Source organism: Dyella choica (assembly GCF_003977665.1).
Lineage (GTDB): Bacteria > Pseudomonadota > Gammaproteobacteria > Xanthomonadales > Rhodanobacteraceae > Dyella_B > Dyella_B choica.
The window spans coordinates 288,357-345,819 of the sequence record NZ_RYYV01000003.1 but is presented as its reverse complement, the minus strand read 5'-3'; the positions used below and the strand labels follow the sequence as shown (position 1 = coordinate 345,819).

Genomic DNA, 57,463 nt, shown 5'->3' with positions numbered 1-57,463 from the left:
TCGGGCGGCACTGTATGCGCGTCTGGCGGCGCGTAGGCTGGGATGATAATCCCAGCTTTTTCATCCAACATCCCGATGTTGGGATTGCCATCCCAGCCTACGCGCCGCCAGACGCGCATACAGTGCGGACACAAGCCTACGGTGACGGGTACGTGGAATAGATCAGAGCATCCCTACGGCCTTTAACCTTGGCATCGGCCTGTAACAATGGAAGCTGGACGTAACCGCCACTAGATGGCTAATGCCGGGAATGTGGCCCTAGTGCCTCGCCACCCCTGGTAGCGCAAATAGCCCGCTCCACATCAACCGAAGAGCTAGCGCCGTGCTCAGGGAACATCGACGAATTCTCTATGGGAGCCTTCCTATTTGAGAGCTCTATGGATGTTGCGCCAACGAGCGCCATGAGATGGCGTACCTCGTCGGCCGTCATTTCCTCATCAAGCTCCACAGTGACTACGGCATGCCCCATTTGTGCCGGCTCAGGAAGGCGGCTCGGCGAGCGCAGCTCCGACACCTTCCGATGCTCTCGACGGCCCTGATGGCTGATGCTGGAGACCACCGACGTCGGCGCGCTGGAACTTGCGGCCGAATTACCCACGCTTTCATCCACGCTGATCGTTACATGCGCGTGCGGCAGTCCACGCGACAGCAGCTTTCCTTCGGCAGAGGCCGCAGCGAACTGAGTATCAAACTTGGCAATCATGAGATTCGGCATGTTCCCGACTCCCTCGATAGCGGACGGCAATCCATACTAAGCCGACGCTTGGAATCGTTCCGTGATGACCTCCTTGCCAGGGCGGATAAAGGTTAAGAACCGACCAATGGCGTCACGTGAAACATGAGCGTCGCACCAAGAAACCGACGTATTCCCAAGCGCTGCTCCTTACGTAGCGTGTTGGCTGCACAACAAATGGGTTCTATTGGCGTGTAGAAACACCCCGTTCACGACTCTAGGATTGGTATCTCATCTCAGGGCAACGAGGTAACGATTGCCGCGGAGCCAACCAGCTTCCGGTAGCGCCGATATCATCAATCTCGCCATAAAGCGGTACGAAATACCCTCTCCGAAAAACGTCTGAACAACGCACACCATGCGTGAGCTCCCCATCTTGTTCGGAGCGTGAAGCGTAGCCCGCCGCCCGCGAGATGATTGGACTCCCATAGTCGTGCGTCCATTGGATGGACCGGCGACCTATCGGCGATGCCATAGCCCATGGCCAATTACAAGCCGGAACACGACCAACCGCTGATCTCTATGGTCGCAATGACGAACCAAGCCCCTCGCGACTGCGGATTGAGCCAGTTCTCGCGGAACGGTGCAACAAGCAGCGTGCCCATGGCAGAAGGGTCTTTTCTTCGTGCCCATATGGTCAAGGCTATGGTGCCGGGCGCCGGTGGCTGAAGCGCGCGCAAGCACCATCAGGTTATACATGGAAGATCGATGGTTCTCGTGCTGGCCAGCGCCGTCACAACCAGTCAATGGCGTGCGTTTGTGAAGCGCAGTAGGCTCTGATCAGCCAAAGTTCAAAGGGTGCCCCATGCTCGCTTCGCTGCTGCGGCTATTCGGACGACCCCTTGCTCGTTATCTTAGCAAGCCTTTGAAACACTACGCACCTGTAGCCATGATGCCAGCACGGCACTTGGCGACGATCTTGCTCCCCGGTGACGTATTGCTGATCGAAGGATCATCGCGCGTCAGCGTGGCAATCAAGTACCTCACTCAGTCGACTTGGTCACATGCAGCCCTTTATCTCGGTGCCGAAGCACGCGCTAAAACAGGGCACGACATGCCGATGTTGATCGAGGCCGATATGCAGGAGGGTGTGCGCCTGGTTCCTCTGACGCACTACGAATATGTGCATACACGCATCTGCCGCCCGTTGGGATTGACATCTGACGATGTGCAACGACTGATCGCCGATGCTTTGACCCATGTTGGACAGACCTATGACCTGGGAAATCTCCTCGATCTGGCGCGCTACCTGCTTCCGACGCCACCGGTGCCGACCCACTGGCGCCGGCGGATGATCGCGCTCGGCAGTGGCGACCCCACCAAAGCCGTCTGCTCAAGCCTGATTGCAACGCTATTTCAAAACATTCGCTACCCCATTCTTCCTGATATCGAACATGTGCCGGTAGAACATCCAGGACGAGATGCCTATTGCGCAGAGATTCTGCATATCCGTAGCAGTAGTCTGTATGCGCCGCGCGACTTCGATATCTCGCCGTATTTCCAGATCATCAAACCGGATTTACCCGCGGGCTTCGACTACCGAAAACTGTGCTGGGATGAACTCTACGAGCTCAAGCGTAAATGAAATTCGTCCGCCATGGCTTCATTGCCGTGGTGGCGAGATGTCGTATCGCACGATGCTAGGGATGGTCTTCCCTGGCCCGCGGGAAAGTCGACCGTTCCACGGCTATCTCTTGGTCTCTTTGAGTAGGCGCCTTGCTTATCACTATGGTGATGGGGGCATTTCCATCTGTGTGCCTATTGCTAAGCAACGCCAAGATCTACCCATGTGTGGGCTCTGCGATGGCCCCTGGATGGCTGGGACTGATCATGCCCGGCCCACTCCCATAGCCGATGTGCCAGAGCGGGCAAATGGATGGCTGCTTGCACGTGGCCCGCGCCTTGTTCGGTGCGAAGGGCGAGAAGGCACGATCCAGCACCTTGGCGACCAGGCCGCCGGGCTCATGATGGTCGCCAGGGGCTGGCTGAATCGGCGGCTCGGTGGAAAGCGCGCCCTCGTGCGTGTCTCAGGCCGAAGTCGATAGGAGGCAGTTCTTCGACGATGACCTGATCGGATGGGCGCTTTTCGCGATCCCAAATTCGCCGGTAACGCTGTCATTGGGTCAGCAATTGGTCCCAACCATGGCACTCAGGCGTTCACCGCCGCACCAGTGCGGACACAATACCCATGTTCTTCATGCACTTATGTCAAGGGGACGACACGCCACCCCTTCCCTGCTGAAGTCGAAGAAGGTAGCCGATCCCACGAGTAGGGAATCATCGATCCAGCAATTCATTTTCCAGCCAGCTACCGCGCACTCATCCCTGTAACCTTGCCGCGCACTTCAGGGGTAACTCATCCAAATGCATTCCTCCCACAACGAGCCGCATACCCGCGCATCGCTTCCGCTGGCGCCATCGCTCGACACCACCCTCGCCGACGCGGACATGCCGCGCCAATTCCGCCCGCTGGACTGGCGCGTACTCTGGATCGGCTTCGTCGCCATACTGCTGGGCGCGGTCGCTTCGCTGGTCGCCAAGGCGCTGACCGCGCTGATCGGTCTGATCACCAATCTCGCCTTCTACGGGCGCTGGAGCTATGACTTCTCCAGCCCGGCGGGCAATCACCTGGGGTGGTGGGTGGTGGTGGTGCCGGTGATCGGCGGCCTGATCGTAGGGGTGATGGCGCGCTGGGGCTCGCGGGCGATCCGCGGGCACGGCATTCCCGAAGCCATGGAGCAGGTGCTGCTCAACGAAAGCCGCATCCCCCCGCGCATGACCTGGCTGAAACCGGTTTCCTCGGCGATCGCGATCGGCACCGGCGGTCCGTTCGGTGCGGAAGGCCCGATCATCGCCACCGGTGGCGCACTCGGTTCGCTGATCGCGCAGCTGATGCACGTGACGGCCGACGAACGCAAAACCTTGCTCGCCGCCGGCGCGGCGGCCGGCATGTCGGCCGTGTTTTCGGCGCCGATTTCCGCCGTGCTGCTGGCGATCGAACTGTTGCTGTTCGAGCGCCGCGCGCGCTCGCTGATCCCAGTGGCACTCGCTGCCACCGCCGGCACCGGCTTCCGTTACCTGCTGGAAGGCAATGCGCCAATGTTCCCGATGCCAGCCGTCGCCACGCCAACCTTGCCAGCCCTGGCAGCCTATGTGCTGATGGGAGCGCTGGTGGGTGTGCTCAGCGTCTGGGTGACCAAGCTCACCTACGCCATCGAAGACAAGTTCGAGAAACTGCCGATCCACTGGATGTGGTGGCCGGCGCTGGGCGGCATCGTGGTCGGCGTAGTGGGCTATTTCCAGCCGCTTACGCTCGGCGTGGGCTACACCAACATCTCCCACATGCTGAGCGGCGAACTCACCATGGCCGCGATGCTAACGCTATGCCTGCTGAAGCTGCTGTCATGGTCGGTGGCACTGGGCAGCGGTACCTCGGGCGGCACGCTGGCGCCGCTGTTCACCATCGGTGCCGCGACGGGAGGCGTGCTTGGCTTGGCACTGGCCAGCGCAATACCATCGCTGCAGGTGGACCCGCACCTGGCAGCGCTGGTTTGCATGGCGGCGATTTTTGCCGGTGCCTCGCGCGCCTTCCTCACCTCAGTAGTGTTCGCGTTCGAAACCACGCAGCAAGCGCACGGACTGCTCCCGCTGCTTGGAGCATGCGCGGCCGCGTACCTGGTTTCTGGCTTGATGATGCGCAACACCATCATGACCGAGAAGATCGTGCGCCGTGGCGTGCGCGTGCCCTCCGACTACGCAGCTGATTACCTGGACCAGATCTATGTACGCGATGCCTGCAGCCGCAATGTGGTGAGCCTACACGCCGACCAGACGCTTACCGAAGTGCGCCATTGGCTCGCTTCCGAAGGCTCGGCCACCAAGCACCAGGGCTTCCCCGTGGTCGATGCGCACGATCAGCTGCTTGGCGTGGTGACGCGACGCCAACTCTACGATGCCGGCCTCGCCTACGATGCCAATGTGCGCTCGTTGATCCAGCGCGCTCCCCTGGTGGTGCGCGAAGACCACACTTTGCGCGAAGCCGCCGATCACATGGTGGAACGCGAAGTAGGCCGCCTGGTGGTAGTGAGCAGACAGGCACCGCATCGCATGGTGGGCATCATCACGCGCGGCGATCTGCTGGCGGCGCATGCGCGGAGACTGCACGAAGCGCGCAATGCATCGCGGCATCTGGGCAGAAAGCCTGCGGCGACCTAATATGCCACGCCCTTCCAGCGCGTAGGCTGGGATGGCAATCCCAGCACCGGGATGCAGCATGGAAAGCTGGGATTAGCATCCCAGCCTACGCGCCTCCGGACGTGCATACAGTAAGGTAAACAGCGTTTTTTTGCGGGAGTGCGCTTGCTTGAAATGCCTGGTCGTCGTCGCTCATCCCTTGAGCGCAAGCCTGTGCCAGACAATGGCGCGTTCGGTTGTCGACACCCTCTCCGCAGCTGGCCACACGGTTGTGGTGGAAGACCTTTACGGTTCGAGTTTCTCTCCTGCACTGACACCGGATGAGCGCAGCAGCTACTACGAACCAAGCTTCGACGCGGCATCCATCCATGCGCAGGCCGAAAGACTGGTCGATGCCGACGCGCTGGTGCTGGTTTTCCCAACGTGGTGGTTTGGCTTTCCCGCGGTCCTTAAAGGCTGGTTCGATCGTGTGTGGGCGCCTGGCATTGCGTATGACCATGCCTCGGACTTTGGCCCAATCCAGGCCAGACTGCGCAAACTGCGCAAAGTTTGTGCAATCACCTCGCTCGGCTCTCCCTGGTGGGTGGACCGGCTGGTGCTGAGACAACCGGTCAAGCGCATATTGAAGACCGCATTGCTTGGCACGTGTGCGCCTGCGTGCGATTTCAAGATGCTTTCGCTATACCGGGCGGAGCGGCTGTCGGCGGCGCAAGTCCAGGCGTTTAGCGCACGCATCCAGGCGACTCTTTGCAAATGGATGTAGGGATTGCACAGGCAGAATCTTGATCGCAGTCCAAAAAAAAAGCCGCCGAAAACCCGGCGGCTTTTCGTTGGAACAGGATGCGGCCGAATACCGGCTGCATCACGCCATGCTTTCGCTTACCAGTCGTAAGTAACGCCAAACTGCACCGTACGCGGTGGCTCCACCGTGGTGCCATAGGCATAGTAGGCCGACTTGTAGAGCGCACTGGGTGCCGCCGAAGTACCGTAGTTCGGATTGACGAACAGCAGGTTCTGCTCGTTGGTGACGTTACGCACCTGCAGCTGGAAGGCCAGTTTCTTGGCTGCCCATTCCGGGCGGTACTCCACCGCCAGATCCAGCGTATGCAGCCAGGGCGTATAACCGCTGGCACCAGGAGGCGACGGCATGCCGCCACACCAATGGTAGCCGCCACCGTAGGAGGCGGGGTCGGTTTCCTGCGGACCGTAGTAGCCCAGGCACTGCTTAGGCGTACCCGAAGCCAATGTCAGCGAACCACTGACGGACCATTCCGGCAGGAATTGATAGGTGCCATAAGCCTTCAACGCGTGCTTGCGCGAGTTCGTTTGCGGGCCATTGGAGTATTCCATCAGCTGGCCGAAGTCCCACTGGGTGGTGGCCGACACGGAAGTGCCGCCCTGGCCGGTCTGCGACTGCACTACGCCCTCGCTGGTGCCGTAGCTCTTGGAATACACGTAATCAACCTTGCCCCACCACTTGCCGTCCCAGGGATGCTCCAGGAACAACTCCAGCGAGTAGTAATTGCGATAAGCCCGCGGGAATCCCATTTGCGCTGGCGAAATCCAAGCTGAGGCATAGCCGCCATTGGTGTTGCGTGCCGTGATCAGATTGCTGGAACCCGGATTGATCAAGATGCTGCCGTTGACCAGCAGCGGACCGCAATTGCCGCCCGACTGGTTGGCCAGGCCAGGATTCGCCGCCAGCAGCGCATTGCAGATCGCGTAGGGGCCTTCGGCCGTGTCATCCACGATGCGGCCGAGCTTGGTCCAGGTGGCGGTAACTCCGTAGTTCCAGGCGGGATTGATCTGTTGCTGGAATCCCAGCACATAGGAATCCTGATATTCGGCGCCGAGGTTGCGCGAAGCGATCGTGATGGGATCAAGCGGCTGGCCGTAGGCGTAGTTGCCGGATACCGGCACGTTGTAGCCGGACGTCAAACCGTACGAATAGATCGGCTGCAGCCCTGTCGGCACACCGTTCGACTGGATACCGGTGTAGGTGTAGTAAACACGGGTGTACGTCGACGACGCCGACTCGCGCAGGGCCACGCCCGAGGGCAATGCCAGGAAGTAGCGACCCGCGTTGGCGAACAGCTTCATGCTGGAATCGCCCATGATGTCCCAGGAGAAACCCAGGCGCGGCGCCCACTGCGGCTTGGTCAGGCGAACGTAAGGCTGATTGGCCGGATTGTAGTTGACGAATTCTTCATCACGCACACCGAAGTTCAACAGCATGTTCGGGGTGACTTGCCAGGTATCCTTGAGGAATTGCGCGCGCTGCTGCACCTGCACCGTCGACTGGTTGACGTAGATGTACTTGTCCACCCAGTACGGCGAGCTGATGGGGGCTACGTAGGGACTGACGTTGGGACTGGTGCCAGCGATCGGAACGCCAGGGTTGCTGGCCCCGTATTCCCAGGCATAACCCGGGCCAGTCATCAACGTTCCGTCGTTGATGTCTCGCGTGGTCTGATTGTCGATACCGGCCGAGATCGTGTGATTGCCAAGCTTGTACGACAGGTCGACGCGCAGGTTGATATTTTCCGACTTATGGTTCGGATTATTCAGGTTTGAATTGACATTGTTGCTGGTGCAGGCCTGCGACGGACACAGCGCAGGATCCTCGTTATTGGCGTTGAAAATGGTCGGATCGGTAGGCGCTCCGATCTGGTTGGTGTAGTAGACACCGTCCATCTTGCCAAACAAGGCGTTCAAGGTCAGATCGTCGGTGATGTACGAGGTGAACTTGCCGCTGTAGATGGTGAACGTGTTCTTGGTCGACTGCTGGTAGCCGGCAAAATTACCCGGGCTATGGGTAGCGTAGTTGTAGTGGTAGAAGGTACCGTTGAAATCATCCGATGTCCTGATGCCGGTGAACGACAGGATATTCGAATCGGTGATGTTCCAGTCCAGCTTGGCGTAGTACTTGGGATAGGACGAGTGGTTGTGGTTCTGGTGCGAACTGCTGACCGTCGTCACCGTCTGTGTATTGTAGTGATCCGCTTCGGCAGCCAGAAAGAAGAACAGCTTGTCCTTGATCAGCGGGCCGCCGATATAGGCGTCGTAGATCTGTTCCCACTGGGTATTGCTGTTGCGATAGTCGTAAACCTTGCCGTAGTACTTGGGCGTCAGCGGATTTTCGTAGTACATGTTCTTGGTCGTGCCCTGCACGCCCGAAGGCCGCCAGAACACGGCACCACCGAACTGCCAGTTATTGGCACCGCTCTTGCCGATCTGGCTGATCACGCCACCGGTGGAGCGTCCATACTCCGGCCCATAGCCGTTGGTGAGCGTTTCCTGCTGCGAGATCGCCCCATAGGGCAACGTCACGCCGCCGGAGTTGCCGAGCGGATCGGAAGTATTGAAACCGTTGATGTAGTACGCGTTCTCGGCTGTCGACGAACCACCGAACGAAACCAGCCGCTCCCCCGTCGGCCCCTCACCCAATGAACCGGAGCCCGGCACGGTGCCAGGCGCCAACAGCGCGATCGCCGCACCACTGCGCTGCAGCGGAAGCTGCTTGAGCTGCGCGGCGGTGATCACCGTGGTCTCCTGCGTGGAACTGACATCAATCGGTGGCACGGCGTTGGCGGTTACCGTCACTGACGACAGGTTGACAGCGTTGGCCGCCGCGAAGTTGATGGTCACGGATCCGGCCGCCAGAGCCGTCACACCCTGTCTGCTATCGACCACTTTGCCGTCCTGCAGCAGGCTTAAGTCGTAGGTACCCACTGGCAAGTTGATGCTGTAGCGACCCGACTTGTCGACCGGGACGGTGCGATCGAAACCCGAACCGCCTACCACTCGCACCGTTTCGCCGCTGGCGACTGGCGCCTGACCGAAAATCGTACCCGTGGTCGACTGCGCGCCGGCACTCCCCGCAAAACCAAACCCCACCGCGATCGCCGCCGCCAGCGCGCCACGCCGCATGGGCGCCCGATACACGGACGCAACTTTCTTGATGCCCATACACCCTCCCCTAACCCTTGCAGTTGAAATCATTTTCGCTTTTTTTGAAAAGCGTATTCGACCGTAGTGGACGAAATAATTAAATGTCAACGATTATCAAACATGCAAAGATCGTTTTTATCTATTCGAAAAATACAATATTTATTTCGACATCGACGATGCATAATTCCGCACAATCGACCGGACAATCAGATTTCGATCCCAACAAAAATCTATTACGAAAAATTCCTAGGAAATAGTCCAAGGAGAGCACCCCTGCGGCTTTGCGCGTCAAAAGCAGACAATTAAGCACAACGTTAAAACCGACGGTCGCGCAAATAGCAAAATCCCTTCCAACCTTCATCGTGCAGATATCGTCATCCATAACAAATAATCAAGCATGATTATTGATACTTGAAGGACCGCAATCGTCGAATTGAAATTGACAAATACCCTTACGCCCACAACCATTTCGACGCCTACAAGGATCAAGCATGCGTAGGCGGATAGATATTGACCAACCAACGGAGAGAAACAATGAAGTTTTTCAGCTTTAGGGTTTTGCTTGGTTTGATCGTCTTCTTGGGAGTGGCAGCCAACGCATGGGCGGTAAGGCCGTATGCACTCGCCTACACCTATTTCGATGCGTCAGGGCGTATCGTCGGGGCTCAGACCGCCTACTGCGATGGCTCCGCCTATCATGGCGGCACACTGAACACGGCTTACTATATTTACGCATCAACACCGTGCACCCTGCCTTGTCAACCGGGTGGCTATGACGGAGGGTCATGCGGCGGGCCTTATACGCCACCCAGCCAGTCGATCGTGCCTGGCACGGGTGTCGTCAATTACGCGCTACCAGGCGCGGAAACGATTCAGCAGGCTTGCCAGGTGGCACAGTGCCTTGGCGGCAGCGTCATGCCAAACAACTGGAATTACGGATTCCCTTGGTATCCTGGTTTCCAGTGACAGCGTGCATTCAAGATGAGGAGAGCCCCTTTGAGGGGCTCTCTTGTCATCAACATCTGGACGGTCCACTAAATTACTCGCCACAAGCAGCGCTTACAGCGAAGACTCACGCCACCGCATCATCCGCCGCCACGAAACCACCGGTCTGGCGCTGCCACAAGCGCGCATACAGCCCCTCATGCCTGATCAGCTGCGCATGCGTGCCGGTCTCCACCACCCTGCCCTTGTCCATCACCACCAGACGATCCATCCGCGCGATGGTGGAAAGGCGATGCGCGATGGCAATCACCGTCTTGCCTTCCATCAACAGCTCCAGGCTTTCCTGGATGGCGGCTTCCACTTCCGAATCCAGCGCGGAAGTCGCTTCGTCGAGCACCAGGATCGGCGCGTCCTTCAGCAGCACGCGCGCGATGGCGATGCGCTGGCGCTGGCCGCCGGACAGTTTTACGCCGCGCTCGCCGACATGGGCATCCAGCCCGAGGCGGCCTTCACCGTCGACCAGGCTGGGAATGAACTCATCGGCGCGCGCCTTGCGAATCGCATCGTTGAGCTGGGCCTCGGTGGCGTCGGGGCGGCCATAGAGCAGATTGTCACGCACCGAGCGGTGCAGCAGCGAGGTGTCTTGTGTGACCACTCCGATCTGCGAGCGCAGGCTTTCCTGGGTGACCTGCGAGATGTCGATGCCGTCAACATAGATGTGCCCGCCTTCCAGGTCATAAAGGCGCAACAGCACGTTCACCAGCGTAGATTTGCCGGCACCGGAAGGGCCGACCAGGCCGATCTTTTCACCGGCACGCACCGCCAGCTTCAGGCCGGAGATCACGCCACCCTGCTTGCCGTAATGAAAATGGATGTCCTCGAAGCGCACTTCGCCGGCCACCACCTCCAACGGCATGGCTCCTTCCTTGTCCTGCACGGCACGCGGCTGCGCGATGCTGGTGATGCCATCCTGCACGGTGCCGATGTTTTCGAAAATGCCGTTGACCACCCACATGATCCAGCCGGACATGTTGTTGATGCGAATCACCAGGCCGGTCGAAAGCGCAATCGCGCCAACCGTGACCCGGCCCTGGCTCCACAGCCAGACTGCCAGCGCCGAAGTGCCGACGATGAGAAATCCGTTGAGCGTGGTGATGCTGATGTCCATCGCCGTGGTGAGGCGCGTCATGCTACGCAGCTTTTCGGTCGAATCCGCCATTGCGTCCGCCACGTAGTCTTCTTCGCGGCTGTTGTGCGAGAACAGCTTGAGCGTGAGCAAGTTGCTGTAGCCGTCCACGATGCGGCCCATCAGTTTGGAACGTGCCTCCGAGGCCGCCCACGAACGCTTGCGCGTGCGCGGAATGAAGATGTACAGCGTGCCCACATAACCGAACAGCCACACCATCAACGGCATGGCCAGCCACCAGTCGGCCCTGGCAAACAGCACGACGGCGCTGCCGTAGTAGATCGCCACGTACCAGATCGCGTCGACGATCTGCACGGCCGACTCGCGCAGCGACGCGCCCGTCTGCATGATGCGGTTGGCGATGCGGCCGGCGTAATCGTTCTGAAAAAAGCCCAGACTCTGGCGAATGACGTAGCGATGGTTCTGCCAGCGAATGCGGTTGGTGAGACTGGGCACGATCGCCTGGTTCACCAGCATGTCATGCGCGCCGATGAACAACGGGCGCAACGCCAGGGCAACCAATCCCATCCACAGCAGTTCCCGCCCATGGATGGCAAAAAAATCCTTGCCCGGTACGCCCTTGGCCATGTCCACGATGCTGCCGACAAAGCCGAACAGGGACACTTCCACCAGTGCCACGCCAAAGCCCACCACGATCGCCGCAGCGAACACCGGCCACACCTGGCGCAGATAAAACAGGTAGAAGCCCCCCACGGACTGGGGCGGCATCGTGTCGACCGGGTCCTTGAAGGCGTCGATCAGGGATTCAAACCAGCGGAAGATCATGGCGCGGGGTCCATTCAGGCCATAGTTAGATGGAGCTGAAGGGGCACTATACAAGACGACGAAGCAACAATTGACCGTAAGGGGCCTCATTCGGATCATGCCGGCCATGCCTAACTTTCTCCGTAAGCTCGTTACCCCATGCCTGCTGGCTGGCTCACTGCTGTTTGCAGCACACCCGGCCCTTGCGCAGAACGCGTCCGATTCATCCAATGCGCCGGCCAGCGCCAGTTCCACGCAAGCCCCGGCGCAAACGCTGATCGCCCTCAGCAGGCAACTGGATGGCCTCAAGACGACGTTCAACAGCAAGTCGAGCGATAGATCGTTGAAAGATCTGCGCAATCAGGCTGGCGAAGTGCAGCAGCAGGCCGATCAGCTGGCGCAAACGCTCACTCCCGAGCTGGAAAACCTGCAGACGCGGCTGAGCGTGCTCGGCCCTGCCCCGGCGCCGGGCGCTCCGCCGGAGACGGCGGCGGTGAGCCAACAGCGGCGCCAACTTGAGCGCGACAAGTCCAGGCTGGATGGGCAGATCAAGCAGGTGCAATTGCTCAGCCAGGATGCCGTCAAGCTCGCCACGCAGATCGTCGAGGCACACAACGAGCAATTCCAGGCGCAGCTGGGTTCGCGCGCGGCTTCCCCGCTGGGCCTCGCCTTCTGGCGGGACCTGACGAACGCCTTTGCAGACGACATGGCGCGCTATGGACGCGTCAAGGAGCTGCTGCTCGAAGATGCCGGCATCGCATGGCAACCCGACACGCGGCAACCGCTGCTGCTATGCCTGATCGGAGCGCTGTTGCTGATCGTGCCCGGCCGGGCACTCGCCGAACGCGTGGCGCTGACCATCGCCAGCCGCTACCTGCCTGAAGGACACCTGCGACGCAGCGCAATGACCGCCACCTTCACCCTCACCGTCACCCTGTCGATCGGACTTGCAGCGTGGCTGGTGTACCAGGGCTTCAACTGGAACGACACGCTGGGCGAGGAAGTGGAAACCTTCGCCCTGGCCCTCGTGCGTTCGGTGTTCTTCTCCGCCTTCGTCGCCGGGCTGGGCCGGGCGCTGCTTTCGGTGCGGCATCCTTCCTGGCGCCTGCCGGCATTGAGCAAGTTCACCGCGCGCAGCCTGCGCTGGTTTCCATGGCTGCTGGGTGGCGCGTTCCTGCTGCTTGGCTTGCTCGAGCGGCTGAATGCGCTTGCAGGTGCAAGCCTGCCGGCGACGGTTTGTACGCGCGCGTTTCTCGCCCTGCTGATCACCGGCCTCGCCGGTGTCGCCTTGACGCGAGCCAAGCGCGCGCGCACCACGCAGAGGGAGCAGGGCGAGAAACCGCCCCAGCACGCGCTATGGGTGGGCATGCTGTTCGGATTGGCCATGCTCGGCGTACTGGTGGCGTGGTTGGCCGTGCTTACCGGCTACGTGGCGCTGGGATTCTTCATTTCCTGGCAGATGCTGTGGATCGGCATGATCGTGGCATCGCTGTATATGCTTTCGCACCTGCAGCGAGATCTGTTCCATACCCTGCTCAATCCGCATGGACGCAGCGGCCATCGCCTGCAAGCTACCTTCAGCATCCAGCCCGGCACGCTGGAGCAGGCATCGACCCTGCTCTCGGCCATCACCCAGATCCTGTTGCTGCTGGTGTCCGTGGGCGTGCTGCTGGTGCCGTTCGGTGGCGGCCCACAGGACATCTTCGCGCACATCGGCAACGTATTCTCCAGCCTCAAGGTGGGCCAGCTCACCATCAAGCCGGGGGCGATTTTCAGCGCCGTGCTGGTGTTCGCGCTGGGAATGGTGGCGGTTCGTGTCGTGCGCCGTTGGCTGGCCGAACAATTGCTGCCCAAGACGACGCTCGACGTCGGCATGCAGAACTCGCTCGTCACGCTGATCAACTATGTCGCCGTGGTGATCGTCGTGGCGCTGGCTCTGCGAACCGCCGACGTCAGCCTGGAGAGCCTGACATGGATCGCCAGCGCCTTGTCGGTAGGCATCGGCTTCGGCTTGCAGGCGATCGTGCAGAATTTCATTTCCGGCCTGATCCTGCTGGCCGAGCGGCCGGTGAAAGTCGGCGACTGGGTGAGCATGCCCGGCGTGGAAGGCGACATCCGCCGCATCAACGTGCGCGCCACCGAAATCCAGCTGAGCGACCGCTCCACCATGATCGTGCCGAACTCGCAGTTCATCACGCAGAACCTGCGCAATGTCACGCACGGTAACGCACTGGGCCGCGTGAAGCTGAGCCTGCCGATGCCGCTGGATACCGATGCGGCGAAGATGCGCCAGATCATGCTCGAAGCCTTGCAGGCGAACGAGGCAACCCTGGATACGCCGGCACCAGTCGTGACGCTGGATGACATCACTCCTGCGGCAATGACCTTCACTGGCGTGGCTTACGTGCGCAGCCCACGTGAAGCATCAGCCGTGAAGAGTGCGTTGTTGTTCGACATCCTGGCGCGGCTCGCGAAGGCACAGCTGCCGCTGTCGACGCCGCAAAGCATGATCGTGAGGAACCTGGGGCCATTGGGCGAAGACAGTCCGGCGGCGCCAGGGCAATGATGGGCAGGCTGGGATGACAATCCCAGCATCGCCGCGCAACATGCAATACGATGCTGGGACTATCATCCCAGCCTACGAAAGCGCCGGGTTTCTCCCATGGGTTTTCAGCGCATAGTCCCCGCCCCGCCCCTGGCCTCCGTCATCGAGGCGGTCTGGGACTGGGACATGCCGGCCGGCACGCTCCGCTACGAACGCATCCTGCCCGGGCCGGGCGCCGGACTCATCATCAACCTGCTGGAAGACGAAACGCGTGTCTACCAGGACGACGAAAGCCGCCACTGCCTGCGCGCATCCGGCAGCGTGATCGGTGGACCCTATCGGCATAGCTGGATCATCGATACCGCCGAGCAGGTGCGCGTGATGGGCGTAAATTTCCGCCCTGGCGGCGTGCATGCGCTGATCGGCATCAGCGCCGAGGAACTGGGCGTGCGGGATATCAATCTCCAAGACATGTTCGGAGCGAACGCGCGCAGATTGCGGCAGCGTCTGCTCGAAACCGTGTGCCCCATGCAACGGCTCGCACTGTTGGAGCAATGGTTGTGCAAGCTGTGCGATGAACCCACCTGGGATGCAGTCATCCTGCACGCGGCAGCCACGCTGGCGCGAGTGCAGGAGGTACCGGGCATTGGCCGACTGCAGCGGGAAAGCGGCTATTCCGCCCATCGTTTCGGCCTGCTGTTTCGCCATCACATCGGTATGACGGCAAAACAATATGCACGACTGATGCGTTTTCGTGCGGTGGTGGCGATGGCGCACCCCGCTGCGCAGCCCGATTGGGTACGCATCGCCGTCGACGGCGGCTATTGCGACCAGGCCCACATGAGCCACGAATTCCGCCGTTTCGCCGGCATCACGCCGTCCGAATTCGCCGGCTCCCGCGGGCCTTATCCCAATCACGTACCCGTCTGACCGCCACAAAAAAATCTACAAGACGCACGCTGCGCGACGGAATAGCTTGAACCCACTTTCCAACGGGACGTTCTGGCCATGAACAACATAGTCAAGCAAGGCAGCACCATCATTCCCTACCTGCGCTACCGCGACGCCCATGCCGCCATCGACTGGCTGTGCAAGGCATTCGGCTTCGAAAAGCATGCGGTGTACGAAAACGAGCACGGACGGGTGATGCACGCGCAACTGGTGTACGGCGGCGGCATGCTGATGCTCTGCGACGTCAGTCCAGGCGGTTTCAGCGTACACATGGCACAGCCCGATGAAATCCAGGGCCGTGAAACGCAATGCGCGTGCATTCACGCCAGCGATTGCAAGGCGCACTACGAGCGCGCGAAGGCAGCGGGGGCGGATATCGTCGAGGAGTATGCGGAAAAGGAGTATGGCGGCGCAGGTTATGCGTGCCGCGATCCGCAAGGGCATCTGTGGTGGATCGGCAGTTACGATCCGTGGCAGGCACAATGACCTGCAGTCCTAAGATGCTCCGCCCCGGCGCAAGCCGGGGCGGAGCATCGGCATCAGCTTACTGGCACTTCTCGTTCTTCGCCGCGTGGTAGCCGGCTGCCTGCGCATCCGCCGCGCTCATGTACTTGCCTTCCTTGGTCTTGCCGTACCACTTGCTGCCCTGGCAGTGGTAGCTCTTGGTCTTGGAGCCGGTGTTCACCCACACCTGGCCCGCGCCGCCACCAGCTGCCGGCGTGGCGGCCGGTTCCGGCTTCGCGGCTGCCGCGGGCTTGGCGGCGGCGGCCGGAGCAGCAGCGGCAGCAGACGTGCTGGCTGCGCCGCTGGCCGACTTGTTGATGCCCTTATGTCCGTGGCACGCGCCCTTGGTGGTGCTTACGGTCTGCGACGTACCGTCATTGCATTGCACCGTCATGCTGCCTTCGGCAGCGGGAGCCTGCTGTGCGAAAAGCGGAGCAGCCATCAGCGACGCTGCCAGTACTGCGATCAGTCCGAACGATTTCATGGGATTCCCTCCAGCTATGACTTGCTCTGATTTAAGGAAGCGCGCCGTCCGTAATGAACGGTGTCCCCCTACGTGCCATCCTACCTTGAAGATGGCACCCCTAAGCGCCTGTCACCTACAGCGCCCGCGGCGGCAACTATGCCTGAAAACAAGTCAGCCAACATGACAGCCCGCTCGCGTCAGCGCGCCTGGTTTAGCTTCGGTTTCGCGACGGCTTGCGGCCGGGCGACGGCGTACATCGCCCAGCTGATGTCCTTGTACAAGCCAAAGCGATCGTCCCCGACCCGGTACAAGTCGAAGTGCGTGCGGTCAGGGATGAAGCGGAATTCGGCATGCGCACCCACGCTGTCCAGCACCGCTTTCAGTCGATGCGCCGCACCGTCCAGATAGAAGGTATCCGCCGTACCGACGTAGAGATGGATCTTGGCGTCGAGATCGGGCTTCAATGCCGGCCAGTTGCTTTGCAGGCGATGCGCGATGTCGTAGTGATCGTGCCAATACGCGACGACCTCAGGGTCGACGTCGCCGGTGTCGCGATCGAACATGGGTTGCGGCCGGCCATCTTTGCCACGAGGCGAGAACACCCATTCGAAAGATGCCAGCTGCCCACCGTATGCCCCCAGTACGCGTTCCATCTTCGCAAACTGCTCGAACGTGCCCAGCACCTTGCCCTTGTCGCGCACCAGCGGCCACGGCGTGCCGTCCGGCTTGCGATAGACGTTGGCATGCGCCGCATACAGGTCCGAACCGGTGAAGTCGTGGAAGTCGCTAGGATCCGGCGAGGTGGACCAGGTGCCGCCGAAGACCTTCGGATAGCGCGTCTGCAGCCACAGCGTGGCCCAGCCGCCGGAAGAATGGCCGTTGAGGAAGCGCCCTTTGGCGTTGCCGTCCATGTGGTACTTCGATTCCAAGTACGGAATCAGTTCCGTGGTCAGCGCCTGACCCCACGGGCCGTTGTTCACCGAATCAGCGAACTCATGCGTGCCGGTGGCGCTGGACTCGTCCAGGAACACCCAGATCATCGGCGGCATCTGGCCACTGCTCATGCCGGCCTGCACGTAGGCCATGGGACGCAGCAAACGATCCTTGTTGCTGGTAAAGCCATGCGTGAAATACACGGTGGGATAGCGCTTGCCTGAAGCCGCGTCGTAGCCCGGCGGCAACAGCACATAGCCGTACATGTGGATGGCGCGACCCCAGAACTTGGAAAGCTCGGGACTGACGAAATCGAGCGGCTGCGCTTGTTGGTGCACCGTCTTGGCTGCATCACGCAAATTGGCCGGCGCCGAATCCGGCAGCACCCAGGGGTTGTTCGCGGTGACGGTTTGATCCAGCTTGATGGCCGGGACGTCGCCGTCCGGCAGATGCGCGGAAATCACATCGCTCAGCAGATCGCCGGCATCGCGTTCCAGGTAGTTGTAGTTGTGATGGACGTCCAATACCGCCTGCACCACGTAATCGCCGGCCGGAAGCTTTGACCAGGCATCGGGAAAGGCCTGCGCATCGACGTCGATGTCGATGGTCTGGCCCGGCACCATCCGCTCGACTTCCTGGGCCGCAATCGCCGTTTGGGTGGGATGGAACGGATCGGCGTCGACTTCCGTCACCTTGCCGTCCCTGCTTTCGGCCTTCGCCGCACCAGCCTCTTCCGCGAACAGCAACAGGCGGCCCGATACGGGCTGGGTCTGGCTGCCGCCGAGCTGGACATGGAAGTAGTGGTGGGTGGGGATGGCTGGGCTTTCCTGGCGGGCACTGGCGTAGAGGGTGGCCAGCAAACCGGCGCCCAGCAGTGCGCCTAGTACGAGTGGACGTGAATGCATGAGTGTCTCCCCTGGATAGGCTGGGATGGCAATCCCAGCTCCGTATGCAGCTTGTTTATGCTGGGATTGCCATCCCAGCCTACGCATTACTTGGCCTTTACCGGCGTCAAGCGCAAATCCTGGAAATCAAAGCTGAAATCGGTCAGCGGCGAAATCGGTGCCATGCGCACTTCACGCACATGGCCATCCGCGTCGAGCGCGAAGTTCACAAAGGCATCCGCGTTCAAGGAACGGTCGTCCCAGCGCACGATGAAGCTGTCGTGTTGCCATGGTGTCATCGTGCCCAGCAGTTGCTTGGTCTTGCTGAAGCGCAGACGCAGCTTGCCGCCTTCATTGCCGACGATGATGTCGCCGTACCACGGATCGCGGTAGGTGCCCGCATAGTCCGCCAACGGCAGCGAGGGCTTGCCCTTCGTATCGCGCGCGGTCTGGTGCTTGTTCCAGTTGTCGTCCGCCTTGCCTTGCGCGTGCTTCACGGCCTGGTCGTAGACCGCCACCCAATCGGTCTTGCCCGCTTGATGGAGGTAAGCGTCCAGCACGCGATAGGTCACGGCATTGAATGCGGCCCCGGATTCCTGGTTGGTAAGCACCACCACGCCCAGCTTCAAGCCCGGCACCAGGGTGACGCGCGACACCATCCCAGGCCAGCCGCCGGTGTGCCATACCAGTTTTTCGCCGTGGTAGTCGCTGAGGAACCAGCCCTCGCCGTAGCCGGAGAAATTCGGCATCAGCGGCTGCAAGGCCGGGATCGGCGGCTTGTTCACCGGGATCGGCGTAAGCATGGTCCACATCTGGTTCTGGCTGTCCTCAGAGAACAGGTGGCGTGGCTTGCCATCGCTGCCAGTACCAGGCAGTTCGCCGCCACTCAGCTCCACGTTCATCCATTTGGCCAGGTCGTGCACACTGGCGTAGATGCCGCCGGCACCCGGATTGTTGGTCCAGGCCATCGGCGGCACCGGCTTGAGATCCTTGAAGTCGTACAGCGCATGGCCCGTGGCAACGTCCATGCCAGGCTTCAAGTAGGTCATGTCGACCAGCGACTCATCCATGCCTACGGGCTTGAAGATGTGCTCGCGGATGTAATCGGCATAGCTCTGGCCCGACACCTTTTCGATCACCAGGGTGGCGACGGCAAACAGTATGTTGTCGTACGCATAGTGGCTGCGAAAACCATTGGCGATCGGCACCTTGGCCAGGCGCTCCACCACTTCCTTGGTGCTGTAGCCGGTGGGCGGCCAGTACAACAGGTCGCCCGCGCCCAGGCTCAAGCCGCTGCGATGCGCAAGCAGGTCGCGTACACGCATGTCGTGCGTCACGTAGGGGTCGGACATCTGAAACCATGGCAGGTAGTCCGTCACCCGGCCATCCATGTCCAGCTTGTCCTGCTCGGCCAGCATCTGCAGCGCGGCGGCGGTAAAGGCCTTGGTGTTGGAGGCGATTGCGAACAGCGTATGCGCATCCACCTTTTCCGGCTTGCCTGCTTCGCGCAGACCGTAGCCTTGCTCCAGCACCACCTTGCCGTCCTTGACGATCGCCACGGCAATGCCCGGCACGTTGAAAGCCTTGCGCGCATCGTCCACGTAGACGCCGAAATCCTGCATTACCGGCGGCAATGCCGGTTGCGCGTTTTCCTGCCCGCCGTCCGCCGTGAGCGCCTGCGGCGAACACCAAGCCGGCGCCATGGCGGTCAGAGACAACAAGGCACAGCACCCGGCGACTCGCAGGTTCAGCGAAGGAAAAGTCATGGCGACTCCGTGGACGGCAAAGCCGGCAGTCTAGCGTGCCGGCAACCATCTGCATGCTGTGCCGTAGGTTGGGGTGCAACCCCCAACGCTACGCCGCACAGCTATGGCATGTGGGCCTGCCTTACCTACCGCGCGCGAGGCGCGTCCAGCCAAGGCGCCAACGACACATACCAGATGTTGTCGCTACCGTTGTCCCAGCTCTCCATGCGCTCCAGTGCCGCTTTGGCCTGTTCCGGCGTAAGCGGGAAGCTCAGCCGCGTCCGCCGGTCGCTGGTGTAGTAAAGAGTTCGATGATCGGGGCCGATGTGCGCGCCCCATTGGCTCCACCCGCCCGGCTTGCCGTTGATCGCCTCGCCCAGGTCGATCGCCTTGCCCCAGTGATCGCCCTGGCGGAACGCGATGTAAAAATTCCCCATGTCGCCCTTCTTGGCCGCGTCGCTCATGTTGAACACCATGAAGGATTGGTCCGGTGCGATGGCAGGATCATGCGTGGCAGCCGCCGGATCGCCCACCGCTACTCGCGCTGCAGGTTGGTAGGTGCCATGCGCAAACGCCGAAGCGTAGACATGGAACACGCCCTGCTCGTCCGGGTGGATGAAATACAAGCTGCCGTCCGCAGCGACGCTCGGCGCATAGGTGCGATCGCTGGCATTGACGGCATCAGGCAAGTGCACCGGCGTGCCCCAGCCGTCACCCTTGCGGTCCACCCGCCACAAATGGCCAAATCCCGGAGCGGGTTTGGCGGCACCAGGCGCCACCGGTCGATTGGAAACGAACACCAGATAGGAACCGTCCGGCGCCATGGTCGGGTCATGATCGCCCCATTGCCCCGAGAAGGACGCGATCTGCGGCTTGCTCCAATCACCGTGTTCTCTATGCGAAACCAGGATCATGGAGCCGACATCGAAATAGACCGTGTTTCCATCCGGCGTGAACGCAGGGCAAGCTTCGCCGGCCGGTCCGGAAATCACTCCCGGTGCGAAAACCTGCGGCTGTTGCACGGGGGCTTCCGCTGCAAACGACGAACAGACTGCACTGAACAAACCGACCGCGACCATCCAGCTGAGAGGCTTGCGGAGCATGGCGTGCTTTTCCTGTGGAAGGGGGAAGTCGCTGTATAGCCCCCGGCATGGGCTGTCGCATGTCCTTAAAGTCACTCCAGCACACGGGCATGTAATCACGCAAGGCACTACACTGCGCACATCGCCAACCAGGAATCCGCGGTGTCCCTGCCTCGCTTCATCCCCCTCGTGCTGCTCGCCGCGCTGATCGGCGCGATCGTGTTCTGGAACCGGCATGCCCCACCACCGGCCAGCATGGAATCGCACGGCAATGTCGCGCTGCCAACCATGGGGCACTACAACTGTCCCGCCGCGAAAGCCAATCTACCGGACTACATGCCGGCGGAAGCCTGCGTGACGTTGACGGCAATCGTGCAAGGCGGTCCGTTTCCATACGCGCAGGACGGCGTAGTGTTCGGTAATTATGAGGGCCTGTTGCCCCAGCAGCCGCGCGGTTATTACCACGAGTACACAGTGCCGACGCCGGATGCGCGCAACCGTGGTACCCGACGCATCATTACCGGCGGTACACCGCCCACGGTGTTCTACTACACCGATGATCATTACCGCAGCTTCAAGTCTTTCCAGGTGAATCGATGAGCGCGGAAGGCGCCCTCGACCTGACCCAGGCGAACGACGGCGGCGTGTATTTCGTCGATGCCGCCGACTTCGACGCGATCGTTGCCGCCGCCGAGCAAGGCCAGCTGCATGTATGTCGCGCCGACCTGATCGGCTGCCACGACAAGACCGAATTATTGCGCCGCCTTGCCGCGTCGCTCAGTGTGCCCAACGGCTTCGGCCAGAACTGGGACGCTCTGCTGGACAGTCTGCGCGACCTCGGCTGGCTGCAAGGCAGCGGCCACGCCTTGCTGCTTGACCATGCCAACGATCTACGGCAGGCGGGGCCTAAGGATTTCGATACGCTGCTGGCTATCCTGCACGAGTCGGCCCGTTTTGCGATCGACCAGCAGCGCCCGTTCTTCGCCTTTCTCAGCCTGCCCGAACACCCGATGGCCATGCCCTCGTAACGCTCATGACCCAACGTATTGAATTCGAACTCGATCGCGACTTCGTCGAACTCAACCAACTGCTCAAGCTGACCGGTCTGTGCAACAGCGGCGGGCAAGGCAAGCAGATCGTCGCCAGCGGCGCGGTCTATGTGGATGGGCAGCAGGAACTGCGCAAGACTTGCAAGATCCATGCGGGGCAGAGGGTGCAACTGGAGGATGTGGAAATACATGTGGTGCAGATGTAGTCGCCTCCTGGTGTAACCACAGTGCGTGTGGGCGCGAATAGCAGTCAGACCCCTACGGAGACACGCCATGCTGGCCCGTCGATTCGCCGCCCTCCCCACCTTGCTCGGCCTGGCCGCCTGCACCGCCACGGCCAGCACCGGCCCTTTTCCCGATCCCGCCCAGGATGAGCCGAAAGCCGTGGCGCATGGCACGGAAACCGCCGTGCTCGCAGGCGGCTGCTTCTGGGGTATGCAGTCGGTGTTCGAGCACGTGCGCGGCGTGCGGCGGGTGTCGGCGGGCTACAGCGGCGGCAACGCCGACACCGCCCAGTACGACGCGGTCAGCGAAGGCAACACCGGCCACGCCGAATCGGTAAGGATCGCCTTCGATCCGGCGGTGATCAGCTATGGGCAACTGCTGAAGATCTACTTCGCTGTAGCTCACGATCCCACCACGCTCAACCGCCAGGGCCCCGATGCAGGCACGCAATATCGCTCGGAAATCTTTTACGCGAACGCGGCCCAGCAGAAGGTGGCCGAATCCTATATTGCGCAACTCAATGCAGCAAAGGTGTTCGACGACAGCATCGTGACCCTGGTACAGCCGTTGGGCGGCTTTTATCCCGCCGAGGATTACCACCAGGACTATGCACGCAAACATCCTGACAATGCCTACATCCTGATCAACGATGCCCCGAAGGTGGCGCACTTGAAGCAGGCGTATCCGGGGATGTATCAGGACGAGCAGACGGTGGTGGATGTGCAGCTGTGAGTTGCATATCCACCTAGGCACCTGTTTTGCTACTTCGTCATTCCGGCCTGCGCCGGAATGACGGTGAGGCAAGATCAACCCCCGAATGGCCTTCCTACTTGGGCGGCACCAGGCGCAATCGCGACGGCTCATGCCTTGGATTGGGCGACAACATCCGCTCCAACTCCTGCGGCGGCAAGCCACGCGAGTAGTAATACCCTTGCCCCTCCGCGCATCCCGCACGCAGCAGGAATTCATGCTGGGCGGCGTTCTCGATGCCTTCGGCGATCGTGCACATCCCCAGGCTCTTGGCGATGGCGAGCATGGCTTCGACGATGGCCACATCGTTTGCGCTTTCCGGCAGGTCGGTGACGAAGGAGCGGTCGATCTTCAGGTAATCGATGCCGGAAAGTTTCAGATACGCCAGCGAGGAATAGCCCGTACCGAAATCGTCGATGGCAACGCCGATGCCGAGCGCATGCAGGGCATGCATGGTCTGCTCGGTCGCCTCGCCCAGGCGCAGAATCGCGCTTTCGGTGATTTCGAACAACAGTCGCTTGGGCGAGATGCCGCTGGCCTGCAACGCCTGCTTTACGCTGTCGAGGAAACCCGGATGCCCGAAAGTGGCCGCGGAGGCATTCAATGCCACGCGGATCGGCGGCAGCTTGGCCTGGTCCCACAAGCGGATCTGGTTGCACACGGCGCGCATGGTCCAGGCATCGAGCCGCCGGATCAGGCCAAGGCTTTCGGCCAGCGGGACGAATTCATCCGGCATCAGCTCACCGCGTTCGGGGTGGCGCCAGCGGATCAGTGCCTCCACCGCCACGATGCGGCCGGTACGCAGCTCCACGCTGGGCTGGAACACGAGATGGAATTCGTCGCGGATCAACGCCTGCCGCAGATCGGCGCCGAGCATCAGGCGCATGCGCGCATCGGCGTGCATCAGCGGCGTGTAGAAGCGGAAGGTATTGCGTTCCTGCGTCTTGGCGGCATACATCGCCGCGTCCGCGTTGGCGATCAACGTGACCGGGTCGCTGCCATCCAGCGGATAACCGGCGATGCCGATGCTCGCACTCATCACGATTTCGTAGTCGCCGATCAGCATCGGCTCGGACAAGCTTTGCAGCAGGCGGCTGGCGAAGTGTGCGGCCTGTTCGCGCGTGCGCAGGCCGCCGAGCAGCACGGTGAATTCGTCGCCGCCGATGCGGCTGGCCACGTCGTTCTCGCCCAGCTCGCGGCGAATGCGCTGCGCCACCTTCACCAGCAGGCGGTCGCCGATGGCATGGCTGTAGCTGTCGTTGACGGCTTTGAAGGCATCGAGATCCACAAACAGCACCGCGGCCGCACCATTGATGCGTGCTGCCGCTTCGATCGCCTGCGCGCAATGGCGCTGGAATTCGCTGCGATTGGCCAGGCCGGTCAGCGCGTCGTGCGCCACCATGTATTCAAGGCGCTGGCGATCGGCCTTGCTGCGCGTGATGTCGGTAATCACCGCCACATAGTGCTGCACACGGCCTTCGCCATTGCGGATGGCGCTGATGCTGAGCAGTTCTGGATACGATGAGCCGTCCGATCGCCAACTCTGTACCTCGCCTACCCAGTTGCCGCCCTCCGCCACCATGTCCCAGATCGAGGCCGGCAACGGTGAGCCATCGGGCATGCGGCGCAGTTCGTCGAAACGGTGATGCTGCAGGTAGGGCAGCGTGTAGCCGGTGATGCGTGTGTGTGCGGCGTTGACGGTGGTCACGCGCCGATCGGCATCGGCGATGATCAAACCCTCGGCCACGCTGGCCAGCGCTTCGGCGGCGATGCGGCGCTCCTGCTCCATCGCGATGCGATCGGATACGTCGCGCATGATCGCCTGGCGCACCGGCTGGGCGCCCCAGGTGGTGAGGCTGCTATGGGTTTCGACGCTGCGGATCAAGCCGTTGACCGCGCGCAGCAGGCCAATGGTGGAGGAGCCGGCCGAACGCATGCTGCCTTCCACGAACAGCTCGTGGAAATGCGTCCCCACCAGCTCGCGCGGTTCGCGCCCGGTCCACGCACCGGCGGTGCGATTCGCCCCGAGGATGCAACCATGCACTTCGTCCACCATCACGATGGCGTCCGCAGCGCTGTCGAACAACTGGCGGTAGCGCTCCTCGGTACCGCGAATGCCCGCCAGAATGCGCTGGGCCATGCGCATCCATAGCATGGACGCCAGCATGGCCATGACCAGTACGCTGGCGAACAGCACGCGGCCCAGCCACGCCGCGCCCAAGGCGATCTGCAGCGAAAAATCGTCGCTGCGCGGTTCGATGAACGAGTTCAACGTATCGATGCGCATGCGTTGCCGGCTGATTTCCTCCGGCGGCGGCACGCCCTGCGCGTAGCTTTGCTGCAGCTGCCCGGCGATGCCGTTCAGTTGCTCGATGGCGCCGTCGACCGAGCGCCAGTCCTTCAGCGCCGGCCCGACATAGGGCAGCGCCGCGAAGTCATCGAGGATGAAGACCATGCCCGGAATCGCCGCGGGTATCACCCCGCCGCGCCGGAACGCTGCATAGACAGCCTGGCGGTCGTAGTGCCCGGTGGCAATGGCATCGCGTGCCCAGCGGTCGGTGCGCACCACTTCGTAGTTGCGACGAAAACTTTCCAGCCGGACCGGGTCACCGTTGCGGGCGTAGGCGGCCAGTTCGATCACCGCCTGTTTTTGCGCCTTCGACCACAGGCTTTCGCCATTCAAGAAGCCGGCCAGCGTCACCTGGACCTGCAGTGCGCCCCAGGTCAGGCATAAAACCAAGCCAACGACCGCCGCCAAGCCATATGCCAATGGCATAAGACGCCGTGACAGCGGTCGTTGCTTAGCATTGTGGGTGGTACGCATCGTGCCCCTATCTTAGAGCCTGTCATCCATAGTCAAAACTGCCGACCTGACTGATGTGTATCGCCCCACCAATGCCAATTCTCAAGCAGCTGCCTCGCTGGCCGCCCATGGGTCACGACGCACATCCAGACACCGATCCAGGGTAATCCTCATGCTCACGTAACTACGCTTGACGCATTCCTGCAGATAAGCCACTTCATCCATGCGCGGAGCGTTGCCCACCAGGGTACACACGATCTCCAGCGCCTCCCAGGGATGGGTATCATCATACGCCGCGTGAAGTTGAAGCCAACGCAGTGTCCCCGCGCGGGTGGCCTTGGGAAAGCTTTCCGCATAGGCCGCACTGTCGTAGACCCATTGCGACCACTCCCCCGTCGCGCCTTCCACCGCGTAGTTGGTGGCCAGCATGCCAGCCGGCAACGGACCGCTGCGGCTTACCTCCTCGCACCAGTTGGACAATGCGTCCGTACCGTACGGGGTGGTTCCGTTCAGAACCTCGTCCTGAGGCACCCCTGCGCCCTCCGCCCAATTGAGCCAGTATTCGGCATGATTCTGCTCCACTCGGATGTTGCGTACCAGCCAGCGGCGGGCCATGTTTTCGCCAAGGCTGCGGCCATAGCGGGTTTTCAGCAGGTTGAGCGCCATATAGCCCGGAAAACGCTCGATCACGGGCCATACGCCCACCATGAAGTCACGGGTGCCGGTGGCATCCAAACGGTTCTCGCGCATCAGTGTCCACAGCTCGTGCTTAACGACAGACAGCTTGGTCGGCTCGCAGGCGGTGACCAGGTCTTGCGCCCAACGCGGGTAGCTGGATAGCTCGGTCAGCGAGCCGGTGCGTTCGAAATGTGCGTACATAGGTGAGTCTCCACTAGGTTACGGGTTCGTCTCGGCCGTGATACGGCCGATTGCCAAGCGCCGGGTAGGCGCTCAGCTTCAACATAGTGGGCGTCTGACTTAACCGTTGCGACTTCCTCTTTTCCTAGTAGGCCAAGCCCCCCTGGCGAGGCGGTCTTACCCCCATCCGTAGGCCGGGATGGCCATCCCGGCAATACAGGTTGGGGTACGAACCCGAATGTCGCGACGATGCCGGGGTTTGCACCCTAGCCTACGGACGACGCGTAAACCCATCCGCGCTCCATCCCTCGCTGCCCACACCGTGATGCACGAAGAACAAGCCGTCCGGATCGTACTTGCGCTTCACCGCCGCAAGCCTGGGGTAATTCGCGCCCCAGAACGCCTGTTGCCAGTCGCGCTGAAAATAATCGCTTTCCGATACGTACGCAGCGGCATTCGGCGCCACCTTCAACAGGGCCTCCATCGCGCGACCGATGGCGGCGGAAGCCTTGCGTGCGTTGGGCAGGTCCGGATTTGCGCCCGGCATGCCGGGATACGCCGGTGCTCCGTTGCCGGCAATGATCGCCAGTGCAAACGCATCGACGACCTGCGGATGGATGGCGGTATCGAGTGCAGCGGCAATCGCTTCAGGCGGCGCACCCGCCAGGCCCTTGTTGAAATGGAACTCGACATCCCATTGGCGTGTGCACGCAAATATCGCGTCCACCAGTTGCGCTTGCCGGTCTGCGTGCAGCAATGAAGCCGGCAGCCAGGCCGATTTGAAGCCATGGATGAACCAGCCCACCTGCCCCTGGTCATCGCTCCACAAAACATGGTTGCGCGGCGCGCCGTCGCGATCGTCCGGAATCATCGCGCCGGGTACGTGTTGCCGAAAATATTCGGCATCCCACATATGCTGCGCAGGCAACGCAAGCACCTGCACCGGTTTTACGAAACTGTAGTCGTTGTTCGCGCGCACCCAGTCGACGAACGGCTGCCAGATGGCCTGCGCCTGTTGTTGGTTCAGCCCCTGGAACAACATGGACACCTGCAACACGTTGTCGCCTCGGAACCGCAGCTGCTCGCCCCAATGTGGATTGAACAGCTCGCTCTGATAGAAGCTGATGGCCTTGGCGATCAAGGTCCGGTACGCGGCATCCGAAACGGCCTTTATTTCCCCGAACACCGCACCGGCAAATTCCGGCAATCCATGGGTGCGCAGGGTAAGGCGTGTCACCACACCCAGACTGCCGCCGCCACCTCCCTTGATCCCCCAGAACAGCTCCGGGTTGGTGCATGCATTGGCGATGCGTACTTCGCCATCTGCGGTGACCACCTCTGCCTCGATCAGCCCGGATGCCGCCGTACCGAAAGCCTTGGAAAAGCTGCCGAAACCGCCGCTTTGGATCAGTCCGGCCACGCCAACCGTGGTGCAACCACCGCCCTGCACGTATCGCCCGTTCTGCCTGGTCACGGCATCGTAGACGTCGATCCAGATGGCGCCCGATTGCACGCTCACCGCCGCTTGCGGCGCCTGCCAACCTTCGCACCCCTGCCCTACAAAGGCGTCGTGCAGCGTGATGGCCTTCATGTGCCGCGTCCAGATCAGCAGCGAGTCGGGCGCATTGGACGTGCCCTGGTAGCTATGCCCGCCGCCCTTGATCACCAGGCGCAGACGATGCCTGGCGGCAAAGTGGACGACTGCGGCCACGTCCGCCACGCTATCCGCCGCCACGGCGTACGTGCTGCAGCGTGAGAGCCAGGCGTCCGCCCAGCCGCTGGTCTGGGTCAGAGCCGGCTGGTCGCCGATGAAGAACGGATTCTTGAGGTGTTTCAAGGCTTCGTCGCAAGCGGCCTTGGAGGCGGAGAACGGTGACTCCAGCTTGAGCAGGCGGCCGCCCACGGCATGGTTCAACTCATCCCATTGGGCCAGCGAGGGCCAGCCGGCCTGGCCGGGACGCACCCGCGAGGAAAGCCTACTGCCCGCGGCCCAAGCCGAACCGATGGCGCCGGTCATGCCTCCCGGCAGGAAGGGAATCGCCAAGGCCGCCTTCAACAACTCGCGTCTGTTCATGTGCCCGCTCCGGTGGGTGGAATGGTGCAACTGTCGACCCGTTCTGGCGGCTTCGCCATCGCAAAGGGATGACTGGCGTCATGCGGGGGATGAACGGCGGCGTGTCAGGGACGGCCTGGCGCCTCCCTCCGGAGAGCCGGTCAGCCCAAGTGGAACCTGTTTCCCCCTTCGCCCACGAAGAGCGCAGGCGTCACCCGGATTGGTAGCAGGCTTGTGCGTACACGATAGGTGTTTCATCCATGTCGCAAGCAGTCACCGGCGATGCCGAGCCGGTCTGAACCGAGGACCGCTCCAGTTGCGCCCACAAGCCCGGCAGCATGCATTCGGTGATCAGCAAAGGGGCGCCTTGGCGCATAAACACCGAGCGCCGTGCCAGCAGCGCATGCAGCGAATACTCCGCGCTTGCATGGCACGCGCGCAGGTGAAGCGGATGCCGTGCGGTGACGCGCCGGCTCGCCAAGGCCGAACGTGTCACGCTGTGATCGCGGAACAACAGATCGGCCAGCGGGCGATTGCCGATACGGCGTACCGCTTGCCAGCCGGTAAGGCTGGCGACGACCGGCGTCAGGCTGCGCGCATACACATACGGTTTGCCGTCCACCATCAGGATTACTTCGCGCACCCACACCGGCAGGCAGCGCGACAAGCCGAGTGCGCGGTACTCGTCCGCCCAGCTCAAGCCTTTTTCCTCCCTGCTGACCCACAGATCCACCTGCCCTAGCTTGCGCAGATGCGCTGTGAGCGAGCCGTCCCGGGTCAACCAATCCTTTTGCTCCGCGCTGCATGGCGTCGGCGGATGCGTGTGCCAGCTTGCGTCGGTAACTCGGTAGCGCATGGCAATGCTCACTCGGATAGCTCGATGTCCAGGCTGTCGAGCAGCGAGGCGGCTTCCGGCAGGGTGAACCTCGCGCGCTTGATGTCGTTATGGAAGATGTCGATGCTGTAGTTCACCGCATCGGTAAAATCGGCACCTGCCAGCTTGGTGCCATGAAACGTACTGCCGCGCAAATCGCTCTGCGTGAAATTCGCCTGCGCGCAATCGGCCTCGGTGAAGTCGGCCTCATGAATGCGGCATTCCACCATCTTCACCCCGGCCAGGTACAGGCCATGGAACGAGCAATCATTGAGTGCGCAACGCTCGAACGACAGCGCGCCGGCCATCTTCACGGACGGACAGTTCGCGCTGGTCCAGTTGATGCCCAGCATCTTGCAGTCCACGAAACGCACATCCATGAAGCTGCTTTGTGGAACCCGCACCAGGCTCAGGTTGCAATCGATGAATTCGCACCCACGAAAGCGGCAACCACGCCATAGCGCTTCGCTGAAATGGCACTGCCTGAACTGGCAGTCCTCGAACCGCAGCGATTCGTATTCCTGGCGGGACCGATCTTCGTTCGCGAAGGATGCCCCGACTACTTCCTTGTTTTCAAACGGCTTGGCTGGCATGAACGTCCGCCTGCGGTGATGACCATTCAGACAAATATACGACCTGGCGCAAGTTTTCGAGCAAGGCGCCGGTCCCTGCGGTCAGGTCAGCCTCCCACGCCGCGCCTCATACGCCTTCAAATGCGTATAGGCCAAACACAACATCGGTAGCGCCAACCCAACCGTCTCGCCGCGGGCCAGCAGATCGCCGATTACATGATCCGCCTCTACCGCACTGCCCTGCTCCAGATCGCGCAGCATCGAGGCGCTCAGGGTGGAGCCCGCTTCCGTCAGCATGGTGCGGGAGCGTTGCATGGCGGCATCCCCAGGCGCGTACCCGTTCGCCTCGGCTACCCGCCGGCATTCCTCGAGCAGGTCGAGTATCGCCTGCTCGCCGCCCGGCGCCTCGACGATATTGCCGACCGGGGCGCGCATCAGGCACGTGCTGCCTGCCAGCGTCGCCAGGAACACCCATTTGTTCCACATGTCTTGCACGATGGTGGTGCTCAAGCGCGAATCGAAGCGCGCGTTCGCCATCGCCTGGGCGATGCGCTCCACCCGCAGCGAACTGCTGCCGTCACGCTCGCCGAAACTTAGGCCGGCCGAGGCTCCGAGATGACGCACGATGCCATCTGCGCCCACTGTCGCAGGTATGACGCATAGACCACCCAGCACGCGCTCGGCACCGAATCGAGCGTCGAGCCGCTCCAGATGCTGCATGCCGTTGAGCAAAGGCAGTATGACCGTCTGCGCGCCTACTGCCGGCGCCATGTCCTCGAGCGCCTGCTGCAAGTGGTAAGCCTTGCAGCTGAGGATGATCAGATCGAATGAATCACGCAGCGCACCGGCTTGCACCGTCGGCGGCGACGCCAAGCTGGCATCGCCTGCTGGACTGCGGATCTGCAGACCGTCACGGGCCAGCATCTGCGCACGCGCCTTACGCACCAGGAAGGTGACGTCTTGACCACTCTCCAGCAAGCGGCCGCCGAAATAGCCACCGATCGCGCCCGCACCTACCACCAGAATCTTCATGGCTGAATCGCCTTCACTTGAATCAATGAGATCTCATCATGGGCATGGCACGCCTCGATGCAAGCGTGACCACTTGCCTCATGACGAATGCGTCGTTTGCTGTCATCATTTCAGAGCTTCTGCCCCCGATTTTCTCGGCCTAGGAGATCGCGCCGCCTTCGCAGTAGTCGACTTGCTGGTACGGCTGGGCCTGCCGCCGCCGCTGATGCTTATCGATGCTGCTGGTGTGGCTGGTCGAGTGAAGTTGCTTGTAGCGCCCAAGGCGCGCATGCGAGTCTCTGGGGCGTTCGTAGGGCGAGGCGCAGGCCGCTGACAGCGAAAAAGATTCGGCGCAAGATAAGGGGCGCACGGGCATCCGTCGAGGTGATTGTCATGTCCGCTTCACGCATCTTGACCAGCGTATGGCTGGGTCTCGGCGTCGCCGCAGGCGCACACGCGAGGGACAATAGCGCCTTCACCGTGGCGCAACATGACGGCAGCGGCAAGGCGCTGGTTTTCCAGAGCAACGTCACCTTGAAGAAGGGCGACGTGATCAAGGTGAATGCTTCCAACGCACAACCTGTAATGGTGTTGCAGGTGGCCATGTGCGACGACGGCTGCCTGCATCCGCGCCTGGTGAGGACGCTGCCGCTCACGCCTTATTACGCGGGCCAAACCAGCGCCAGCCAGCAATTCGTGCTGCCCGAGGATGGCCAGGTGTCCTTCTGGGTGCAACAGCTCGGCGACCTGCCCGGCGAACCGCTGAATGCTCCGAACGGCACGTGGACGCTTCAATACATCGATCCCTTCTTGCGCTTTGCCAGCCAGACGCCTTACGAATCGACAAAGCCGATGCCCGCGAACGCTTTTTCGCTGGATGACAACATGCTGCGCGCTCGTTTCTTCCATCGCACCTTCGTCACCGTCAGCCTGGCGGATGCGGGGCAATGATGAATATGCGCTCATTCATCGTGTGCAGCATTGCACTCCTGATGGCGCAGGCCGCCATGGCTGGCACCGGACCGATGCGCCCCCTTTTGCGGGTCAGCAGCTCCAGCTTTGCGGATGGCGGCCAGATGCCGGCGAGGCTCACCTGCGACGGCGCCAACCTGTCGCCGGAGATCCGTTTTGCTACGCCCCCCGCCGGCACCCGCAGCTTCGCCATCGTGGTGGACGATCAGGATGTGCCGGTCGAATTTTTTCACTGGCTTGCCTACGGTATTCCCGCCGACACGCGTGAGCTGCCCGAGGGCGCATCCACTCCCTCGCAACGGCTCGCGGCCGCCGCCGAAGGCATCAACAACTTCGGCCGCATGGGCTATGGCGGCCCCTGCCCGCCAGCCGGCGCGACCCACCACTATGTCTTCCATGTGTATGCACTGGATGACGTGCCTGCGCTACCGTCCGGTGCCAGCGCACAAGAGGTGAACACCGCGATCCGTGGTCATGTGCTGGCGGAAGGCCGTTTCAGCGGCGTTTATGCGCGCGGCGGCGATTGATCTGGACAGCTCTCAACGAATCACTCGCTCCAACGGGGCATCCATGCATCCCCGCGGTGCCAGCACAGGATTGCAGCGCACGGCCACGCCACCCGGAAACCCCACCGCGTAACCCTGCGCGGACGGCTCCCGCTCGGGATAATCGGTGCTGATCATTTGCGCCCCACTACCGATGATGGCATCACGCCGCGTGCCGTCATTGCGCAAACCCTGCCCTTGCTCAGGGACATCGGCACGAGTCCGCACTAGATATCCACGCCTCACCAATGCATTGATTTCCTGCGCACGGCATTCGTTGCACTCGGTGAAGGCGGCGTCCGATGCACCTGGCGTGGCATTGGTAAACATCATCCGGCCCTTCAGTGCCGGGTGACCTTCCAGATAGATCGCCTCCACTTTGCGCTGATCGAGCAGAAACACCAGCTTGCCACGCGCCTTCGCCAGCGAGGGCCAGCCGTTCGCGCGCACGGCTTCGTCCAGGCTGGCATGGTGGCCGCGCACCTGATCCGGCGAAATGATTTCATCGGCGGAAAAGACCGAAGCGATCTCCCGCTCCAGCGCGTCGAACACCAGCGGCGTAAACGGCTCGGGGATCACGCTGGGAATCTTCTCGTGCAGCTCGCCTTCCTTGGTTTCGATCAGGATGAACAACGGGGCGTGATCGGGATGCGCCTTGGACCAGGCGCGTATCTCGCCCAGGCAGGCAACAAAAGGCTGGCAGACACTGCGGGGATCGATATCCTGCATGTGCATCACCTTGAAGCCGGGCTTGTCGAGCACGCCCGCGGCCGCCATCGGCGGATCGGCCGGCAGGCCCGCCTCGGCAATCAGGTGCGTAATGGCCGGGCTGGCGTAACGCCCGCCCTTGCTGTCGGCGAACACGTCCAGCTCAAGCTGGCGCACACCATCGTCCAGTTGCCGGGTCAACGCGGGATGGCGATAGTCGATGCCAGCCAGTGCTTCCGGCGCCTTGGCCTGCATCAGCATCGTCGCGCTGGGCGCAAAGCCGGCGTGATAGCTGTTATGCGTACCGATCACCTGGATCTGGTTGATGCGCAACGTGTCGTTTGCAGCAAATGCGGGCGTGGTCAGTGAGCTGATCATCGCCAAGCCGGCGAAGAATTTCCCTTGCAGCATGATGTGTCGGCAGCCCTGTCAAAGGATGGGTGTGAATGCGCACGGTGGCGCCGCGGCGACCAAACAGCTTAGGCAGGAAACGTTGCAGCCCTGGGACAGCTTGGCGAAGGCCTATACGCCAGCCTTCGATGGCGGCACGGCAGCGCCCAGCAGCGCCAGCGCTTGCTTCACACTGAGCCGCTTGGCTTCCTCCCATACCTGCGCCGGCACCCATTGCGGATAAGGCACTTCATGCGCTTCATGATGTCCTTTGGCGGTGTGCTCCTCGTGCACCTGCGCAAGCCGCGCCGGCTCGAAGCGATCGGCAAGCCGGACCAGCGCGGGCCATAGCCGCCGGTGCACGAAGGTGATTTTTCCATCGACAAAACGGCAAACGAGGATATCCGGCGACTCGGCCAGCTGCTGAAACAGCCTGAAAATCTGACGACTGGCCGGATGCGCCCACCAGCTGCCCTTGATCGGCTCGCCGGCAATGACTTCGGCCATGCGCGGTACCGGCCCACGGGCCGCGCTGAGCACGACCCCGTGCTCGCGAATAAAGCTCATGGCCTGCTCGAAAGTCACGGACGAAGCCCCCTCATTGGAGATGAATGGTGCGCCATAGCATCCCTTTCGCTCCCATGCTTTGCTCAAGGCCGAAGCATCGTTTATCGATCCTAAGTTAGCTTGACCGCGCACTCCTCATCCCCTGGTCACGCATGCTCGCTTCATTCCTGTTGGCGCTGTCTTCCTCCGCAACCATCCAGGGTATTCCTGTCGGCACTCGCTTCATCACGATCCCGGATATGCCTACCGAGCGTTTGGCGCTTCACTGCGCCAGGCCCACGCATAGTACGCACAAGAGCGTACTGTTTGTTCACGGCGCGAGCTTTCCGACCATGCTGGCCTCCGGCTTCGAGTTCGCGCCGGGCGATTCCTGGATCCAATCCACCGCACGCCAGGGTTATGCAGCCTGTGGTCTGGATTTCCTTGGATTCGGTGCGTCCAGCCGGCCACCGGCAATGTCTGGCCCCGCCCATGGCGCGGGGCCGGTCACCGATGCCAAGACTGCGGCCAGGGAGATTGCCTTGGCGGTCGACGAGCTTCGCAGGCATCACGGCATGACCTCGATACACATCGTTGCCCATTCCTGGGGCACGCTGCCGGCTGCGACATTCGCGGCAACACACCCGCATGAACTGTCCTCCCTCACCTTGTTCGGCCCGATCGTTCCCGTGCAGGGGACCGCCGAAGACCCTGCGGATCGCCCTGCCTGGTGGACAATTACCGCGCAGCAGCGACTTGAACAGTTGCGCTTCAAGAGCATCCTGCCTCCCGGCAAACACCTGCTGGAACCCAACATGGATCAAAGCTGGGCTCAAGCCTTTGCGGCAACGGTCCCGCATGTGCAAGGCGATCCGGATGATTCATTGCGCATCCCTTTTGGTCCCCTGGCGGACATCGATAGCGTCATGGCCGGGAGCTATCCCTACGATGCCTCGAGAGTGACCGTTCCGGTGTTCGTCGTGTACGGCAACTACGACGACGTTGTGAACGATGCGGGCGCCGCCCGCTTTCTTGAGAGGTTCACGGGCAGCCCATTGAGGTGGCAGCTACGCATCGATGATGGCACGCACGTCATGCATCTGGAAAAGAACCGGCACTCGCTGTACGAAAGCGTGATCGCCTTCATCCGCGCCACGGAAAACACGGCTCCTTGATCTTGACCTATGCCCAACCGCTCACTATTCGCCGTCGTTTTCGAAGTAAAACCCCATCCTGCATACAAGGATGACTATTTACGGATCGCCGCCGGTCTGCGCCCGGCACTGACGAAGGTTCCCGGTTTTCTGGAAAACGAGCGATTCCGCAGTTGCTCCCGCGACGGCTATCTGTTGTCCTTGTCACTGTGGGACAACGAAAAAGCGCTAGTGCAATGGCGCACGCTGGAACAGCACCACGCTGCGCAAGTACGCGGACGTGAAGGCGTGCTCGACGATTACCGCATCCGGGTGGGCGAAGTGACGCGCGTCGCCGGCCGATTCGCAGATCGCCACATAGGGTGGATGCGGCAAGACCAGACGCAAGTCGGCCAAGTCACGGCGCTGACGATCGTCGATGGCATCCTTCCCAGGGATTGCGCATTGAACCAGCTCATCGATGCAGCGCGCCCCCAAGTACTGGACCATGACGTGTTCGAACACTTCAACACCGGCGAGCGCAGTGCGGTCCTTGCCGGTTGGCATACACAGCAGGAAGCGGACGACTTTGCCGAGCTCGCCATCCGCGGCAGCGATGCCGGGGCTAACATCTACGCCATTCGGGTCATCCGCGATTACAGCTTGAAGGATCGCCGCGAGGCGCCGCAGTACTATCCGACGAATAGGTAGGCTGGGATGCAATCCCAGCGTTGCCATCGACCGGAAAGCTGGGATTGTCATCCCAGCCTACGTGCTCTCGACTCGTTCTTGCTATAAAGGGTTGGTCCGGCCGACAAGACCCTGGGGAGCAACCATGTCGAAGCAACGGTTCCAACGCCTTGCCGCGTTGTTCGGCGGCATTTTGATGACTTGCGCCATGGGTGCATCCACGGTAACGGCGGACGCTGTGTCGTCCGCCAAAGCGGCCGATCACGCCTGGCTGCTCAAGGCCGATCGCGTGTTCGATGCACGCAGCGAACAGGCGCACCCCGGCTGGGTGGTGCTGGTGCAAGGTGACAAGATCATTGCAGCGGGGCCTGCTTCGGACGTCCATGCACCACCCGGTACGCAAACCATCGAACTGCCCGGCACTACCTTGCTACCTGGTTTGATCGACGCGCACTCGCATATCTTCTTGCATCCCTATAACGAAACGCTGTGGGACGATCAGGTGTTAAAGGAAACGCTGGCGTACCGCACCGTCGAAGCCGTGCAGCACGTGCACGACACCTTGATGGCGGGCTTCACGGCGCTTCGCGACCTGGGCACCGAAGGTGCGGGCTATTCCGACGTGGACGTGCAGCGTGCCGTCAACGAGGGCCTGATCCCCGGCCCGCATCTATTTGTCGCCACGCGCGCCACCATTGCAGCGCATTGCTACGGCCCCGGCCCCGATGGATTTCGCACCGACCTGAACCTGCCGCAAGGCGGCATTCCGGTCGCCGGCCTGCCGCAAATGATCGACGCCGTGCGTGACCAGGCCGGCCATGGCGCGGACTGGATCAAGATCTACGCCGATTACCATTGCGGCAAGAGCAAGGGCGCCATGCCCACCTTCAGCGAGGATGAGCTGAAAGCCGGCGTCGACACCGCCCACTCGCTGGGCCTACCTGTCTCCATGCACTCCACCACCGCCGAAGGCATGCGCCGCGCCGTGCTGGCTGGCGTCGACACCATCGAACATGGCTATGGCGGCACGCGCGAGGTGTTCGAGCTCATGAAACAGCACAACGTCGCCTACCTGCCGACGCTGGAGGCCGAAGCCGCCTATGCCGAGTATTTCCATGGCTGGAAGCCCGGCCAGCCGCCCACCGCCGATATGCAGCAGGCCGCCAATGCCTTCAGGCTCGCCATGCAGGCCGGCGTCACCATCGGCTGCGGCAGCGACGTGGGCGTGTTCACCCACGGCACGAATTACAAGGAACTGGAATGGATGGTGCGCAACGGCATGTCACCGGCACGTGCACTGCTGGCAGCGACGGCAGTGGATGCGAAGATTCTGCGGCAGCAGGATCAGTTCGGACAGCTCAAGGCCGGGCTGGATGCGGATGTGATTGCTGTGCAAGGGGATCCGACGCAGGACATCAGCGCGCTCGAACAAGTGCCGTTTGTGATGAAGGGCGGGGTCGTTTATAAACAGCTGCCGACGAAAAACTGATACTCGGCGCTCTTATTTGACCGATTAATGCAATATTTGTCGCTGATGATTTACGCTCCACAGCATGGTCGCCTTTCGCAGGCGGCCATGGATGTAATTCCTCGAGCTTCGTTCCCAAGCTGTCCCACTGTGAACATGGAAAAAAGGCTCCCTTATGTCAAAACTGCACTTCGATGGAGAAAAGCACCAGGTTTCCCTGATCAGCAAGGACGGGAAAACCCTGGGTACGTGGACTGCCTATAACAACGTCGACAGTCACGCCACGGTCAAATCCCACCTGCCCAACGGCACCTACCCGGTTCAAGACAAGACCGCACCGCACCGCCACGCGGCAAACCCCAACGGGCCTTATGGCTCTTATGGCATCATCCGCTTCGACGTGCCGCACCATTCCGGGATTGGCCTGCATTCGGGCCGCGCCAATGCCAAACACCTGCCAGGCCCGCAGCATCCCACCATGGGCTGCATTCGTACTTCCGACGAAGCCATGCTGGCGATCAAGAATGCGATTGGCGCTGATCCGCTCACGGTCATGGAAGTAGCCGGCAACCGTCAAGCGCAGGCCCAGTACGGCAACCATCTGCATGGACACAAAACCCATGTGCATCCGTAAACTCGCCTTCCTGGCGCTATCCCTGCTTGCCGCGGGAAGCGCGATGGCGAAAACGCCTGCGGCCGCCTGCGCAGCTTCCCAAGCCGAAGCTGCGGATGCCGCCGTGGATACGCTCAATAGCTGGGCGGCCATCGCTACGTTTCGTGAGAAGTTCAGGCAGTGCGATGACGGAAGCATTGCTGAAGGGAGCTCCGAAGCCGTCGCTCGTCTACTGGTCGATCACTGGGATACGTTGCCGGAGCTCTCGCCTCTCATCGCGAAAACGCCTGCGCTACGCCCGTTCGTACTGTGGCATATCAATTCGACGCTGGACACCGGCGACCTGGACAAGATCAAGCAGAATGCTGCGCACTGCCCGAACGGCATGCAGTCGCTCTGTAAGAGCATTGCCAAGGCCGCGTCAAAAGCTTCCAGCGCGCCTTGAGACCCTTGCTCGATCGTTCATCGCCCCGGGATCAGGCCGGGGCGATGAATGAGCGGCGTAGGCTGGGATGCCAATCCCAGCTTCATTGCGCTTTTGCCGTACAAAGTCTTCTGGCATCAGCCCAGCTTTAGCTTGGCGGCCATCGCTGCCATGTTTATGTAGTTAGCGATGCGAGGGTTTACACCAAAGCTTACGTGCCTCCTCAAACAGTGCTAGCCACCTGATCCAGCTACCACTCTAACCGTCTGGGCGTGTTGCGCCTCACGAACAACATCGTAAACCTTTCGCGCTTCTGCGATCGGATCAAACGCTGGCGCCAGCTGCTTGTTCACCCCAGGCCATGCCGTACCTCTCCTCATGGCATATATGGGATTACTCGCTCCGAAGGTAATGCTGCCGCTGCGATCAGGCTGCTCTTTTAGGGAAATGTCGTTCAATCCGCTCAGATTCAGGCTCTTCACTTCTTTCCCGGAAAAGCCGCTAATGATGATGACTCGCCGGTCAGTAACACCGTAATAGGTTCGGGTGCGCAGATAGCCATCTACAAAGAACCGTCCTACCGTAATGTACAAACCCATCAATACAAAAGGGACACCCCAAAGCATGAAGAAAAACGGCGCATGGCTCGTCACGGCCGAATATTCCCAAAAGAACGCAAAACCGCCCCAGAGCAGACTGAATGGGATGGCAACGGCATCCGATGTACGCAAGCGCAGACCCTGCAGTGGCATGCTGCTCCATAGAAGCCGCTCCTCCCTGCCGAGTTCCTGGCGCAAGATCTGTTCTGTTTGCAAAGGCATTTCCTTCCCCCCCCGTTGCGCAATTCAAATCCTGACTCTATACGCCGGCACCCGATCAAGAACACAAAAGATAGGGACATTGGCCTAATGGTGGCGCCATCCAGGAGCAAACCGTTTACCCACTGCGTTGTCCCCCACATTCCACTCGTATATCTCGCCAGTGTCTTTGGAGACTGCAAACCAGCCAACAAGAGCACTGCCTACCCAACCAGGTCCAGCATCAGGCGAAGCGGGAAAATTGGAGCGTAGCGCAAAAACGTAGTAACGCTTGGCGCTTTCTTCCGCAGGGACGAGTTCGCAGCGATATTCCCGCGGGCCGTGCGGCGCTGATCGCTGGACAGCAACTGCACGTTTCAGGTTTTCACACGCGTTGCGTTCATCCGGTTTGGGTTCGCTCGCTTTGGCAGTTCCGCAAAGACCGGCCGTTAAGCCAAGCACCAAAATCCCAGTCATTCGATGCGATTCACGCACGCGAGCCGTACTCTCGTATCACTTCAATGACACCGACAATATTGTCATTGAGCGCATCCAAATCCTCAGCCGGCACCCACCATTCCGTGTGGTAAGACGACCCCACCTTTTGGATGGGGTATTGGGACATGAAATCCCCTCGTACGCAAAAACGTGTCACTGCGCCGTACTTGCTGTCCTTGACGTTCCAGCGCTCGGCAATTTCGCACGCGTAGCGCTCGTTCGCGACAGGATAAAAAATGGACTGCTCAGGGAGCCTCGGCGGCCAGCGGCGAAATTGGTTTTGCTGGAGCAACTCAAGCTCCTCCGGCCCCACTGGTCGGAACAAGACCACCGTGGTTTCGTTTCCGCTCATCTGCAGTCCTTCGTAGTGCGGGGGTGAAAATCCGAATGATCCTTGCTTGAGCGTTATGGCTCCACGGTCGCCGCTCCCTACCCTCGCCCATGTAAGTGGCGAAGGAGGGAGCGAGACATCGCGAATGCTTTTACAGCATAGGTAGCTTGAGCCCCTGCTCCTTCGCACACTGAACGGCGATGTCGTAGCCGGCATCCGCATGCCGCATCACGCCGGTGCCCGGATCATTCCACAGCACCCGGGCGATACGCTTGTCGGCCGCCTCGCTGCCATCGCATACGATCACCACGCCGCTGTGCTGGCTGTAACCCATGCCCACGCCACCGCCGTGATGGAGACTCACCCACGTCGCACCACCGGCAGTGTTGAGCAATGCGTTGAGCAGCGGCCAATCGGAGACGGCGTCGCTGCCGTCCTTCATCGCTTCGGTTTCGCGGTTGGGGCTGGCGACGGAGCCGGAATCGAGGTGGTCGCGGCCGATCACGATCGGAGCTTTCAGTTCGCCCTTGCGCACCATTTCGTTGAAGGCCAGCCCGAGCTTGTGACGCAGCCCCAGGCCAACCCAGCAGATGCGCGCCGGCAGGCCCTGGAAGCTGATGCGCTGTTCGGCCATGTCCAGCCAGTTGTGCAGGTGCGCATCGTCGGGGATCAGTTCCTTCACCTTGGCGTCGGTTTTCAGAATGTCTTCCGGATCGCCGGAGAGCGCCACCCAACGGAACGGGCCGATGCCGCGGCAGAACAGCGGGCGCACGAAAGCGGGTACGAAACCGGGGAAATCGAAGGCATTGGCGCAGCCCTCGTCCTTGGCCATCTGGCGGATGTTGTTGCCGTAGTCGAAGGTGGGAATGCCTTGGGCATGGAAGGCGAGCATGGCTTCCACGTGCTTTTTCATGGCCTGCTTGGCGGCCTTGGCGGTGCCGGCCGGATCGCTCTTGCGCCGCTCGAACCACTGCTCCACCGTCCAGCCTTGCGGCAGGTAACCGTTGACCGGGTCGTGCGCGCTGGTCTGGTCGGTGACCGCATCGGGCTTGACACCCCGGCGCACCAGTTCGGGCAGCACGTCGGCGGCATTGCCGAGCAAGGCGATGGACTTGGCTTCGCCGGCCTTGGTGTATTTCTCGATGCGGGCCAGCGCATCGTCCAGATCGTTGGCTTGCTCGTCGACGTAGCGCGTTTTGAGACGGAATTCGATGCGGCTCTGCTGACATTCGATATTGAGGCTGCATGCACCGGCCAGCGAGGCGGCCAACGGCTGCGCACCGCCCATGCCGCCGAGACCCGCGGTGAGGATCCACTTGCCCTTGAGGCTGCCCTGATAGTGCTGGCGGCCCATTTCCACAAACGTTTCGTAGGTGCCCTGCACGATGCCCTGCGAGCCGATGTAGATCCACGAACCGGCCGTCATCTGGCCGTACATCATCAGGCCCTTCTTATCCAGCTCGTTGAAGTGCTCCCAGTTCGCCCACGCCGGCACCAGGTTGGAATTGGCGATCAGCACGCGCGGCGCATCCGGATGGGTGGGGAACACACCCACCGGCTTGCCGGACTGCACCAGCAGGGTTTCGTCGTCGTTGAGGTCACGCAAGGCGCGCAGGATGGCGTCGAAGCATTCCCAGTTGCGCGCAGCGCGGCCGATGCCGCCATAGACCACCAGTTCCGCCGGGTTTTCCGCCACGGCCGGGTCCAGATTGTTCTGGAGCATGCGGTACGGGGCCTCGGTGAGCCAGCTCTTGCAGGTCAGCGCCGTGCCATGCGGAGCGCGAATGGTGCGGGTGGTGTCGATGCGGGTGGGGGCGTTCATCGGGAGATCCTGCGACTGCCATGGGAAAGCAACCATTATGGTCGCCCCGTTCCAGGGGCGCCAACTGCGCTGCGGCAAAAGCCGGCCCTCGCGCGGCGAATTGACAGGCCTTGCACCGGCCGGCGCCCAGACTCATTGGCGGAACCCCCAGGATGACCTGCCCAACCGACGCGGGAGGCCTTATGCGCGCCAAAGGCTCGAAGTACCGGTTCACTGCCATCGCTGCCCTGCTCGTTGCAACGAGTGCCGTATGGGCAGCCGACAAACCAGCACCCAAGGATGCCCAGCTCATTGCCAGCGCCATGCGTGCGGCGCCGCCGGGCGTGGCAAAGGGCGCCACCATCGTCGCCATGAATCCCGATGGCACGATGCGCACACTGCGCCAAGGCAGCAATGGCTACACCTGCATGCCCGACAATCCGGCCACGCCCGGCCCCGATCCGATGTGCATGGACAAGAACGCGTTCGAATGGGCGCAGGCGTATATGGCTCACAAGCCGCCGCCGACCGGCAAGATCGGCGTGATGTACATGCTCGAAGGCGGCACGGATGCCAGCAATACCGATCCGTACGCGAAAAAACCGCTGCCGAGCAACCACTGGATCAAGACCGGACCTCATTTCATGATCGTGGGTGCCGATCCGTCCTTCTACGACATGTATCCGAAGAACGCCGACCCCGATACGTCCATGCCTTATGTGATGTGGGCAGGCACGCCGTACCAGCATTTGATGGCGCCGGTGAAATAGCCGTCACGCTGAGAAACTGCGGCCCGACAGTTTCGATATCGACGCGCCCGCCGCTTATGGCCTGCGCGTATCGCCGAACGAGCGCCGAGGTGCTTGGACGGTGAGTGCGCACCAAGCTGTAACTGTAGGCCGGTCACGGACGAAGGTAATCCGATGAATCCTTCCTGCCAGGACTTGATCCATGCATGACTCACCGCCTCTTTCCGGCCGAAATGTACTTGCGCGATTCGCATTGATCGGCCTCGTGCTGATCGTCATGGTCCTGGCTTTCGGCTATGTCAGCGGCTGGCTGACGCCACACCGATTGACGGCGCAGCGACTGGTGAATCAGCTGCAAGCCAATGCCGGCGTGTTTGCCGGCTACCGCCGCAATCACGCGAAAGGGGTGTGCGTGGCTGGCTACTTCGACAGCAACGGCCAGGCGCAGGTCTATTCGGATGCACTGGTGTTCACGCCAGGCCGGACGCCGGTGGTGGGCCGCTTTGCAATTCCCGGTGGCAATCCCTATGCGCCAGACGGCAGTGTCCCCATCCGCAGCCTGGCCTTGCGTTTTACGCAAGCCAACGGCCAGCAGTGGCGCACCGGCATGAACAGCATGCCGGTGTTTCCGGTCGCCACGCCGCAGGCATTCTATGAACTGCTTCAGGCGCAGCAGCCCGATCCCTCCACCGGCAAGCCCGACTCCACCAAGATCGGTGCGTTTTTCGCGGCACATCCTGAAACAGCGGCGTTTCGCGAGTGGGTGAAGACGGCCAAACCCTCCGCCAGCTATGCGACCGAAAGCTACTGGAGCTTGAATGCGTTCGTACTTGTCGATGCGAATGGCGAAAAGCACCCGGTGCGTTGGCGTGTAGTGCCGGAAACCAGCGATACGTCAACCGGCGGCAGCGATGCGGATTACCTGGAAGCCGATCTCACCCGGCGGCTCGCACAAGGACCGCGGCACTGGCACTTGATCGTCACGCTCGCCAATCCAGGCGACCCCACCGATGACGCGACCAAGACATGGCCCTCGGATCGTCGCGAGATCGACGCCGGCACACTGGTGCTTACCGGCACCGAAACACAGGAAAGCGGCGAGTGCCGCGACATCAATTACGACCCGACCGTACTGCCACACGGGATCGAGATTTCCGGCGATCCGCTGCTACCCGCACGTTCTGCTGCATACGCCACATCCTATCTGCGCCGCACCAGCGAGGAAGCGCATCTTCCCGGCACCGCCGTGGCCACCAGCAACCCGGAGACCAAGCCATGACGCGCTCTTCCACCCAGTTCGTGCTTGCCGCCCGCGTGCTGCACTGGTTGATGGCGCTGATGATCGTGTCGATGCTGTTCATCGGCGTGGGCATGGTGGCATCCGTCTCCGAGCGGCACGCCTGGCTGCTTGCGATTCATAAGCCGCTGGGCATCGCGATACTCATGCTCGCCATAGTCCGGCTCACGGTACGCCTGCGCAACCCGCCGCCGCCCCTGCCCACCGACCTGCCCGCCGTGCAGAAGCTCGCTGCGCATGCATCGCACTACCTGCTGTACGCGCTGATGCTGGCAATGCCCCTGGTCGGCTGGGCAATGCTGTCGGCCGGTGGTTATCCGGTGATGCTCAGCCACTCGGTGCGCTTGCCACCCATCTTTCCGGTGAATGCGGCGGCATTTGCGATCCTGCGACATGCGCATGCGTGGTTGGCGATTTTGTTGTTCCTGACGTTCTTGGCGCACCTTGGGGCCGCGTTGTATCACGGGCTGATTCGCAGGGATGGGGTGCTTTCGAGCATGACTGGCATCGGGCATGGAACGGAGTGAAGCAAGGTCGCAACCTAAACATGTCCGGATTCGGTCATGCCAGATCAGGCACTTGCGTGCCTGATCTGCGATGGGTCTTCCTTGCTATTCCAACGCTGTCATTCGGGTTAAAAAACGCGCTGCCGTCCAGCAAATCCGCTCAACGCCCCTGTACCGGAGCCGCGGTACCGGCCTTGGACGCCCTGTCCAATGCCTCACGCATTTGCTTGAATTGAAGCTCCATCGAAGGATCGTCGCTGAAGCGAGCCAAGCAATAGCGATAGGTATCCTCCAGCCCCGCACGCGGCTGCTGTTCCTGAATTATCGCCCGAAATATCCACACCTCCTGATTGTCCGGGCTCTTTTGCAGCATGCGATTGTCGACATCCCAGGCTTTATCCCATTCGCGATTGGCGGTGTAAATCGAAACGAGCGTACTTAGTACTAAATCATCGTCCGACTTCAGGGTAAGCGCGGTTTCGAGGTCCTGCTCGGCACGAGAATTATTGCCTCGATGGAGGTATACCAAGCCTCGCGCCGCATAGCCGCCTGCGTCGCCAGGTGCTGATGCAACCAATTTGTTGGCTTCGTCCAGAGCCATTTGCGGCTCGTCGACGATAACGAGCTGCGGAGCACGCCGCTGGCGGAGCAGCGCTGTACTCGGAAACTGCGGCGCATCCATAAATCGAATGGCCTCGGACAGATAGACCACAGACTCGGCTATTGCGTTCTGTTCTTGCGCCCTCTTTGCCGCGGCCTGAAAAACCTCCATGGACACCAGCTCATCAAAGGCGGCAGGGAAATTCTCCGCCTCTGGTGGCGGCGCGCAGTCACAGTTGTTTACGTTCGCCTGGTACTGCGCAACCGCCGTCTTTTCCATCCATAGCAATGGGTTTTGTTTCACATGCTGCATCGCCGAATCAGCTACCCCCTGCATGGCATCCAGCGACCCCATCCATTGCGGCTCGGCGAGCCATATTCTTTCGCGGTAGATGGTCCAGTTAGCAGGATCGACCTTCGCAGCCTGATCGATCGCCTGCTGCGCATAGGCCCTGCCAAATTCAAGACCGGCCGCATGAATCATCGCCCTGTAGACCGGGGTAATACGCGGATTCAAGCTTATCGCGCGCCGCAAGTCGGCGTCGGCCCGCAACAGCAGCCGGTGCATCGCATCGAATTTTTCCCCTGGTGTATCGGGCGCAAATGCACCGCCGCGTTGCTCATGCGCCATATTTACATAGGCGTATCCGCTGGCTGCGTACGCAAAGGCACTATCGGGCGATTGGCGCTTCCAGGCGTCGAGCAAATACCGCGTAGCCATGGAGCCGTCGCCGAAATCCATCAAAAAGCTTTGGTCGAGCCTTCCGCGCGCATCCGGTTGCGTAAATTGAGCGTTCAACGCGGCATCCATACGCCGATCCAGCTCTGCCGCCTTACCATGCTCGATCAAATCCTTGACTTCGGCAAAGGTAATGATTGGCTGATAGCGATAATGGCAGTACGCCACAACGGCCTCATGGGTCCAATGGCTGCCAGGCGGATCCGGATAGGCCAGGCAACGCCGCAGCGGATCGGTTTCTTTCTCGGCCTCGCGAACAGCGGCGACGAACGCCTTGATCTCCCGGGCGAAGGGGTGGACCGGGAATTCGCCCATAGACGGTGCGGCCGGAGGTGTTGATGGGCCCGCCTGTAGCGGCGCGGCGCCAAGACCTAGCAGCGCCACTACGAAAAGTAATGCGCCGTGCTTCCTGAAGTTCATGCTACGTCCCCTGTAAATTCCCTCTAAATAGATATAGCAAATATATCCGGGATGTTGAGCGGAAAAAGAGGGGCATTCTCAGCCCCACAAACAGCGCATAAGCGCTCCTAACCGTCCTGGACGTTGGCATTGATGTCCGAAAACGGCGAGTTTCCCGCCAGCAACGGTGCTAGCCTGACTCCATGACAGAAGCCCACACCTTTCCCGCCCTGGACCCGCAAACCTGTGAGCGAGCTCGACTGAGCCGGGACGCGCGGTTCGACGGGCTGTTTTTCATCGCAGTCAGCACCACCCGCATCTACTGCCGGCCGGTATGCCCTGCGTCGCCTTCGCCCAAGCGCGAGAACGTCGCGTATTACACGACGGCCGCGGCGGCGGAAGCGGCGGGGTTTCGCCCCTGCCTGCGCTGCCGTCCGGAACTCGCGCCCGGCAACGATGCCTGGCAGCGCTGCGATCACGTGGTAACGCGCGCCTTGAAGCTGATCGACGACGGCCTGCTGCAGGACCACCCGGTGGATGAGCTTGCGCGGCGCGTCGGCGTTGGGCCGCGGCAATTGCGCCGCTTGTTCGTGGAGCGGCTGGGTGCACCACCGATCGACGTGCATACCACGCGCCGGCTTTTGTTCGCCAAGCAACTGCTGACCGAGTCGAACATGCCGGTCACGGATGTGGCGCTTGCCTCAGGTTTCGGCAGCCTGCGGCGCTTCAATGCCGCGTTTGCGCAGGCCAATCGCATCGCGCCGCGCGAGCTGCGGCGCAAGCCTCATTCCGGCAGCGATGACAGCCTGACGTTGCGCTTGAACTACCGCCCGCCCTATGATTTCGGCGCCGTACTGGCCTTTTTGCGCGGCCGTTCCTTGCCAGGCATCGAAGTGGTCGACGATGCAAGTTATGCGCGAGTCTTTGGTCCGGCCGAAGCACCGGGCTGGCTGCGCCTGAGCGCATGGCCGGAGCAGGAGAACATGCTGCGCCTGCAACTGCATTGCCCGCAACCGGCGCAGATGTTGGCGGTGGTGACGCGCATTCGGCGCATGTTCGATCTGGACGCGGATCCCCAGGCCATCGCCACGGCCTTGCAGAGCACAGCGCATCTGCGCCCCCTGTTGCGCAAAAGCCCCGGCCTGCGCTTGCCCGGCAGCTGGGATGGTTTTGAGGTGGCGGTGCGCGCGATACTCGGCCAGCAAGTGAGCGTGGCAGCTGCGCGCACGCTCGCTTCGCGGGTGGTGCATCGCTACGGTGTAGCGCTGCCCGTGCCGGTGGCTCCCGGCCTGGAACGTCTGTTCCCCACACCGGAGCTGTTGGCCGATGCGGATCTCAATGCGTTGGGCATCACCACAGCGCGCGCGCAAACCATTCGCGGCGTCGCGCGCGCAGTACTGGACGGGCGCGTGGATTTTCGGGTCGAACAGTCGCTGGACGAGTTCGTCCTGCGCTGGGTGGCCCTGCCCGGCATTGGTGAATGGACGGCCCATTACATGGCGATGCGTGCACTGAGCCATCCGGATGCGTTTCCCGCCGCCGACCTGATACTGCGGCGCGCGGCCTCGCGCGATGGTGAAACGCTCAGCACCAAGGCACTGACGCAACTGGCCGAAGCCTGGCGGCCGTGGCGCGCCTATGCGGTAATGCATCTATGGCGCAGCATGAGTGCACCGGCGAAGCTGCCAATCAAGCCACGACAGGGAGCCCCGGCATGAGCCCATCCAACGACTTCATCTGGTACGACTCGTTGCCCACACCGATCGGCAAGCTGCTACTGGTGGCTGACGCGAAGGGCTTGCGTGAAGTCTGGTTCGAGATCGGCAAGCATCGCAAGGAGCCCGATCCCGCATGGAAGCACGAACCGGCCAAGCTCGCCTTTGCGCGCAAGCAGTTGGAGGAATATTTTGCCGGCACGCGCACGAATTTCGATCTGCCGTTGCACCCGATCGGGACCGGCTTTCAGCTGGCGGTTTGGTGGGCACTGGCCAAGATTCCGTATGGCACCACCCTAAGCTATGGCGAACTGGCGCAGCGTATCGGGCAGCCTCAGGCTGTGCGTGCGGTAGGAGCGGCCAATGGGCGTAATCCTTTACCTATCGTGTTACCTTGCCATCGAGTGATCGGGGCGAACGGCAGCCTGACGGGTTTTGGCGGCGGCTTGCCGACGAAGCGATTCTTGCTGGCGATGGAAGACCAGGTAGCGCATGGGGATTTGTTCGGGGTCGCATGACAATCGCTACTTCCGCGCTTGAAGACATCATCGAACAGCTCGGTCTGCAGCCGCATCCGGAAGGCGGCTTCTACCGGCAGACCTACCGGTGCGATGAGCATGTCACACGGACTGACCACACACGGCGCCACGCCTCGACCGGCATCTATTACCTCTTGCACGGCCAGGCCTACTCCGCCTGGCATCGCATTGACTCGGACGAGATGTGGCATTTCTACGCCGGCGATCCGCTGTTGATCCATATGCTGGACGAGCGCGGCGAATGGAAGGTGCAGCGGCTTGGCGACATGCTGCATGAACCTGGTGCGGTGTTTCAGTTCGTAGTGCCCGCAGGCTGCTGGTTTGCGGCGGAGCGCGAGGGCATGCAGGGGTACTCGCTGATGGGATGCACAGTGGCGCCGGGCTTTGAGTTCGCGACTTTCGAGCTGGCGGATACGCCGGCGCTGCTGAGCCGTTATCCACGGCATGAGCCCCTAATTCGACGCTTGGCGCCGCGGGGAAAAAGCAGCTAGCTCTTTTACAATGCACGATCCCCAACACCCTACCCGTGCATGCCATCTTCGCGCCCATCCAATCTGATCATTATCGGCGGCGGCCCTGCCGGGCTTATGGCTGCCGAAACGGCGCGCGCGCAAGGCATCGAGGTCGATCTGTACGAAGCCAAGGGTTCGGTCGGGCGCAAATTCCTGATCGCCGGCAAAGGCGGCATGAACCTCACCCACGGTGAGCCGCGCCCGGCCTTCGACCAACGCTACGGCCAACGAGCCAGGGAGGTGGGCGCATGGTTGGATGACTTCGATGCCGAGGCCCTGCGGGACTGGGCCCACGGCTTGGGCGTGGCAACTTTCGTGGGCAGTTCGGGACGAGTGTTTCCCAGCGATTTGAAGGCTGCACCGCTATTGCGTGGATGGGTGCATCGGCTGCGCGAAAGCGGCGTGCGTTTTCACGTGCACCATCGCTGGCTTGGTTGGCGTGACGATGGCGCCTGGCGCTTCGCTACTGCGGAGGGTGAGTGCTTCGTGCATGCGGGTGCTGCGGTTTTGGCGTTGGGTGGCGGCAGCTGGCCGCAACTGGGTTCGGATGGCGCTTGGCAGACACTTCTGGCAGAACGCGGTGTCGACGTTGCGCCATTGCAACCCGCCAATTGCGGCTTCGATATCGACTGGAGCACCTTTTTATCCTCGCACCATGCCGGCGCACCGCTGAAACCTGTTGCCGCACGCTTGCACGATGCCTGCGGACGCACGCCAATGCTGCAGGGCGAATGCGTGATCACGCAGACCGGCATCGAGGGCAGCCTGATCTACGCGCTATCGGCGAGCCTGCGTGACGCCATCGCCCGCCAAGGCCATGCCGTGCTGGAACTGGACCTGGCGCCGGACCGCACACTGGATCGATTGCGCCATGACCTGGCCAAACCGCGTGGAAGCCGCACGCTAAGCGAGCATTTGCGGCGTCAGGCCGGCTTGGCCGGCGTGAAAACGGCTTTGCTGCATGAAGTGCTGGATTCGGCTCAACGCCATGATCCGGATGTCCTGGCCCATGCCATCAAGTGCCTGCCCTTGCGCCTGCAACGGCCGCGCCCGATGGCCGAGGCCATCAGCAGCGCCGGCGGTGTGCGGCTGGAAGCTTTGCATGATTCGCTGATGCTGACCGCCCTGCCCGGCGTGTTTTGCGCGGGGGAGATGCTGGATTGGGAAGCGCCGACCGGCGGCTATTTGTTGACGGCGTGTTTCGCAAGCGGGTATCGGGCGGGGCTAGGCGCAGCGGCGTGGCTAAAACGCAGGCTGGAATGACAATCGTAGGCTGGGTTGCTAAACCCTGCATTGGCATGCACGAAGCGGCGCGCTGCTGGGATTACCATCCTAGCCCTCGCGCCGGCTAGCCTGGTTACAACCCGAGTTCACCCAGCCCCGCATGATCATCTGGCCGACGCCCTTGCGGCCAACGGTATTGGCGCTGCGCCTCGCTGATCGGCAGGTCGTTGATACTGGCATGCCGCTCGGCCATCAAGCCGTTTTCGTCGAACAACCAGTTCTCGTTGCCATACGAACGGAACCAGTTGCCGGAATCGTCATGCCATTCATAGGCAAAACGTACGGCGATGCGATGGCCTTCGAAGGCCCATAGCTCTTTGATCAGGCGGTAGTCCAGCTCACGCGCCCATTTGCGCGTGAGGAAAGCGACGATCGAATCGCGCCCCTGCAGGAATTCCGCACGGTTGCGCCAGCGGCTATCGGGTGTATACGCAAGCGCCACGCGGTTTGGATCGCGCGTGTTCCAGGCATCCTCGGCAAGGCGGACTTTTTGGATCGCGGTTTCGCGGGTAAACGGCGGTAAGGGCGGGCGTTGTTCGATCTCGAGCATGGTTGCAGCTCCAGGACAGGTAAAGCAGCGCGAGCAGCGTGGATTGTAGCCCAGCCTGTCCTACCGGCTTGGCCAAGAACTTGCGGGCAAACACGACGATTGAGCCTTGCGCCATGGAGCATGCTGAATTAGTCACACAACTGCGTCATCATTGGCAGTTGTCGATCGACCAACGGATTTCGCACCATGAAAGGCTTGTCTCGCCTTCTGCTTTGTTCGTTCCTGGCCTTGGGCTTCGCCGGCTGCGCGACCCATCCTTCGGTAGGGCCGGAAACCAAGGCGCAACAGGCCAAGGCTGCAGCTACCACTCCGCTGCTGCTTATCTCGATCGACGCCTTCAGGGCCGACTACATCAACCGCGGAATCACTCCGAACCTTCAGGCAATGGCCGCCAGCGGCGTGCACGCCGATTCCATGCAACCTTCGTTCCCGTCGCTGACCTTTCCCAATCACTACGCCATCGTGACTGGATTGGTGCCGGACCATAACGGCATCGTCGACAACACCATGGTCGATCCTGTCCTGGGCAAGTTCACGCATGACGACAAGAACGCCGAAAGCAACGGCTTATGGTGGGACGAAGGCACGCCACTATGGGTTACCGCCGATGCAAATGGCCTGCATACGGCCACCATGTTCTGGCCAGGCTCGGACGCGGACATCCAGGGCAAGCACCCGGATATCTGGAAACGCTATGACAGCAAGGTGACTGCGGATCAGCGGGTCGACCAGGTGCTGGCATGGCTGGACATGCCGGCCGATCAGCGCCCAAGCTTCGTCACGCTGTATTTCGAAGCGGTCGACAAGGCAGGGCATAAGTACGGTCCCGATTCAGCGGAACTGAACCAGGCCCTGCGCGATACCGATGCCGCGATCGGACGCATGGTCGACGGACTACGCCAGCGCGGGCTCTACGACAAGATCAACATCATCGTTCTCGCCGATCACGGCATGGCCAGCGTACCGCCGGACCACAACATCCTGATCGACAAGCTGATAGATCTGAAAGACGTGGAAGTGGTGACCCTGGACGAAGTCGCCGGCTTCAATCCCAAGCGCAAACACGATTTCAACGCCATCGAACAGCAACTGGAGCAGCCCCAGCAGCACATGCACTGCTGGGACAAGTCCCGCATTCCCAAGCGCCTGAACTACGGCAGCAATACGCGCGTGCCACAGCTGGTGTGCCTGGCCGATGTCGGCTGGCGCATCACCACCAGCGAGTACCTCGCCAAGCACCGAGACGACCTGAAACAGGGCGCACACGGCTATGACAATGCCGATCCGCTGATGCAGGCGCTATTCGTGGCACACGGCCCGGCGTTTCAGAGCGGCATTCGCTTCCCCAACTTCCCGAACGTGGATGTGTATCCGTTGATGGCGCATCTGCTCGGCCTCACGCCGAAGTTCGGCGATGGCAAGTTTGAGGATGTACGAGGGATGCTGAAGCCGGAGGCTGCGGCGTCGGTGCAATGAATCCGCCCCCTGCCCCCAATCAAGTCCGGGGCAGGCTCTACGACACGTAGGGGAGGGAGCCATTCTCGGCGCGGGGAAGAGCGCAAAGCACTTGAGCATCGCGCCCCGTGCCGCGAAAGTAGCCGGCATGAACATCGAACTCCGCCACCTGCGCTACTTCGTGGCCGTCGCCGATACCTTGCATTTCGGCAAGGCGGCCGAACGGCTGGGCATGTCGCAACCGCCGCTGAGCCAGCAGATCCGCCAGCTGGAAGACGCCGTCGGCGCCCGCCTGCTCACGCGCACCAACCGGCGCGTGGCACTGACCGAGCCGGGGCGCGTGTTTCTGCAGGAGGCCCGCGAAATCCTGGCGCACACCGATCGCGCCGTGGATCTGGCCCGGCGCGCGCAACGCGGTGAGCTGGGTGAGCTGCGCATCGGCTTTACGCGCACGACCCCGCTTTCGCAGCATATACCCGGCGCCATCTTCGCATTCCGCCAACGCTTTCCGGCTGTGCATCTGCAGTTGGAGGAAATGAATTCGCTGCAGCAGGTCGATGCCCTGCTAGAACGCCGTTTGCAGGTCGGCATTCTGCGCCCGGGCACGTTGCCGACAGCCCTGGTTTCCAAGCGCCTGTTTCGCGATCCGCTGGTTGCGGTGATGCGCTCTGACCACCCTGTGCTCAAACGTGTCGGCGCACGCGGCAAACTTTCAGTCAAGGCGCTGGCGCACGAGCCGTTCGTGGTGTTCGCCCGCAACGCGGGAGCGGGCGTGCACGAACACGTCATGACCTTGTGCCGTGAGGCAGGATTTGCACCGCGCATTTCGCAGGAGGCGCGAGAAGCGTCCACGATCATCGGGCTGGTAGCCGCCGGCTTCGGCGTGACGATCCTGCCGCAGTCCTGCGACCACTTCCACGTGGAAGGCGTCCGCTACGTGCCGCTCGCGGAAGCCAATGCCATGTCGGAAATCCACGTGGCCTATCGCGAAGACGAACGTTCGCCCTTGGTGCCACGCTTCGTGCAGCTGCTGACGGTGGTCAAAGGCTAGGGATGCTCTGATTTTTTGCGCGCATCGGGCTGTGCGTAGGCTGGGATGGCAATCGTAGGCTGGGTTGCGAAACCCAGCATTGCCATGCCTGCACCGGCGCAAAGCTGGGATTTGCATCCCAGCCTACGCAATGCTTAAGCTCACGGCATGGCGCCCTTGCTCATGGGCGTTGGCGGAGTGACGAGCTGCGGCAAGGGCGGCAGGCGATACAAGCACAGTGCGATCAGCAATCCGGCCAGCACCATGGCACCGACAAACCATGCGACGCCTTGCCAATGATGGGCCGCATAGAACAGCCCGCCGCTCCAGCCCGCCACGCTAGAACCCATGTAGTAGCTGAAAAGGTACATCGACGAGGCCTGTGCTTTCGCTGCGCCGCCACGTCGCCCGACCCAACTGCTGACAATGGAATGGCCGCCGAAGAAGCCGAAGGTGATGGCCGCGATACCGAAGATGATCAGCCCTAGCGAAGCGGTCATCGTGCAAACCACGCCCAGGAGCATCAGCGCAAAGGCAGTCCAAAGCAGCTTGCGCCGCCCCAGCCTGCCTGCCAGGTGGCCCATCCAGGCCGAGCTGAAGGTGCCGACCAGATAGATGCCGAAGATCAGGCCGACCGCCGTCTGGCTGAGGTTGAACGGCGGCGCCAGCAGGCGATAGCCCAGGTAGTTGTAGACCGTAACGAAGGCGCCCAAAAGCAGAAAGCCCTCCATGAACAGCCACGGCAGGCCCGGGTCGCGAAACATGCCGGCAAAGCGCGCGAACAGGGCGCGCCACTGCAAGGCCTGCGGATGAAAATGACGCGACGGCGGCAAGGCTTTCCAGAACACCAGGCCTGAGACCAGGCCAATAAAACCCACCACGCCGACACCGGCGCGCCAGCCGGCAAAGTCGGTGACTACGCCGGCGATCAGCCGTCCGCTCATGCCTCCCACTGCGCTGCCGCTGATGTACAGCCCCATCCCCAAGCCGATCGATTCGGCGTGCATTTCTTCGCTCAGATAGGTCATGGCTACGGCGGGCAAGCCGCTGAGCGTGATACCAAGCAATGTTCGCAGCGTAAGCAGCGCATGCCAGTTGGGCATCAACGCACAAAGCAGCACTAGCAAGGCCGACGACAACAGGGACGCCACCATTACCGCCTTGCGCCCCCACGCATCGGAAACACCGCCCGCAAACAGCATTGCGACGGCCAACACTCCGGTAGTCAACGACAGCGACAGCGCGCTGGTTGCTGCGCTGACGCCGTAGTGCCGGCTGAATTGCGGCATCAGCGGCTGCACGCAATACAGCAGGCCGAAGGTGGCCAAACCTGCGGCAAACAAGGCCAGGTTGGTGCGCTTGAAGGCCGAAGTACCGTGGCGGATCAGTTCGTCGGTGTTGAAGGATGCGCTCGATGGCATATGGATGGCGAAACCCCAGGGACATGCCTTGACGAGCCGCTAAGCCGGAACGGCGCCGCGGCTCTCTCGGACAATTAGGATGGCGCAAGCATAAGGCGCCCCCTGCCGATGGTCGATAACGCCATGAGTCCGGCTCGATAGCCGATACGTATCAATCCGCCTCTGCCGCCACCGACAAGGCGTTGCGCACGATACCGAGCACCTCGGCAGGCGCTTCCAGATTGGCGTGATGGCCGGCGCCATGCACTACGAACATGCGCGCGTGCGGCAAGCCTTCAGTCAATTCCCGCGCCAGCCGGTGCACTTCGATCTGGTCCTCGGCGCCGACGATCAGCACGGCCGGCACGTCGATCTCGCGCAGGCGTTCGAGTGCACTGGGGTTCGGCGTGCGCTGGTCCTGCGCCGCACGTGTCCAGTAACTGGTTTCGCGTTTGAACAGTTGCGCGGTCATCAACTCGGTATGCCGGCGCGCGCTGGGATCCACTTCGTTCCACGCGCGACGCGGGCCATCGGTGAAGGCCCGCAAGGAGCTATCGATCAGACCGCTGACGTCCAAGGTGCGAAGCGCCTGCAGAAAGGCACGCGCAGCCGGCGTGCTATCGGCGAAGTGACCCCAGTAACCAGGGCCGATGAGGATCAGCGAGCTGACGCGTTGCGGATGCGCCAGCACGAAATCCAGGGCCGTTGCCGCACCGCCCGAACAGGCGAGCAACGTGGTGCGTTGCACGCCGCAGGCATTCAGTATGGCGGCCAGGTCTTCGTGATGGGCGTAGCTGCCAGGCTCGATGGTGGATCGGCCGAAGCCGCGCGCGTCGTAGCGCAGCACATGATGGGTACGGGCCAGCGTGGTGAATTCATGATCCCATTGGCCACGGTCGACCAGAAAACCGTGCAGCATGGTGATGGAATCACCCTCGCCGGCCTGTTCGGCGTAGAGGTTGGCGCGGGGCACGTCGATCCAGTGGGATGTCGTGTGGGTCATGGAGTCTTGTCCTGTGCGTCTTGGTTCCCTCTTCCCGGCAGGAAAGAGGGAACCGGAAATCGAGCTCAGTCCACCGCAATCTTCCGCGCTTCCACCTTCGGCACGAACAGCGGCGGCGCATACCCTGCGGGCTTGTCGCCCACCGCCACACCGCCGTGTATCCGCGTCTGTTGGATGTCGGTGAACATGTAGTAAGGGAACGGCCGTTCCGGAGCACTGACCGCATCCAGCCGCGAGCGCGATTCGGCCGGCAGCTCGAAGGAAAGCGCCGCGAGGTTGGCGTCGAGCTGTTCGAGCTTGGTCGCGCCGATGATCACCGAAGCGATGCCCGGCTGGGTGGCCACCCAATTCAAGGCCACGGCCGCCATGCTTTGGCCAGCCTCCTGCGCCACTTTTTCCAGCTCAGCGACGATCTTCCAGTTGCGCTCGGTGAAGCGCTCGAAGCCGGGTGCTCCGCTAACTTTGGCAAGCCTTCCGTCGCCCTCGCCGCCTTGCTGGCTGGGCTTGTACTTGCCCGACAGCATGCCCATGGCGAGCGGGCTCCAGGCGGTGATGCCGAGGCCGAGATTTTGCGCCATCGCGATGTATTCATGCTCGATGTGGCGCTCGGCCAACGAATATTCCAGCTGCATGTTCACCAACGGGGTCAGCGCATGCGCTTCGGCAAAGGTCTGCGCGCGGGCCGCATACCATGCCGGAATGTCGGACAGCCCTGCATAGCGGATCTTGCCGGCGCGCACCAGGTCGTCCAAGGTGCGCACCACCTCTTCCGCCGGCGTAAGCCGGTCCCAGGTGTGCAGCAGATACAGGTCGATGTAGTCGGTGCGCAGGCGGCGCAACGAGCCCTCCACCGCGCGCATGATGTTCTTGCGGCCATTGCCGCCGGCATTGGGATTGCCGGGCTGCGCGTTGTAGCTGAACTTGGTGGCCAGCACCACGCGATCGCGCGTGCCGCTCTCCTCGATGAACTTGCCCAGCATGCTTTCGCTGCTGCCTTCGGTGTACATGTCGGCGGTATCGATGAAGTTGCCGCCAGCCTCCAGATAGCGGTCGAACATGGCGCGGGCGGTCTGCTCCGCCGTGCCCCAGCCCCAGTTTTCACCGAAGGTCATGGCACCTAGGGCGAGGCGGCTGACGCGCAGGCCGGAACGTCCAAGCGTGTAGTACTGATCGAGCGACATGGCTGAACTCCGTAGTGGGTAACGACGGGGTGCAGTCTGCGCCAGACGATCATATTGAAAAACCACCGGTGACTTGATGCATTATTTAGAACATCTAATAAATGGATCCGGCCATGCGTGATCATCATGCCCTGCGCGCCTTCCTTGCGATCGCCGAGTACGGCAGCTTTACCCGCGCAGCTGCGGAGCTGGAGGTGACGCCTTCGGCGCTCAGCCAGACCATGCAGCAGTTGGAACACCAGCTCGGCACGCGCCTGCTCCAACGCACCACACGGCGCGTAGGCCTTACCGAGGCAGGGCACGAGATGCTGCAGCGCATTGCTCCTGCACTCAGCGAGCTGGACCTGGCGCTGGATGCTGTCCGCCAGCATGGCGACCGTCCGCGCGGCAGCTTGCGGCTCACCGTGCCGAAGGTGGCGGCTCAAAGCGTGATCGAGCCCCTGCTTGGCGAATTCATGGCGCGCTGGCCGGACGTGCAGCTGGACATACGCGTGGAAAACAACCTCACC

The 57,463-nt window shown here is 61.8% G+C and carries 51 protein-coding genes (1 of these 51 running past the window's edge); 28 read left to right on the top strand and 23 right to left on the bottom strand.

Annotation, left to right across the window (positions count from 1 at the left end; all coding sequences use genetic code 11):
- Positions 1-238: 238 nt before the first annotated feature.
- Positions 239-715, bottom strand: coding sequence for a hypothetical protein (locus EKH80_RS05960; protein WP_126683805.1), 477 nt, complete (start codon positions 713-715; stop codon positions 239-241).
- A gap of 823 nt (positions 716-1,538) precedes the next feature.
- On the opposite strand from EKH80_RS05960, the gene EKH80_RS05955 reads away from it, so the two are divergent.
- The 3 genes from EKH80_RS05955 to EKH80_RS05945 all read left to right on the top strand — a co-directional run bounded on the left by EKH80_RS05955 (position 1,539) and on the right by EKH80_RS05945 (position 5,690).
- Positions 1,539-2,318, top strand: coding sequence for a YiiX/YebB-like N1pC/P60 family cysteine hydrolase (locus tag EKH80_RS05955; RefSeq protein WP_126683804.1), 780 nt, complete (start codon positions 1,539-1,541; stop codon positions 2,316-2,318).
- Positions 2,319-3,181: 863 nt separating this feature from the next.
- Complete coding sequence (locus tag EKH80_RS05950; RefSeq protein WP_126683874.1) at positions 3,182-4,948, top strand: chloride channel protein; 1,767 nt, start codon at positions 3,182-3,184, stop codon at positions 4,946-4,948.
- Between the two features lie 148 nt (positions 4,949-5,096).
- Entirely contained in the window at positions 5,097-5,690 is a 594-nt protein-coding gene (locus tag EKH80_RS05945; RefSeq protein ID WP_126683803.1) for an NAD(P)H-dependent oxidoreductase, read from the top strand.
- A gap of 116 nt (positions 5,691-5,806) precedes the next feature.
- Here the strand turns inward: EKH80_RS05945 and EKH80_RS05940 are convergent, their stop codons facing one another.
- A complete protein-coding gene (locus tag EKH80_RS05940) occupies positions 5,807-8,896 on the bottom strand; it encodes a TonB-dependent receptor (RefSeq protein ID WP_230473447.1) in 3,090 nt (1,029 codons plus the stop codon).
- A 516-nt stretch (positions 8,897-9,412) separates the two neighbouring features.
- On the opposite strand from EKH80_RS05940, the gene EKH80_RS05935 reads away from it, so the two are divergent.
- On the top strand, positions 9,413-9,844 hold the full coding sequence (locus EKH80_RS05935) for a DUF6289 family protein (RefSeq protein ID WP_126683802.1): 432 nt from the start codon (positions 9,413-9,415) through the stop codon (positions 9,842-9,844).
- A 106-nt stretch (positions 9,845-9,950) separates the two neighbouring features.
- On the opposite strand, the gene EKH80_RS05930 is transcribed toward EKH80_RS05935, so the two are convergent.
- Positions 9,951-11,792 carry an ABC transporter ATP-binding protein gene (locus tag EKH80_RS05930; protein WP_196240344.1) on the bottom strand — a complete coding sequence of 614 codons (1,842 nt, stop codon included), beginning with the start codon at positions 11,790-11,792 and terminating at the stop codon, positions 9,951-9,953.
- A 109-nt stretch (positions 11,793-11,901) separates the two neighbouring features.
- Here EKH80_RS05930 and EKH80_RS05925 point away from each other — a divergent pair, with 109 nt between their 5' ends.
- The 3 genes from EKH80_RS05925 (at position 11,902) to EKH80_RS05915 (ending at position 15,756) form a co-directional block, all read left to right on the top strand.
- Positions 11,902-14,340 (top strand): DUF3772 domain-containing protein, encoded by a 2,439-nt coding sequence (locus EKH80_RS05925; protein WP_126683800.1) that lies wholly within the window; start codon positions 11,902-11,904, stop codon positions 14,338-14,340.
- Positions 14,341-14,436: 96 nt separating this feature from the next.
- A complete protein-coding gene (locus EKH80_RS05920) occupies positions 14,437-15,249 on the top strand; it encodes a helix-turn-helix domain-containing protein (protein ID WP_126683799.1) in 813 nt (270 codons plus the stop codon).
- Between the two features lie 72 nt (positions 15,250-15,321).
- Positions 15,322-15,756, top strand: a complete 435-nt coding sequence (locus EKH80_RS05915; RefSeq protein WP_425481132.1) for a VOC family protein — start codon at positions 15,322-15,324, stop codon at positions 15,754-15,756.
- Positions 15,757-15,814: 58 nt separating this feature from the next.
- Here EKH80_RS05915 and EKH80_RS05910 read toward each other — a convergent pair whose 3' ends face one another.
- The 4 genes from EKH80_RS05910 to EKH80_RS05895 form a co-directional block, all read right to left on the bottom strand.
- Positions 15,815-16,258: a hypothetical protein gene (locus tag EKH80_RS05910; protein WP_126683797.1), complete on the bottom strand. Its 444-nt coding sequence runs from the start codon at positions 16,256-16,258 to the stop codon at positions 15,815-15,817.
- 179 nt (positions 16,259-16,437) lie between these two features.
- Entirely contained in the window at positions 16,438-18,078 is a 1,641-nt protein-coding gene (locus EKH80_RS05905; RefSeq protein WP_126683796.1) for an alpha/beta hydrolase, read from the bottom strand.
- An 86-nt stretch (positions 18,079-18,164) separates the two neighbouring features.
- Positions 18,165-19,823, bottom strand: a complete 1,659-nt coding sequence (locus tag EKH80_RS05900; protein ID WP_126683795.1) for a serine hydrolase — start codon at positions 19,821-19,823, stop codon at positions 18,165-18,167.
- Between the two features lie 125 nt (positions 19,824-19,948).
- A complete protein-coding gene (locus EKH80_RS05895; RefSeq protein WP_126683794.1) occupies positions 19,949-20,905 on the bottom strand; it encodes a TolB family protein in 957 nt (318 codons plus the stop codon).
- 147 nt (positions 20,906-21,052) lie between these two features.
- Here EKH80_RS05895 and EKH80_RS05890 point away from each other — a divergent pair, with 147 nt between their 5' ends.
- The 4 genes from EKH80_RS05890 to msrA all read left to right on the top strand — a co-directional run bounded on the left by EKH80_RS05890 (position 21,053) and on the right by msrA (position 22,890).
- Entirely contained in the window at positions 21,053-21,484 is a 432-nt protein-coding gene (locus tag EKH80_RS05890) for a guanyl-specific ribonuclease (protein WP_230473455.1), read from the top strand.
- Positions 21,481-21,912 carry a barstar family protein gene (locus EKH80_RS05885; protein ID WP_126683793.1) on the top strand — a complete coding sequence of 144 codons (432 nt, stop codon included), beginning with the start codon at positions 21,481-21,483 and terminating at the stop codon, positions 21,910-21,912. Before EKH80_RS05890 ends, EKH80_RS05885 begins: the two co-directional genes overlap by 4 nt.
- Positions 21,913-21,917: 5 nt before the next feature.
- Positions 21,918-22,139 carry an RNA-binding S4 domain-containing protein gene (locus tag EKH80_RS05880; protein ID WP_126683792.1) on the top strand — a complete coding sequence of 74 codons (222 nt, stop codon included), beginning with the start codon at positions 21,918-21,920 and terminating at the stop codon, positions 22,137-22,139.
- Positions 22,140-22,206: 67 nt separating this feature from the next.
- Positions 22,207-22,890 carry a peptide-methionine (S)-S-oxide reductase MsrA gene (msrA, locus tag EKH80_RS05875; RefSeq protein WP_126683791.1) on the top strand — a complete coding sequence of 228 codons (684 nt, stop codon included), beginning with the start codon at positions 22,207-22,209 and terminating at the stop codon, positions 22,888-22,890.
- Positions 22,891-22,984: 94 nt separating this feature from the next.
- Here the strand turns inward: msrA and EKH80_RS05870 are convergent, their stop codons facing one another.
- The 6 genes from EKH80_RS05870 to panE all read right to left on the bottom strand — a co-directional run bounded on the left by EKH80_RS05870 (position 22,985) and on the right by panE (position 31,100).
- A complete protein-coding gene (locus EKH80_RS05870; protein ID WP_126683790.1) occupies positions 22,985-25,684 on the bottom strand; it encodes a putative bifunctional diguanylate cyclase/phosphodiesterase in 2,700 nt (899 codons plus the stop codon).
- Between the two features lie 129 nt (positions 25,685-25,813).
- Positions 25,814-26,590, bottom strand: coding sequence for an iron-containing redox enzyme family protein (locus EKH80_RS05865; RefSeq protein ID WP_126683789.1), 777 nt, complete (start codon positions 26,588-26,590; stop codon positions 25,814-25,816).
- 250 nt (positions 26,591-26,840) lie between these two features.
- Entirely contained in the window at positions 26,841-28,643 is a 1,803-nt protein-coding gene (locus EKH80_RS05860) for an FAD-binding oxidoreductase (RefSeq protein ID WP_126683788.1), read from the bottom strand.
- Between the two features lie 190 nt (positions 28,644-28,833).
- Positions 28,834-29,478 (bottom strand): chorismate--pyruvate lyase family protein, encoded by a 645-nt coding sequence (locus EKH80_RS05855; protein ID WP_126683871.1) that lies wholly within the window; start codon positions 29,476-29,478, stop codon positions 28,834-28,836.
- Between the two features lie 8 nt (positions 29,479-29,486).
- A complete protein-coding gene (locus EKH80_RS05850) occupies positions 29,487-30,089 on the bottom strand; it encodes a pentapeptide repeat-containing protein (RefSeq protein WP_126683787.1) in 603 nt (200 codons plus the stop codon).
- An 81-nt stretch (positions 30,090-30,170) separates the two neighbouring features.
- Complete coding sequence (gene panE, locus EKH80_RS05845) at positions 30,171-31,100, bottom strand: 2-dehydropantoate 2-reductase (RefSeq protein WP_126683786.1); 930 nt, start codon at positions 31,098-31,100, stop codon at positions 30,171-30,173.
- Between the two features lie 372 nt (positions 31,101-31,472).
- Between panE and EKH80_RS05840 the strand changes: the two genes are divergently transcribed.
- Together EKH80_RS05840 and EKH80_RS05835 are read left to right on the top strand one after the other, a co-directional pair.
- Positions 31,473-32,030 carry a hypothetical protein gene (locus EKH80_RS05840; protein ID WP_126683785.1) on the top strand — a complete coding sequence of 186 codons (558 nt, stop codon included), beginning with the start codon at positions 31,473-31,475 and terminating at the stop codon, positions 32,028-32,030.
- Complete coding sequence (locus EKH80_RS05835) at positions 32,027-32,578, top strand: YbhB/YbcL family Raf kinase inhibitor-like protein (RefSeq protein WP_126683784.1); 552 nt, start codon at positions 32,027-32,029, stop codon at positions 32,576-32,578. Before EKH80_RS05840 ends, EKH80_RS05835 begins: the two co-directional genes overlap by 4 nt.
- 12 nt (positions 32,579-32,590) lie before the next feature.
- Here the strand turns inward: EKH80_RS05835 and EKH80_RS05830 are convergent, their stop codons facing one another.
- Both EKH80_RS05830 and EKH80_RS05825 read right to left on the bottom strand, forming a co-directional pair.
- The gene (locus tag EKH80_RS05830) at positions 32,591-33,715 is read right to left on the bottom strand and encodes a phosphatidylinositol-specific phospholipase C1-like protein (protein ID WP_329955468.1); all 1,125 of its coding nucleotides are present in this window, start codon (positions 33,713-33,715) and stop codon (positions 32,591-32,593) included.
- A 111-nt stretch (positions 33,716-33,826) separates the two neighbouring features.
- Positions 33,827-34,279 carry a hypothetical protein gene (locus EKH80_RS05825; RefSeq protein ID WP_126683783.1) on the bottom strand — a complete coding sequence of 151 codons (453 nt, stop codon included), beginning with the start codon at positions 34,277-34,279 and terminating at the stop codon, positions 33,827-33,829.
- A gap of 134 nt (positions 34,280-34,413) precedes the next feature.
- Between EKH80_RS05825 and EKH80_RS05820 the strand changes: the two genes are divergently transcribed.
- The 5 genes from EKH80_RS05820 to EKH80_RS05800 all read left to right on the top strand — a co-directional run bounded on the left by EKH80_RS05820 (position 34,414) and on the right by EKH80_RS05800 (position 38,589).
- Positions 34,414-35,415 (top strand): alpha/beta hydrolase, encoded by a 1,002-nt coding sequence (locus EKH80_RS05820; protein WP_126683782.1) that lies wholly within the window; start codon positions 34,414-34,416, stop codon positions 35,413-35,415.
- A gap of 9 nt (positions 35,416-35,424) precedes the next feature.
- Positions 35,425-36,084, top strand: coding sequence for an antibiotic biosynthesis monooxygenase family protein (locus EKH80_RS05815; RefSeq protein WP_126683781.1), 660 nt, complete (start codon positions 35,425-35,427; stop codon positions 36,082-36,084).
- Positions 36,085-36,208: 124 nt separating this feature from the next.
- Positions 36,209-37,552 carry an amidohydrolase family protein gene (locus EKH80_RS05810; RefSeq protein WP_230473446.1) on the top strand — a complete coding sequence of 448 codons (1,344 nt, stop codon included), beginning with the start codon at positions 36,209-36,211 and terminating at the stop codon, positions 37,550-37,552.
- A 154-nt stretch (positions 37,553-37,706) separates the two neighbouring features.
- The gene (locus EKH80_RS05805; protein ID WP_126683780.1) at positions 37,707-38,165 is read left to right on the top strand and encodes a L,D-transpeptidase family protein; all 459 of its coding nucleotides are present in this window, start codon (positions 37,707-37,709) and stop codon (positions 38,163-38,165) included.
- Complete coding sequence (locus tag EKH80_RS05800) at positions 38,152-38,589, top strand: hypothetical protein (protein ID WP_196240343.1); 438 nt, start codon at positions 38,152-38,154, stop codon at positions 38,587-38,589. Before EKH80_RS05805 ends, EKH80_RS05800 begins: the two co-directional genes overlap by 14 nt.
- A 212-nt stretch (positions 38,590-38,801) precedes the next feature.
- Here EKH80_RS05800 and EKH80_RS05795 read toward each other — a convergent pair whose 3' ends face one another.
- The 3 genes from EKH80_RS05795 to hutU all read right to left on the bottom strand — a co-directional run bounded on the left by EKH80_RS05795 (position 38,802) and on the right by hutU (position 42,016).
- Entirely contained in the window at positions 38,802-39,383 is a 582-nt protein-coding gene (locus tag EKH80_RS05795) for a PH domain-containing protein (RefSeq protein ID WP_158628761.1), read from the bottom strand.
- A 469-nt stretch (positions 39,384-39,852) separates the two neighbouring features.
- On the bottom strand, positions 39,853-40,215 hold the full coding sequence (locus tag EKH80_RS05790) for a hypothetical protein (RefSeq protein WP_126683778.1): 363 nt from the start codon (positions 40,213-40,215) through the stop codon (positions 39,853-39,855).
- Between the two features lie 130 nt (positions 40,216-40,345).
- Positions 40,346-42,016: a urocanate hydratase gene (hutU, locus tag EKH80_RS05785; protein WP_126683777.1), complete on the bottom strand. Its 1,671-nt coding sequence runs from the start codon at positions 42,014-42,016 to the stop codon at positions 40,346-40,348.
- 182 nt (positions 42,017-42,198) lie between these two features.
- Here hutU and EKH80_RS05780 point away from each other — a divergent pair, with 182 nt between their 5' ends.
- From EKH80_RS05780 to EKH80_RS05770, 3 genes are all read left to right on the top strand, one after another.
- Positions 42,199-42,765 carry a hypothetical protein gene (locus EKH80_RS05780; RefSeq protein ID WP_126683776.1) on the top strand — a complete coding sequence of 189 codons (567 nt, stop codon included), beginning with the start codon at positions 42,199-42,201 and terminating at the stop codon, positions 42,763-42,765.
- A gap of 181 nt (positions 42,766-42,946) precedes the next feature.
- Positions 42,947-44,023, top strand: a complete 1,077-nt coding sequence (locus EKH80_RS05775; protein WP_126683775.1) for a catalase family peroxidase — start codon at positions 42,947-42,949, stop codon at positions 44,021-44,023.
- Positions 44,020-44,568 (top strand): cytochrome b, encoded by a 549-nt coding sequence (locus EKH80_RS05770; protein ID WP_126683774.1) that lies wholly within the window; start codon positions 44,020-44,022, stop codon positions 44,566-44,568. Before EKH80_RS05775 ends, EKH80_RS05770 begins: the two co-directional genes overlap by 4 nt.
- Before the next feature lie 139 nt (positions 44,569-44,707).
- Here EKH80_RS05770 and EKH80_RS05765 read toward each other — a convergent pair whose 3' ends face one another.
- The gene (locus tag EKH80_RS05765) at positions 44,708-46,306 is read right to left on the bottom strand and encodes a DUF4034 domain-containing protein (RefSeq protein ID WP_126683773.1); all 1,599 of its coding nucleotides are present in this window, start codon (positions 46,304-46,306) and stop codon (positions 44,708-44,710) included.
- Between the two features lie 182 nt (positions 46,307-46,488).
- Between EKH80_RS05765 and EKH80_RS05760 the strand changes: the two genes are divergently transcribed.
- From EKH80_RS05760 to EKH80_RS05745, 4 genes are read left to right on the top strand one after another with little or no spacing between them, the layout of a single operon-like run.
- The gene (locus EKH80_RS05760; protein WP_126683772.1) at positions 46,489-48,003 is read left to right on the top strand and encodes a DNA-3-methyladenine glycosylase 2 family protein; all 1,515 of its coding nucleotides are present in this window, start codon (positions 46,489-46,491) and stop codon (positions 48,001-48,003) included.
- Positions 48,000-48,518: a methylated-DNA--[protein]-cysteine S-methyltransferase gene (locus tag EKH80_RS05755; RefSeq protein WP_126683771.1), complete on the top strand. Its 519-nt coding sequence runs from the start codon at positions 48,000-48,002 to the stop codon at positions 48,516-48,518. The genes EKH80_RS05760 and EKH80_RS05755 overlap by 4 nt, the downstream gene beginning before the upstream one ends.
- Positions 48,515-49,030, top strand: coding sequence for a cupin domain-containing protein (locus tag EKH80_RS05750; protein WP_126683770.1), 516 nt, complete (start codon positions 48,515-48,517; stop codon positions 49,028-49,030). The genes EKH80_RS05755 and EKH80_RS05750 overlap by 4 nt, the downstream gene beginning before the upstream one ends.
- 39 nt (positions 49,031-49,069) lie before the next feature.
- Positions 49,070-50,314, top strand: coding sequence for a TIGR03862 family flavoprotein (locus EKH80_RS05745; RefSeq protein ID WP_126683769.1), 1,245 nt, complete (start codon positions 49,070-49,072; stop codon positions 50,312-50,314).
- Between the two features lie 94 nt (positions 50,315-50,408).
- On the opposite strand, the gene EKH80_RS05740 is transcribed toward EKH80_RS05745, so the two are convergent.
- Positions 50,409-50,885, bottom strand: coding sequence for a nuclear transport factor 2 family protein (locus tag EKH80_RS05740; RefSeq protein WP_126683768.1), 477 nt, complete (start codon positions 50,883-50,885; stop codon positions 50,409-50,411).
- Between the two features lie 186 nt (positions 50,886-51,071).
- Between EKH80_RS05740 and EKH80_RS05735 the strand changes: the two genes are divergently transcribed.
- On the top strand, positions 51,072-52,361 hold the full coding sequence (locus tag EKH80_RS05735) for an alkaline phosphatase family protein (protein WP_126683767.1): 1,290 nt from the start codon (positions 51,072-51,074) through the stop codon (positions 52,359-52,361).
- A gap of 127 nt (positions 52,362-52,488) precedes the next feature.
- Positions 52,489-53,391 carry a LysR family transcriptional regulator gene (locus tag EKH80_RS05730; RefSeq protein ID WP_126683766.1) on the top strand — a complete coding sequence of 301 codons (903 nt, stop codon included), beginning with the start codon at positions 52,489-52,491 and terminating at the stop codon, positions 53,389-53,391.
- A gap of 140 nt (positions 53,392-53,531) precedes the next feature.
- On the opposite strand, the gene EKH80_RS05725 is transcribed toward EKH80_RS05730, so the two are convergent.
- From EKH80_RS05725 to EKH80_RS05715, 3 genes are all read right to left on the bottom strand, one after another.
- Positions 53,532-54,791 (bottom strand): MFS transporter, encoded by a 1,260-nt coding sequence (locus tag EKH80_RS05725; protein WP_126683765.1) that lies wholly within the window; start codon positions 54,789-54,791, stop codon positions 53,532-53,534.
- A gap of 151 nt (positions 54,792-54,942) precedes the next feature.
- Positions 54,943-55,773: an alpha/beta fold hydrolase gene (locus tag EKH80_RS05720; protein WP_126683764.1), complete on the bottom strand. Its 831-nt coding sequence runs from the start codon at positions 55,771-55,773 to the stop codon at positions 54,943-54,945.
- Between the two features lie 65 nt (positions 55,774-55,838).
- Positions 55,839-56,954: an aldo/keto reductase gene (locus tag EKH80_RS05715; RefSeq protein ID WP_126683763.1), complete on the bottom strand. Its 1,116-nt coding sequence runs from the start codon at positions 56,952-56,954 to the stop codon at positions 55,839-55,841.
- Between the two features lie 113 nt (positions 56,955-57,067).
- Here EKH80_RS05715 and EKH80_RS05710 point away from each other — a divergent pair, with 113 nt between their 5' ends.
- Positions 57,068-57,463, top strand: partial view of a LysR family transcriptional regulator gene (locus EKH80_RS05710; RefSeq protein WP_126683762.1) — the 5' portion only. The gene runs 543 nt beyond the window's last position; only the first 396 of its 939 coding nucleotides appear in the window; the start codon lies at positions 57,068-57,070; its stop codon lies off the right edge, out of view.

Bases quoted from the DNA above. Each gene is read 5' to 3' on its own strand.
- EKH80_RS05960 (WP_126683805.1), bottom strand. From the start codon at position 715: ATGCCGAATCTCATGATTGCCAAGTTTGATACTCAGTTCGCTGCGGCC.
- EKH80_RS05955 (WP_126683804.1), top strand. From the start codon at position 1,539: ATGCTCGCTTCGCTGCTGCGGCTATTCGGACGACCCCTTGCTCGTTAT.
- EKH80_RS05950 (WP_126683874.1), top strand. From the start codon at position 3,182: ATGCCGCGCCAATTCCGCCCGCTGGACTGGCGCGTACTCTGGATCGGC.
- EKH80_RS05940 (WP_230473447.1), bottom strand. From the start codon at position 8,896: ATGGGCATCAAGAAAGTTGCGTCCGTGTATCGGGCGCCCATGCGGCGT.
- EKH80_RS05935 (WP_126683802.1), top strand. From the start codon at position 9,413: ATGAAGTTTTTCAGCTTTAGGGTTTTGCTTGGTTTGATCGTCTTCTTG.
- EKH80_RS05925 (WP_126683800.1), top strand. From the start codon at position 11,902: ATGCCTAACTTTCTCCGTAAGCTCGTTACCCCATGCCTGCTGGCTGGC.
- EKH80_RS05920 (WP_126683799.1), top strand. From the start codon at position 14,437: ATGGGTTTTCAGCGCATAGTCCCCGCCCCGCCCCTGGCCTCCGTCATC.
- EKH80_RS05910 (WP_126683797.1), bottom strand. From the start codon at position 16,258: ATGAAATCGTTCGGACTGATCGCAGTACTGGCAGCGTCGCTGATGGCT.
- EKH80_RS05905 (WP_126683796.1), bottom strand. From the start codon at position 18,078: ATGCATTCACGTCCACTCGTACTAGGCGCACTGCTGGGCGCCGGTTTG.
- EKH80_RS05900 (WP_126683795.1), bottom strand. From the start codon at position 19,823: ATGACTTTTCCTTCGCTGAACCTGCGAGTCGCCGGGTGCTGTGCCTTG.
- EKH80_RS05895 (WP_126683794.1), bottom strand. From the start codon at position 20,905: ATGCTCCGCAAGCCTCTCAGCTGGATGGTCGCGGTCGGTTTGTTCAGT.
- EKH80_RS05885 (WP_126683793.1), top strand. From the start codon at position 21,481: ATGAGCGCGGAAGGCGCCCTCGACCTGACCCAGGCGAACGACGGCGGC.
- EKH80_RS05880 (WP_126683792.1), top strand. From the start codon at position 21,918: ATGACCCAACGTATTGAATTCGAACTCGATCGCGACTTCGTCGAACTC.
- msrA (WP_126683791.1), top strand. From the start codon at position 22,207: ATGCTGGCCCGTCGATTCGCCGCCCTCCCCACCTTGCTCGGCCTGGCC.
- EKH80_RS05870 (WP_126683790.1), bottom strand. From the start codon at position 25,684: ATGCCATTGGCATATGGCTTGGCGGCGGTCGTTGGCTTGGTTTTATGC.
- EKH80_RS05865 (WP_126683789.1), bottom strand. From the start codon at position 26,590: ATGTACGCACATTTCGAACGCACCGGCTCGCTGACCGAGCTATCCAGC.
- EKH80_RS05860 (WP_126683788.1), bottom strand. From the start codon at position 28,643: ATGAACAGACGCGAGTTGTTGAAGGCGGCCTTGGCGATTCCCTTCCTG.
- EKH80_RS05855 (WP_126683871.1), bottom strand. From the start codon at position 29,478: ATGCGCTACCGAGTTACCGACGCAAGCTGGCACACGCATCCGCCGACG.
- EKH80_RS05850 (WP_126683787.1), bottom strand. From the start codon at position 30,089: ATGCCAGCCAAGCCGTTTGAAAACAAGGAAGTAGTCGGGGCATCCTTC.
- panE (WP_126683786.1), bottom strand. From the start codon at position 31,100: ATGAAGATTCTGGTGGTAGGTGCGGGCGCGATCGGTGGCTATTTCGGC.
- EKH80_RS05840 (WP_126683785.1), top strand. From the start codon at position 31,473: ATGTCCGCTTCACGCATCTTGACCAGCGTATGGCTGGGTCTCGGCGTC.
- EKH80_RS05835 (WP_126683784.1), top strand. From the start codon at position 32,027: ATGATGAATATGCGCTCATTCATCGTGTGCAGCATTGCACTCCTGATG.
- EKH80_RS05830 (WP_329955468.1), bottom strand. From the start codon at position 33,715: ATGCTGCAAGGGAAATTCTTCGCCGGCTTGGCGATGATCAGCTCACTG.
- EKH80_RS05820 (WP_126683782.1), top strand. From the start codon at position 34,414: ATGCTCGCTTCATTCCTGTTGGCGCTGTCTTCCTCCGCAACCATCCAG.
- EKH80_RS05815 (WP_126683781.1), top strand. From the start codon at position 35,425: ATGCCCAACCGCTCACTATTCGCCGTCGTTTTCGAAGTAAAACCCCAT.
- EKH80_RS05810 (WP_230473446.1), top strand. From the start codon at position 36,209: ATGTCGAAGCAACGGTTCCAACGCCTTGCCGCGTTGTTCGGCGGCATT.
- EKH80_RS05805 (WP_126683780.1), top strand. From the start codon at position 37,707: ATGTCAAAACTGCACTTCGATGGAGAAAAGCACCAGGTTTCCCTGATC.
- EKH80_RS05800 (WP_196240343.1), top strand. From the start codon at position 38,152: ATGTGCATCCGTAAACTCGCCTTCCTGGCGCTATCCCTGCTTGCCGCG.
- EKH80_RS05790 (WP_126683778.1), bottom strand. From the start codon at position 40,215: ATGAGCGGAAACGAAACCACGGTGGTCTTGTTCCGACCAGTGGGGCCG.
- hutU (WP_126683777.1), bottom strand. From the start codon at position 42,016: ATGAACGCCCCCACCCGCATCGACACCACCCGCACCATTCGCGCTCCG.
- EKH80_RS05780 (WP_126683776.1), top strand. From the start codon at position 42,199: ATGCGCGCCAAAGGCTCGAAGTACCGGTTCACTGCCATCGCTGCCCTG.
- EKH80_RS05775 (WP_126683775.1), top strand. From the start codon at position 42,947: ATGCATGACTCACCGCCTCTTTCCGGCCGAAATGTACTTGCGCGATTC.
- EKH80_RS05770 (WP_126683774.1), top strand. From the start codon at position 44,020: ATGACGCGCTCTTCCACCCAGTTCGTGCTTGCCGCCCGCGTGCTGCAC.
- EKH80_RS05765 (WP_126683773.1), bottom strand. From the start codon at position 46,306: ATGAACTTCAGGAAGCACGGCGCATTACTTTTCGTAGTGGCGCTGCTA.
- EKH80_RS05760 (WP_126683772.1), top strand. From the start codon at position 46,489: ATGACAGAAGCCCACACCTTTCCCGCCCTGGACCCGCAAACCTGTGAG.
- EKH80_RS05755 (WP_126683771.1), top strand. From the start codon at position 48,000: ATGAGCCCATCCAACGACTTCATCTGGTACGACTCGTTGCCCACACCG.
- EKH80_RS05750 (WP_126683770.1), top strand. From the start codon at position 48,515: ATGACAATCGCTACTTCCGCGCTTGAAGACATCATCGAACAGCTCGGT.
- EKH80_RS05745 (WP_126683769.1), top strand. From the start codon at position 49,070: ATGCCATCTTCGCGCCCATCCAATCTGATCATTATCGGCGGCGGCCCT.
- EKH80_RS05740 (WP_126683768.1), bottom strand. From the start codon at position 50,885: ATGCTCGAGATCGAACAACGCCCGCCCTTACCGCCGTTTACCCGCGAA.
- EKH80_RS05735 (WP_126683767.1), top strand. From the start codon at position 51,072: ATGAAAGGCTTGTCTCGCCTTCTGCTTTGTTCGTTCCTGGCCTTGGGC.
- EKH80_RS05730 (WP_126683766.1), top strand. From the start codon at position 52,489: ATGAACATCGAACTCCGCCACCTGCGCTACTTCGTGGCCGTCGCCGAT.
- EKH80_RS05725 (WP_126683765.1), bottom strand. From the start codon at position 54,791: ATGCCATCGAGCGCATCCTTCAACACCGACGAACTGATCCGCCACGGT.
- EKH80_RS05720 (WP_126683764.1), bottom strand. From the start codon at position 55,773: ATGACCCACACGACATCCCACTGGATCGACGTGCCCCGCGCCAACCTC.
- EKH80_RS05715 (WP_126683763.1), bottom strand. From the start codon at position 56,954: ATGTCGCTCGATCAGTACTACACGCTTGGACGTTCCGGCCTGCGCGTC.